This is a genomic window from Paraburkholderia sp. SIMBA_054 (assembly GCF_046534875.1).
GTDB lineage: Bacteria > Pseudomonadota > Gammaproteobacteria > Burkholderiales > Burkholderiaceae > Paraburkholderia > Paraburkholderia hospita.
Map to the genome: position 1 here is coordinate 1 of NZ_JAWRXV010000004.1, position 56,860 is coordinate 56,860.

Consider the following 56,860-nt stretch of genomic DNA (forward strand, 5'->3'; position numbering starts at 1 on the left):
GCCTACTTTTCTTTGCGGCGGCAAAGAAAAGTAGGTGCCGCCCCGCACAGGGGCAACGCGTGAAGCACGAAGGCAAATCGCGGATGCCAGCGAAAACCCAAAGCCACCAAACCAGCCGCGCCACGAAGGCAAACCGCAGGAGCCAGCGCAAAGCCAAATCAACCATCTCAAGCGTCGCAGACAAAAACAACCATCTACTCCCGCTTAGATAAAACATTCACATGCGACCGCCGAAGCGTGAGCGTCAACAAACTCCCAAGAACCATACTCACAGCAATCCCGACCACACCACTCCCAGTCGACCCAGTCGAAGTCTGCAAAAACCCAATCACATACGGACTAACAACACCCGAAATCGACCCAACCGAATTAGCAAGCGCAATCCCACCAGCGGCAGCCGCCCCTTGCAAAACAGCCGGCGGCACAGTCCAAAACTGCGAAATCGTTGTAATAACACCCATAGTGCCAATCGTGAGGGCGATCATCGCCAGCACCGTCTGATGCGCATAGACGACACTCGCACACAACGCAATCGCGCCAACTACACCAGGCACCGCGAGATGCCAACGCCGCTCGCCATACCGATCCGAGCTACGCCCCACCAGCACCATCGTGACAGCAGCAGCCGCATAAGGCACAGCCGACAACAGCCCAATATTCAACGTCCCCGACACCCCCGAAGCCTTAACAAGCGAAGGAAGCCAGAAGCTCACCCCGTACAACCCCATCGTGAAGAAGAAATAAATCGCCGACAGCAACAACACACGCGGACTCGCAAGCCCATCGCGCAGCGAATGCAACTTATGGTGCCCACTCTCCGCCTGCAAATCAGCCTCGATCAACGCCTTCTCGTCATCGCGCAGCCACCGCGCATCGGACACCTTGTCGTCAAGATAGAAGAACGCAACGATCCCGACGATCACCGTCGGAATACCTTCCAGCAAAAACAGCCACTGCCAGCCGGCAATACCATGCGCGCCGCTCATCGAATGCATGATCCAGCCCGACAACGGACCGCCGATCACACCCGACATCGGAATCCCCGTCATGAAAAGCGCGGTCACCTTGCTGCGGCGCCCAGCAGGAAACCAGTACGTCAGATACAAAAGAATCGCCGGAAAGAACCCGGCCTCAGCAACACCCAAAAGAAACCGCACCACATAGAACTGCGTAGGCGTCGACACGAACATCATCGCCGCCGAAATCACGCCCCATGTCACCATGATCCGCGCAATCCATCGCCGCGCCCCCACCTTCAGCAGAATCAGATTGCTCGGCACTTCGAACATCAGATAGCCGACGAAGAAAATCCCCGCGCCGAGCCCATAGACGGCATCGCTCATCCCGAGATCCTGCAGCATCTGCAGCTTCGCAAAGCTGACGTTGATGCGATCGAGGTAAGCGCACAGATAGCAGAAGAACAGAAATGGAATCAGGCGCCATGCAACCTTCGCATAGACGCCCGCTCCCGAACGCTCCAGATACACGTCCTGGCTGATCGAACTCATGGGGATGTCTCCGTCGTGTTTTGATCGTTACCTGATTGCGGCGGACGGACATTGCATCTCGCCCGCCACGTCGTACTGCAATGAGCCGGCTTTAATCGAACATGTCAGGCTGCGTCTTCACCAACTGATCCCAGATGGTCTGGAAATGCAGCCAGCCGATGTATTCGCTGCCGACATGCTCGCGGCTATAGCGCGCACGCTCTTCCGTCACGAAGCGCGGCTTGATACCCGTCGACTCGATCATCAGTTGCTGCTGGCAGCAACGCTCGAGCGCAATGAACCAGAACGCAGCCGATTCGATGCTGTGCCGGCTCGCCGTCAGCAGCCCGTGGTTCTGGTGGATCGCCGCCTTCACGCCCTTGAAGGCATGTGCGACCTTGTGGCCCGCCTTCACTTCGACGGCCACCTGCCCCGCCTCCTCGCCGATCATGACGTGGTCTTCGAAGAATGCGGCAGCATCCTGGCTGATGGGATCGAGCTTCTTGCCAAGCGATGCGAACGCGGTGCCATACAAGGTATGCGCGTGACACATCGCAACGATGTCCTGATGCATCTCGTGAACGGCCGCGTGCAGCACGAAGCCCGCACGGTTGATCGCATAGTCGCCTTCGACGACATTGCCTTCGTGGTCCGCACAGATCAGGTTCGAGACCTTGACCTGCGAGAAGTGCACGGCCATCGGGTTCGTCCAGTAAAGCCCTGGATGCTCCGGGTCACGCACCGTCAGATGGCCCGCGAAGCCGTAATCGAAGCCCTGCAACGCAAACGCGCGGCAGGCGGCGACAAGACGCTCCTTCAGATACTGCCGATGCTGCGCGTGGCTCTCGAAGGTCGGCAGTTGCGGAAAGATCAGGCCGTCCTGCTCGGGCTGATAGATCGAGATGCGGCCCTTGAGGTCGATCGCTTTCGATGGGGCTTCCATCACTTCGGACATGTCGGCTCCTTTTGAACATGTGGACATTAGGTAAGCACATGGTCGTTCCCGCCGGTCGCGTTGACAAACGATGGTTGTTCATGAAAGCATGAATGACATTCACCTGAAGGGGAAACACATGAGGCGGATGCCGAATTTCGTGCTGCTGCGTTCCTTCGAAGCCGCCGCCCGGCTCGAGAGCTTCGCGCTTGCCGCGCAGGAATTGCATCTGACGCCGTCCGCGATCAGTCATCAGGTGAAAGAACTCGAGGAGTATTTCGGGCGCCCGCTGTTTCTGCGGCGCAACCGGCGCATCGAGCCCACGCCCGAGGCCGTGCGTCTGCTCGAAAGCCTGAGCCGTGTATTCGACGTCGTCGAGGCGGCATGCAGCGAGGTCATGCTCGCGCCCGATGCACAGGTGCTCGCCGTGCATTGCGCGCCGAGCTTTGCGGTGAAATGGCTCGGCCCGAAGCTGCCCGAATTCAACAAGGCGTATCCGCACATCACCATCCGCCTGTCGACGGGCGCCGAGCCGCTCGATCTCACGCGCGTGCAGGAAGTCGACGTCGAGATTTCGTACGGCAGCGCGCTCGATCGTCCCGGCATCGACACCGTGCCATTGGGCCGCGAAGCGATCGTGCCGCTCTGCTCGCCCGCGCTGCTCGGCGACGGCACGCCCGTCGCGACGCGCATGAGCGAGCTGACGCTGATCGATACGCAGCTGAGCCGCGTCACGTGGGCCGACTGGTTCGCGGCCAACGGGCTCGACATGCCGACCACGCCCCGCCCTTCGTTCGATCGCGCGGCGCTCGGCATCTCGGCGGCGGCCGACGGCATGGGCGTGGTGCTCGAAAGCATGCGGCTCGCCGAACGCGAAATCGTGCGCGGCGATCTCATCGAGGTGCGCAGCGACGCGTTCGTGCGCTTCGAGCGCGACACGCATTTTCTGTCGTATCGAAAGAACGAATTCCGCGTCGAGAAGGTGGCCGCTTTCACGCATTGGCTGCTGGAGCGCGCAGGTGTCGGAAAGGGCGAAAACGCGCCGCAGTAGGCATCATGGACACCAGGGCCGTGCCCGCGCGCCGCTAATTTTCTCCTCATTTGCGTGACGCATGATGTCGTCACAGCCAGCCAGGACCGCACAGTCGAGCTGGAAACAACGACATCGAGCATCAACGGCAATCAGGAGCAACCATGGACTTTCACCCGCCCTTTCTCGTCTTCTGCGCATTCGGCGCGAGCGTCATGATCGTTTCGGTTTTGCTCGCGATTGCCGCCGAAAAGATCGACAACTGGCTCGCGCGGCAAACGGAACGTGTTTCGAGCCGGCGTCCCGTCGTGGTTCGCCATGCGGAAACCTCGCATCTGCTGTGAGCAACGCGAAACGAAACGTATGATCGCGCGCCGCCACCCGGCTGCAGCGAAAGGATCATCGTCATGAAACGTCTGCATGCCATCGTCCCGCTCGCCGCGTTGCTCGCTGGCATCATCGCGGCGCCCGTCGACGCGAAGACCGTCAGCTATCCGCTCGAAAATGCCTGCCCTTTCGTCGCGAACCGGCCGGACCAGAATCCGTCCACTCGCGAGCGGATCGCGCACACGCCGCAAGGCGACATCGCGTATTACCGCTTCGGCCACGGCAGTCCCATCGTCCTGCAGACGGGCTTTCGAGCGACGCTCTCCGAATGGGACGCGGCCTTTCTCGCGGACCTCGCGAAACATCATGAAGTCATCGTCTTCGACAATCGCGGCGTGGGCCGCTCGCTGCCGACGGCGTCGAGCTTCACCGTGCAGGACATGGCAAGCGACCTCTCCGCGCTAATCGACACGCTGAAGCTGCGCGATGTGACAGTGCTCGGCTGGTCGATGGGCGGCGCAGTCGCCACGCAACTCGCCATCGACCATCCCGCGAACGTGCAGCGCGTCGTGCTGATGAGCGCGCCCGCGCCCGGCCGCCTCGGTGTGCCTCTCGCGCCCGACGTCGAAGCCACGCTGTCGGGCAAGCCGGGCACGACATTCAACGACGTGATGAAGGTCCTGTTTCCGCCATCGGCTGCGAAGGCTGCGGGCGAATGCTTCCGCAAGAACATGTTCGTGCCCGTCGGCTATGCGTCGCCGACCATCTCCGCGACCGTGACGGCCGGCCAGACGGCGCTGCTGCGCGCATGGGAACAGGACGATGCCGCCGCCGGCGCACTGCGCACCCTGCACACCGACACGCTGATCCTCACGGGCGACGACGACACCATCCTGTCGAAGCAGAACGCCGAAGCGCTCGCCCGCACGCTGCCCGACGCGCAATTGCTGGTGGTGCGCTCGGCGGGTCACGCGATGATGTATCAGTATCCGCATGCGCTGGCTTCGGCCATCAACCGCTTCATTACGCAGTCGCAGGCGCATCCCCGGCAGACGGCAAAAGCAGCGCAACTGCACGAGCAGGCGTAAGATCAAAAGCCTTCTTCGAGGCACAACGGCGCGTTCTGTTGCGACCCATCTGGAGGTGGCGATGACGAACGAAACCTGCCCTGTACGTCGTCTGCAGCTTCTGCTGCACGATCCCTGCCGCACCGACGCCGCACGCGAAGCGGCCAGACTCGCCGCCGAGCAGCTCGGCATGCAGATCAGCGGCGAGGGCCATGCCACGCTGTCCGCGCGTATGCCCGATGACGCATTCCGCCAGCTTTTTTCCTGTTCTTCCGGCACGAGCGGAACCCTTGCCGTGCCGGGCAGTCTCCAACCGTACGTCTCGTCGATCAGCGAAGCGCCGCAACATCTTTCATTCGAATAACCTGCATTCGTCTTGCATGTGACGGGGCAGCGCATACACGCCGATGCGCCGACTCCCGTCGACACAGGAGAAGAAACGATGAAGGCCTACGATCCCAAAGACGCGGCCGCGCGGCCCGCACGCGGCGACGCCGCCAATGAAGAACTCCGTGTTGCCGTGACGTTCAACCGGCCGGGCCAGGACATCGGGCCGACACGATTCGGCGCGCGCATGTCGACGGAAACGGTCTCCTCGTTCATCCCCGATCCCGCGCAAGCCGACCTCGCGCTCGCCGAACTCGCGCGGCGCGGCTTCACGCTGACGGGCCGCGGCTCGCTGTCGGCTTCGATGCGCTGCACGCGCGCGCAATTCGAAGCGGTGTTCCAGACACGCCTCAAGCGCATGAAGGCGCCCTGCGCGTCGGCGGCGCAGTTCAGCTCGGTGCTCTATCCGCCCGACGACGCGCCATGGAACCCGGACCCCGCGATCAAATCGCTGCTCGACGACGTCTATATCCAGTGGCCGCACATCTACATGGCGAGAGCGGCGAAAGCGGCAAAGAGCACGAAGGCGAAAAAGACCACGACAGCCGCAAAGAAGCGCCCCGCCACGAAGAAGCCGCACGAGGCCAGCGCGCCGTCCGCGACGCCGCCCGCCGTGCCCTACTTCCATCTCGCCGCGCCCGCCGACATCGCGCTCAAGCTCAACGCGACGCCCGTGCACCAGCAAGGCATCACGGGCAAAGGCGTGCGCATCGCGATGATCGATAGCGGCTTTGCTCACGGTCATCCGTACTTCAAGGCGCACGGTTATTCGTCGTCGATCGTGCTCGCGCCGGGCGCCACCGATCGCCGCACCGACGGCAACGGCCACGGCACGGGCGAGTCCGCGAACATCTTCGCGATCGCGCCGGGCGCGACCTTCATCGGCGTGAAGCTCGACAACGAAGCCGATCCGACCAGCGGCGCATCCGTGCTCGAAGGCTTGCAAGAGGCGCTCAAGCACGATCCGCAGGTCATCTCCGTGAGCCTCGGCTACGACCTGCGCGGCCCCGGCGACACGCCGCTGAAAACACTGCCGAATGGGCTCGTCGCGCTGGAGGCGGAAATTCAGGCCGCGGTGAAGCGCGGCATCGTGATCGTCTTCTCTGCGGGCAACGGCCACTATTCGTTCCCAGGCCAGATGCCCGACATTATTTCGGCGGGTGGTGTGTTCGTCGATCAGCACGGCGCGATGCGCGCGTCGGACTACGCGAGCGCGTTCAGGAGCCTGATCTACTCGGGCCGCAGCGTGCCCGACGTCTGCGGGCTGGTCGGCATGCTGCCGCACGCGACGTACATCTCGCTGCCCGTTTCGGCCGGTTGCGAGATCGACCGCGAAAACGCCGCCTTCGACGGCACCACGCCCAACGACGGCTGGGGCGTGTTCAGCGGCACGTCGGCGGCTGCGCCGCAGCTGGCGGGCCTGTGCGCGCTGCTGTTGCAGGCGGACCCGCACCTCTCGCCGGGCGACATCAAGGCGATCCTGCGCCGCACCGCGCGCGACGTGACGAAGGGCCACGCGAACCCGGCGAGCGATCCGAAGGGCGCGGGCGTGCCGGCGGGCGTCGGCGAAGACGGCGCGACGGGCGCGGGACTCGCCGATGCGCTCGCGGCAGTGAAGCAGATCTGACGCTTTCACGCGCAGACGGCGGTTCGTTCCGGAACGCCCAGCCGTCTGCGCGGGGCAGGACGCCGTGCCATACTTGCGGATCGTCCCGGCCCACATTCCAACGTAATGATCGTCCCTTCCGCTTCCATCGGCTTCAATCTCAATCTGCTCGACCGCCGCTCCGAACAACGCGACGACGAGGCCTTCATCGCCAGTCTGCACGACGCTCCCGCCGCGCGCTTTCTCGTCTTCGATGGCGACGTTCCCTTGCTCAAGCGCGGCGACACACACGAGCCATGGTTCGTCGCAAGCGAAGCTGCCGCGTTCGGCGAGCCGCTGCAACGCGTGTTTCTCGGCCAGGACAGCGACGGCAGCGGACGTTTCGCGCTCGGCTTCGCATCCGGTCTCGCGCAAGACGAAGGGCAATCGCAAGAAAAATTGCACGACCGCATCGATCTGCGCTCGATCGCTATGCAAGGCCTCGTCGCGCAAGAAATGCTCGGCGTGCTTGGCCAGGCCAAATCGATGTTCGACTGGCACCGCCGCCATCGCTTCTGCGCGAACTGCGGCGCACCGAGCCGCGCGACGGCGGCCGGCTGGCAACGCACCTGCGATGCGTGCGGCACGCGCCATTTCCCGCGCGTGGACCCCGTCGTCATCATGCTGACCATCGACGGCGAGCGCTGCCTGCTCGGACGCCAGCGTCAGTTCGCGCCGGGCATGTACTCGGCGCTCGCGGGCTTCGTCGAGCCGGGCGAAACCGTCGAAGACGCAGTGCGCCGCGAAGTGCACGAGGAAGCCCACGTGACATGCGCGGAGGTCGTCTATTTCGCGTCGCAGCCGTGGCCGTTTCCTTCGTCGCTGATGATTGGCTGCTTCGCGCGCGCCAGCAGCAAGGACATCGTCATCGACACCAACGAACTCGAAGACGCGCGCTGGTTCACGCGCGCCGAAGTCGCCGCGATGCTCGCGGGTACGCATACGGATAACCTGTCGGCGCCGAAGCCGTTCGCGATTGCGCATCATCTGCTGCACGCGTATGTCGAACACGGCGAAGCTGTGCTGCGCAGTTGACTCGCCAGTAGCCCTTCGTCTTTTTCACACCCTCGATGCGCCAACGCTCGTGCCACGAAAACCCGTGGCACCTGCAAACCTGTACGCGAACGTTCACGTTGACGTATAATACGGCTCTTCCTGACCGTATGGCAGCAGCATTTCCCGCATGTCCACCGAAGTTCCAACCGCCGTCACGATCGACGCCACGCTCCCTACGCGCGCTGCGGCGGTGTCGCACAGCAGCGCGGGCGTCCGCGGCGCGTAACCGCCATGTCAGCCGCACATACGCCGTTCATCGCCAGACGGTTTCGCGAGGACCTCTTCCCGTGGGCCATCGCGCTCGCCACCGGCCTCGAGTATTTCGACAACACGATCTTCTCGTTCTTCACCAGCTATATCGCGGGCGGCATCAATGCATCGACGGATGAACTCGTGTGGTCGTCGAGCGCGTATGCCGTCGCCTCCGTGCTCGCCATTCTTCAGCAGCAATGGTGGGTCGAGCGGGTCGGCTACCGGCGCTATATCGGCGGATGCCTGTTGTTGTTCGCGGCGGCATCGGCGGCGGCGGCGCTGAGCGAATCGTCGATTGAACTGGCCTTCGCGCGCGGCGCGCAGGGCTATTTCATCGGCCCGATGATGAGCGCGTGCCGCATTCTCATTCAGACGAACTTCCCGCCGCAGCGGCGCGCTTCGGCGGTGCGCGCGTTTCTTGGCATGATCCTGCTGGCGACCGCGCTCGCGCCGCTCGTGGGCGGCTATCTGGTCGCTTCGTTCGACTGGCGCGCACTCTTCACCTGCACGACGCTCGCGGCCGTCGGCCTTGCGCTCCTCGTGCTGCTCGTCGTGCCGCCTGCGGGCAAGCTGCATCCTGAAGCGCGCGGCGAAGCGCACTTCTGGCCGTATATGGTCTTTGCGTTCGCGCAGGGCGCGTTGCAGATCGCGATGCAACAGGTGCGGTTCGAACTGTTCTTCAGTTCGCCCATGCTGGTTGGACTGACGGCGGCGGGATTGCTGTCGCTCGGCTGGTTCGCGTGGCATCAATGGCATCAACCCGCTCCCCTCGTGCGCCTTCACGCGTTGCGCGAACGGACGTTCCAGACGGGCATCGCGCTGTACGTGATGTTCTACTACATCAGCAATGCGATGAGCTATCTGGTCTCGCGCTTTCTCGAAGGCGGACTTCGATATCCTGTCGAGAACGCGGGGCGGCTGGTCGGCCTCACATCGTTTGGGTCGCTGGTCGTCGCGTTCGTCTATTTCCGCGTTTCGCCCCTCATCAAACACAAGCGCTGGCTGATCGTCCCCGGCTTTCTGATCGCCGCGCTGATCGGTACCTGGATGGCGAGCATGCCGCCCGACGTCAGCATGCCGTGGCTGTTGCCGCCGCTTCTGCTGCGCGGCCTGCTGCTCGTGTTCATCGTATTGCCCGTCGCCAATCTCACGTTCCGCATCTTCTCGATCGAAGAGTACAACCACGGCTACCGCTTCAAGAACATGGTCAAGCAACTGACCTACTCGTTCTCGACAGCGACGATCATCATTCTCGAACAGCACCGTGAGGCCGTGCACGAGACACGCCTGACCGAGTTCGTAAATCCGTTCAATCCTGTGTTCCAGGACTCCTTCGAGAGCCTGACACGCGCATTCGAAGGGCTGGGTCATACGGCGGGCGATGCGAAGGGCCTCGCGCTCGTCGAGATCAGCCGCGTCGTCTCGCAACAGGCGAGCTTTCTGAGTTCGCTGGACGGCTTTTACTTCCTGATCGTCATCGCCCTTTGCGGCGGCCTCTTTGCGCTCTACCAGCGGCAAATCGATTGATCGCGTATTCTGCAAAGCGTCATCAACATCGATTGCAGATTTGCAGTGCGCAAGCTTGAAGAAGGTGCGCGGCGCGCACTGTGGAGCGTTTGACAAGTGGATACTCTCACCAACATGCGGATCTTCGCTCGCGTAGCGGAGGAAGGCAGCTTTACGGGCGCTGCGCAGCGCATGAACGTCACGGTGCCCGCCGTCTCGCGCGCCGTCTCTTCGCTCGAAGCCTATCTGCGCACGCGCCTGTTGAACCGCAGCACCCGCAAGGTCGTTCTGACGGAAGCGGGGCATCGTTACCTGCAGCGCTGCGAGCAGATTCTCGCCTTCGTCGATCAGGCCGAAGCCGAGGCCGCCGATGCGCAAGTCCGTCCCACCGGCCAGTTGCGCGTGCATGCGACGTCGAGCTTCGGTCAAACCTATGTCACGCCCGCTATCGTTCGCTACCGGCAGCGCTATCCGTCCGTCTCCATCGAATTGACGCTGTCGCAGCATATGCCCGACATCATCGACGAAGGGTATGACGTGAGCGTCCAGTTGAGCGTCGAGGAATTGCCCGATTCGAGCCTCGTCGCGCAGCGGCTCGGCACGGTGCATAGCGTGCTATGCGCAGCGCCCGCGTACTTGCGCGAGCACGGCATGCCGCGTGACGTTCATGAACTGACGCAGCACGCATGCTTCCAGTTCGTCTCCCCCGTCTATCCCACCGACCGCTGGTTGCTCGAAGGGCCGGACGGCATAGAGACCGTGCATCTGCGGGCCGGCGGTTTTCGCATCAACTCCGCGGACGGACTTGCCGTCGCGTTGAAGGAAGGCATCGGTATCGGCGCGGTGCCGATGTCGACGGCCGTGTCGGCGCTGCGAGACGGATCGCTCATACGCGTGCTGCCGGACTACCACTTGCAGCCGCTCTCGGCTTACGCGCTTTACACGTCGCGCCGCTATCTCGACGCGAAGATCAAAACCTTCGTCGAGTTTCTAAGGGACGAGATTCCGCAGATGCTCAGCGCGTCCGCGGCAAACCTGCGCGACATGAAGCAGGCGCACGCCGATGCGTGAGCGCTGACGCGTCGCTGCGGACTCAACTCTCCCAATACCCTTTCTGATTGAAAACCGCCGTGTAAAAGTCGATGAAGGTCCGCACCTTCGACGACACGGTTTTCTTTCGCGGATACACAGCCCATATCGCAGGCGCCGCGCGGGTCGGCTGAACGTCCCACTCCGGCAAAAGATGCACGAGCTTGCCGTCGCGCAGCGCGGCGCCGATCGCCCACGTCGGCAGCAATGCGATGCCGCGCCCTGCGAGCGCCAGCGCGATCAACGCCTCGACGTCGTCGACGCGCAGCCGGCCATGCAGTTGCACGGCCGCTTCCACGGCCTTTGCGCCGCGCGCACGATGAAAGAAAAGCCAGCGGTCGTCAGCCGCCAGCGGCGAGCGCAGCGCTGCATGCGTGGCGAGATCGTCGGGCGCGGCGGGCGTGCCGTTTTGCGCGACATAAGCCGGGCTCGCGCACACGATGCGCCGCTGCACCGCGAGCTGACGCGCCATCAATTGCGAATCGGGCAATACGCCGATGCGGATCGCGAGATCGATGCCGGAGTCGATGACGTTGATCGTGTCGTCGGTCATCACGGCATCGACGTCGATCTTCGGATAGCGGTCCATGAATTCGGGCAGATGCCGTATCACGTGCCGCAGTCCGAACGAGCGCGGCATCGTCACGCGTAACAGCCCGCGCGGCGACGTATTCAGCGAAGAGGTGATTTCGCGCGCATCGTCCAGCGTCTTGATGACGACGACGGCATGCTCGCGAAACACCCGGCCGCCTTCCGTCAGCACGAGGCCACGCGTGGACCGGTTGAACAGCGCAATGCCGAGATCGCGTTCGAGCTCGCTGACGTAGCGCGATACCGTCGACGTCTTCACGTCGATGCGATTCGCCGCCTTGCTGAAGCTCCCCAATTCGGCGGCAAAAAGAAATGCACGTATGGCAGAAAAGTAATCCATGTGAATGCCGCGTTCCGAATGAAAAGCCGCGCCCAGTGTATTGCAACGCCTCGCCCGAAGTTATCCCCTTTCTGCAAAGCTGATTTCCGGTCAGCGTGATTCTGTCACACGAATCGCGTCCCTATAGTTGACTCAACGCCGTTGCACCGGGCTCCAGTTGTGATGAGCCGCCGCGACGACGCTTCCCGCGCGAGAAGCGCTCACCCTCATTCAGGAATTCAGTCATGTTGGATAAGACCGCGCCGTCGACGCTGCAACTCGACGATCAAGCCGTGACACTCGACGCCGAGTACTTCGAATACACCTCGTCGGCCAATCCCATCGGCGCGAAGCTGATTTCACGCGTGCCGTACCGCACGTTTCCCGCCTCGCTGTACGACAGCGGGCCGACGCGCATGGTGCCGCTCGATCTGTCCGCCGAACTCGGATGCGACTATCCGGCGACGGGCCCCGGCCTGATGGCGAACTTCTTGCGCATCGTCGCGGGCGAATCGCTGACGGTCCATCCGAAGGCGACGTCGCAAGTGTTCTATGTGCTGGATGGCTCCGGCTCGGTCACGCAGAAAGACACGGCATTCCGCTTCGCACAAGGCGATTTCTTCTCGTTGCCGGGCGGCGCGCAGGCACTGCTGGCCGCCGATTCGACGGCGCGCCTGTACTACGTCAACGATGCTCCGCTGCTCGCTTACCTCGGTGTCGACGTGTCGCGTGCGCGCTTCCAGCCGACGCTCTATCCGGCTGCGCGCGCGAGAGCAGAACTCGAAAAGGTTGCGCGCGCACCGGGCGCCGCGCAACGCAATCGCGTGAGCGTACTGCTCGGCAACCGCCTGTTCCCGCAGACCCGCACGGTCACGCATTCGATGTGGGCGATGTTCGGCGTCGTCACGCCGAACAGCATGCAGAAGCCGCACCGGCATCAATCGATTGCCCTCGACTTCATTCCCGACTGCAAGCCGGGCGTCTATACGCTGGTCGGCACCGAAGTGGATGCGCAAGGCAATATCGTCGATCCCGTGCGCGTCGACTGGACGCCAGGCATGGCGTTCGTGACGCCGCCGGGCTACTGGCACGCGCACTTCAACGAATCGGACGACTTCGCGTATGTGATTCCTCTGCAGGATGCAGGCTTGCAGACCTATTTGCGTTCGCTGGATATCCGCTTCGCGAGTTGATATGACGTAATGGAGTTTCGGGCGTCGAAAAGCGCCCGAAACTCTGCAAGTCTTCTGCCAGAAACACGCCGAATAACCGCGCGATATGTGCGGCAGCGCACTGAACGATCGCGCGCGGCACGCTATTATCCCAAAGATAACCAAGAACCGCGCCGCCTTCTCCCGCGCGGCCTTCGCTTTGGCGCGCGTCGTCCAACCGCCATCACGGTCGTCACCATGCACAAGCAAGCCGTCAACTATGCACTGGTTTTCGCCTGCGGATGCGCTGCCGCGATCGACACATTCGGCGCGGATTCGATCGGCGTCGTCAAGACGGTCAAAGGCTCAGTTCATATCGAGCGCACCGCGCAAAGCATGGACGCCGCCGTCGGCAGCGAGGTGTTCAAAAGCGACCGTATCGTGACGGGCCCCGCGTCTTCCGTCGGCATCACGCTGCGCGACAATACGCTGCTTTCAGAGGGCTCCAGTTCGGTGCTGGAACTCAACCAGTTCGCCTTCGACACCACCACCCATGACGGCACGCTCGACGCGACGATCCGGCGCGGATCGCTCGCGGTCGTCGACGGCAAGCTGGCGAAGGCCCATCCGGAAGCGGTGCGTTTCAGCACGCCGACCACGACGCTCGGCGTGCGCGGCACCGAATTCATCATCGAGGTCGGCGACGGGGAGAACGGGCATTGAGGCCCGCGGCACTGCGCCGAAGGCTCACATGGTGCGCAACCTGCGCGACGCTGGCGTTCGTTTCGGCATGCAGCTCGACGCCCGACAAGATCACCTTGCTGCCCGATCCGGACGGCACGGTCGGCAGCGTCATCGTGCGAAGCGGTAACAAGACGCAAGTCATCGACAAGGCTTACGCGACGGCCGAAGTGGCAAAAGGCGGCGCGATCGAGCAGACCGCGACCACTCCGGCCAATGTCGAAGCACGCTATGGCGAGGTACTCGCCGCGCAGCCGCCGCGTCCGAAGACCTACACGATCAACTTCCTGTTCGACTCGGCCACGGAACTCGCGCCGCAGTCCAACGCCACCGTCCAGCAACTGAAAGCGGCGCTCGCGACGTGGCCCGCGCCGCATCTCACTGTAGTGGGCCATACAGACCTGGCGGGCTCGCAGGAATACGACGACAAGCTGTCGATGCAGCGCGCGCAGACCGTCGCGAAGTTCCTCGTCAAGGCGGGCATCCCGGCGAAAGAAATCGAAACGGCGGGGCGCGGCAAGCGCGAGCCGCTCGTGCACACGGCGGATGGTGTCCCTAACCAGATGAATCGGCGCGTCGTCATTACAATCCAGTGATCCGGGTGATCCGTCACTGCGCCTGTCACGGGCATTGATCTGCCGCTGCCGACATGAAACGCTTTCGCGACTACTCATGGCTGATATTTTTCATGAAGCTGATGAGGGCGGGACAGGGACGCCCCGTCGCGCTCGCGGTGCTGCTCGGCCTGAGTCTGCTGAACCTGTACAGCGAATCGCCCGGCGTCATTCCGCGGCCGGCGCTCTTCGACAAGCTCGATGACATGGTGCCCGATACGTTCGGCACGGCGCGGCAGCTGCTATTCGATCACTACCAGCGCCGCTTCCCACGCATCCCGGCCTCGCAGCCCGTGACCATCGTCGCGATCGACGACCGGACGCTGGCGGCCGTCGGTCAATGGCCGTGGCCGCGCAACCGGCTGGCGAGCCTCGTCGATGCGATCGCGGCGCAAAAGCCGCTCGCGATCGGCCTCGACATCTACATGCCCGAGGCCGATCAGACCTCGCCGGACAAGGTCGCCGACAACCTGCCCGACTCGGCCGCCGCGCTCGCGGCCGGCTTGCGCGCGCTGCCTCGCCACGAGACCACGCTCGCGAACTCGCTGCGCGCCGCGCCTTCGGTTCTAGGCGCCGCCGCCGTCGATCACGCCGCGTTCGACACCAGCACCGACCTGCGCAGCGCGCCGATTCTCGTGCACGGCGTCGACCCGCTGAACCGGGTGAAGCGGTACACCTACGTGCTCGCGAGCCTGCCGGAATTGCAGGCGGCGGCGCACGGACAGGCGATGCTGAATGTCGCGCTAGAACAGGGCACCGTCCGGCGCATTCCTCTCATCCTCGGGTTGGGCGACAAGCTCGTGCCGTGCATGCCCATCGAAATACTGCGCGTCGTCACGGGCTCGGCGGCCGTCGATGTGTATGCGGACACGGCGGGCATGCAGTCAGTCGGCGTCGCGGATGTGCAGGTGCCCACGCAGCCCGACGGCGACATCTGGCTGCATTTCGCGTCGATACGCTCGATGCAGCATCGCTACGTCTCCGCACGCGACGTGCTGCAAGGCCAGGTCGATCCCGAACGCTTTCATAACAAGCTGGTGCTGGTCGGGCTGACGGGAACAGGAAACACAGACATGCGCACGACCGCGCTGGGCGAACTGGTGCCGGGCATCGAGATTCAGGCTCAGATCATCGAGACGATTTTCGACGGGCGTTTCCTGCGCCGCCCTGTCTGGCTCAAGTGGGCCGAGACGATCTTCGTCCTCGCATTCGGGATTCTGATCATCTGGTATCTGCCGCATACCGATTCGCGTCTTGCGGCATTCGTGCGGGCCGTGCCGAAAGCGTCCGCGGTCCTCGGCTTGCTGCTCAACCTGCTGTTGCTCGCGAGCTGTCTGCTGCTGTTCAAATACGTCGGCTTGCTCGTCGACGCAGCGTCGATTTTCATCATCCTGTCTGCGGTGATGGGCTGCTTCTTTTCGACCGCATTGCTCGACCTGGGCGTGCAAACCAGGCGAGAAGCGAAGCGCCGGCGAGCCGGCGCTTCGCGATCTGCGGATCAGCTTCCGCGATAGACCGGACCCTGGCGATCGGCAGGCGCGCGACGGCCCGACTGCGTGGTCATCGCTTCGTCGCCGCCGACGCCGGCGCGCTTTTCGTCCATCATGCCGGCCTGGGCCGCTTCTGCCGCGAGTGTTTGAGCGCTTTGGCCAGCCTGCGAAGCCGGTGCGCCGACATCCGGACGATAGTAAGGCGCAGGACCGTAACCGCTTGCGAAAGCGGGTGCTGCCAACGACGCCGAGCTTGCGATGAGCAAAGTAACGATGAGTTTCGATTTCATAAGGACTCCAATTAAATCAATGAACGGATCGACGCGCAAGGACGATGTCCATTGCGTCGTGTCGTGTTCAATGTTGATGGGACGATGTGCAGGGCCGACGTGCGGCACGCTGCCAAAGAGGCTCAAACGAACAACACTTTCCAGGAATCTGAGCAATGCTGTTGACGCCGTGGCGGCCTCGTCAAACTGGCCGTCGTTGTGCCCGCGGCTACCAATGCAGGGGTTGTGCCAGCCGGGCTATGTTTGTCGCCAACTTCCGTCAGGCAGTTGAAAACAAACAGAATTGCTGCATTGAAAAGCGAATCCGTTCGACGCGCAAGGCGTCATGTTGTCGGGCCGCTGCCAACTGTTTTCTATTTGATGTACGTGGTCGCCCAACAGAATGCAGTCGCAGCACTACGACGTCTTTAACGAAGCACTGAATGACACGCTGATGCCGCACGACAGGATGCAAGCAATTGGGCCGCGAAACACGACGCTCGATGCGTGCGCGTATCGCGGCCCATATCAGGCACTCTGCGTCGACCCTGGATGCATTCAACGAACCAGGGTTCAACTCAATCGGCGCCCGCCCCCCATCCAATAAGAGCGGGCGAAATTGGCAGTGCGGAACACACGTCGCGCACCGCCTTTTGAACCACACAGCGCTATCCCCGCGCGCAGCGCCCGTTATTCGTCACACGTCGCGAGCGCCGACTGCTGATCGACACTGCACGCCGTCCCGCCATTCGCTTCGTTTGCACCTGAGTTGCCACGCATCCACGCACGGTACTCGATTGGGGACTTGCCCACGCACCGGCGAAACAGCTTGCCAAGTCTATCGCCATTGGTCAGTCCAACGCGTCGCGCCACTTTGTCCGCAGGCAGCGAAGTCTCCGCGAGCAACTGGCACGCACGCTCGAGCCTGACTCGTTGCAAATACTCCGACGGCGACGCGCCAATGTATGTCTGAAAGTTGCGTAGCAGTGTCCGCTGGCTCATCGCGCAGGCTTCGGCGGCGTCGTTCACACTGACGGCGCGATGGCAGTTGTCCTGCAGCCACCGGGCCGCTGCGCGAATTCGGTCCCCCGCCGTATTGGTTGCGTCTACGGACGGCGAAAGCCATTCGCTTGAATCCACGAATGATATGCAGCGCAGCGCTTCGTGCGCGATCGATTCGCCGAAGTCCGCGCGGATAACTTCGAATGCCGCTTTGACCGCATTACCCAGTTGCGCCCTTCGACGGCGCGTCTGTTCGTATCCGCTGACCGTGCCTTGATTGTCGGTTCCGTTCGACGTTTCGAAGCCTGCTGTGAGGAACTTGATGCGCGCACCATTGGCCTTCATTCGTTGCAGCCAGCCACCTAATGAAGGCGTATCGCAGGCCGCTCCCGAATGCGCCCTACCGGCGACGAACACGTGGGCGAACGTTTCGTCACCGTTCTTCGGCAATTCATCTGTCGCGACGAACAGCGAGCGATCGCATTTGACATGTCCACCGGCTTCGGACAGAAATCGCATCTCGTATCTTTTCGAAGTCTCGCTCATCGCCATCGAGCACGCGCATTCAAGCGCCTCGGCGATGGCGCCTATCCCTAGCAGATCGCACGATTCAGTGAGTACGAAAGCGATGCGTTGTGTGGTTGATGATGCGCTGATCTGCTTGTGTAGTATCCATTGCAAGTTGTTCTCGACGAACATGGTCTCTCCCGCGTGCTGTGTGAGTGGCATGCCTGCGCATGCAATGACTTCTAAGACGATCGTTTAAGGCATTCGCTTAAACGCGAACGGAAAATCGGCTCGTGACCCGAGCGCAGCCCGACGCCGAAGGGTTATCTGTCTGAAGGTTGGTGCGAGGTCATTGCGCAGAAGCGCTGCGTCGAACATCGTCGCCTCCGGGCTAACGGTTGTAGTGACGTGTGTTGTCCTGGACCCATCGACTGGCGTTGCTTCACCCCTTCACAATGGGCATTCAATGCATGGCGCATTGGAAGAGCAGCATCCATGCCACTCGGATAAATGGCATGGAAAGGGATGTTTTGAAGATTACGTGCGCAGTGTTTTGAAGATTTGTCTTGTAGAGTGCACAAATTCGCGGAACCGAATTTGTCAAATCGGCAAGTTTTTCATTCGATGAGAGAGCGTTGCACTTGCCTGCAACTCTTGCTCAATCGCGCGGATGACTCGCGACAAAGCGCACAAACGCGTCGTAGGGAAGATTCAAAGTAGCGCCGTCGACACACGCGGCTTACCCCTGTCCGCCATGGTGCCTTCGTTGCCGACCCATGCCCGCGTCTGTATCGTGAGATCGTGCATTGACACACGCGACAGCCATCGACCCGAGGACCACCCATGACCACTCCGGCAGACACGCCGCCCGCTTCACCCATCAGCACCGACGTGCTGATCATCGGCGCGGGACCCGTGGGGCTGTTCGCCGCGTTCGAGGCGGGCGTGATCGGCCTGTCGAGCCAGATCGTCGACAACATCGAGCGTGTGGGCGGGCAATGCATCGAGCTGTATCCGGACAAGCCGATCTACGACATTCCGGCGATACCCGTATGCACCGCGCGCGAACTGGTCGACCGGCTCGTCGAGCAAATCCGGCCCTTCGCTCCGCCGCTGCATCTCGGCCATCGTGTCGAAACGGTCGAGCGGCTCGACAATGGACACTGGCTCGCCCGCACCGATAAAGGACTGACATTCGAAGCAGCGGCCATCCTGATCGCGGGCGGCAACGGGTCGTTTGTCCCGCAGCGTTTGCTGCTAGAAGAGGCCGCGCCGCTCGAAGGCCGTCACGTTCACTACAGCGTCCCCAAACTCGACGACTTCGCCGGCAAGAAAGTGATCGTGGCGGGCGGCGGCGACTCCGCGCTCGACTGGGCATTGGCGCTGCGCAAGGTTGCACAGCACGTCACGCTCGTGCATCGTCGCAATGGTTTTAGCGCGGCGGACTCCAGCGTCGCCAACATGCGCCGCGCAGTCGAAGCGCGCGAAATGGATTTTGCGGTCGGCACGATCACGAGCCTGAGCGCACCTGATGGGCAACTCCAATCGGTCGAGCTCCGACAGGCCGAAGGCTCTGCGCATCTCGAAGCCGATCACGTGCTGGTGTTGTTCGGTCTCGTTGCCGATCTCGGTCCGATAGCGAAGTGGGGAATCGAAGTACAAGGCGGACGCATCACGGTCGACACGTCGAACTACGAAAGCACGTGTCCCGGCATCTTTGCGGCGGGCGATATCGCGGGCTATCCGAACAAGCAGAAGCTGATTCTTTCGGGATTTCACGAGGCGTCCCTCGCGCTTCGAAAGGCGTACAACTACGCGTTTCCCGACAAGAAACGCGTGCACATCCATTCGAGCTATGACACGAAGCTGGCAGAGCGCGTCGCCGCGTCTCACGCGTAGTAGATCGATCGCCTTTGCCGCGACGGGATGCGCGTCGCGCTTCGTGTATAAAGGAGGAAGCCAGAACCAACGGAGCGCTCCGTGTCCGAAACGCCGCCGTCAAGCACGAACCCAAACATCGAAGACTCGCGTTCACCCACGTGGCGTCGCGCGACACCGTGGGCCATCGGCGCCGCAGTCGTCCTGTTGCTCATCATTCTGTTCGCCGTGTTCAGTTCGTCGCGCAGAAGCCCGGACGAACGAGCGCTGGGCGAACTCGGATTCATCAAGGCCACCTGCAGCAACAGCGACGGTTCTGCCGCACCACCTGACTCCGCCTGCCTGGCCTTGCGTGCAAAGCCGACGCTGACGGCATCCGAAGTCGCGGCCGCTATTCCGCACCTGAAGGATTCGGACCGCAAGATCGAACTGAACCTCGCCAATACGCAAATCGACAACCTCGATCCGCTGAAAGAACTGGATACTCTGGATTCGCTCGACCTGACGGGCACGCCCGTCTGGAACATCGATGCACTCAAGGACATGCATTCGCTAAAGCGGCTCGTACTTCATCGCACGGAAGTAGAGAACATCGCCGCGCTTAAAGGACTGACCGGTCTGCAATCGCTCACCCTCTGGGATACGCGGGTCTCGAATCTCGATGCGCTAAAGAATCTGACCGACCTTCGGCAACTCGACTTGCGCGACACCCAGGTTCGGGATCTCGATCCGCTCGAAGACCTGCCTCATCTGGAAACACTGAAACTCGGCGGCGCGCGGAACGTGCGTGACATCGATGCGCTCGGCCAGCTCACTGCCCTCAAAACACTCGACCTCAACGAGACACAGATCGACAGCATCGCTGCGTTGAAGAAGCTGCGCGACATGCAGGCACTTTTTCTTGCGAACACGCCGCTGCGCGACATCGACGTGATAAAGGGCATGCCGTCGCTGAAAACGCTCGTGCTGGACGGCTCCAAGGTCGACGATATCGACGCGGTGCGCGGCTTGCGCCAACTGGATACGCTCGTGCTCGCCCGCACGCAGGTCACCAGCATCGACGCGTTGAAGGAACTGACCGCGCTGCAGAGGCTGAATCTTGCCGACACCCGCGTCGAGAACATCGACGCGCTAAAAGACCTGAAGAGCCTGCGCATGCTCAATCTTTTCCGCACGAGAGTTCGCAATATCGATTCGCTGAAAAGTTTGACGAATTTGCAGGAGCTGTATCTCGCGAACACCCCTGTCGAAGATATCGACGTGCTGAAGGGCCTCACCGGATTGCGCGAACTCGTTCTCTATGGCACCAAGGCCAGGAACGTCGACGAACTCAAGGCGGCGCTGCCGAAAACGCGCATCGTGTGGTGAGCATTCGACATTTTCGCAACAGGTGCGCAAGGTCACACAGTAGCAGCCTGGTTTTTGATAGTCTTTATCCGACAGCACGCGTGACGTTTAAATGCGCGCTGGCAGAGAAATTCGACCAGGTGTTTGAGTACCGGAGGGTACGCTCATGCTTAACTGGCTTGCAAACCTGATTTCCCATCACGCCCCGACTCCAGAAAAGCAGGCCGAGCGGGCCTTGAGCGAGCTTCGAATGGGTCTTTTCCTGGCGGAGCAACGGGTTCTGGACGCGCAGTTGCAAGCCGACTATTACCGATCCCGCATCGCGTTCTGCGAACAGGTTGCAAAAGCGGGCATCGAGCTGGTATCGGACCGCCGCAAAATCCCGCAGGAAGTCGCTGTCGACAGTTCGCGGCCAAGCCTGAAGCTCACAGCCGCGCAATAGCGGCGGCGGGTGTACACGGTTGCACGGTTGCGCCGCTGCGCGCGCCGCCGTCATTCGCATGATGAGCGTCAGGAATACGGCGTGCCGTCCTTGTGCAGGAAACGGCCGTCGCTGCTGGGGCTCATCATGTCGATGTCGGAGCAGGTGATGACATCCGCGGCCGAACGCGAACCGACTTCGAGGTAAAGGGCCGTCACGTTCGACCTGTTGATCATGTGATGGCCATTGCCGGAGTTCTTCGGAAAGGCCGCGCAATCGCCCGCGCGCAATACGGTTTCGCCGCCGTCTTCGATCAGCGTCAGCTCGCCTTCGAGCACGAAGACGAACTCGTCTTCGGCCGAGTGCCAATGGCGCTGGCTCGACCAGTTGCCGGGCGGCAGGCGCATGAGGTTCACTCCAAAATCGAACAGTCCACCGGCGTCGCCCAGCCGCTGGCGAATGCGTTCAGCGCTGCGCGCGGCATACTGCGGTGGATACCCCGTGCCTTGAAGTTCCGGTATGCCGGCAATGTCGATTTTGGGCATGCAAGACTCCGTCAATCCACGCGAACAGTCCATTCAAACACGGTATTCCCGATTGTTGTGGCATTGTTCGCTCTCGGCGCCTCCAGCGCGGAAGCCCTCTTTTGCAGAATGGACGCGGTCATCGTACGATCGCGTACCGCTGCGCACGCACTCCCACCCGACTCATGAAAGACTCGCCATCACGCTCAGGTTCACTCGGGCCGCTGCCTTATGTCGTCGCCGCGACCTTCTTCATGGAGTATCTCGACACCACGATCATCGCCACGGCGCTGCCGGCGATGGCGCGCTCGTTCGGCACGAGCCCCAACGCGCTCAGCCTCGGCATGAGCGCCTATATGATCGCGCTCGCGATCTTCATTCCGGCAAGCGGCTGGGTCGCGGACCGCTTCGGCTCCCGCAGCGTGTTCTTCTCGGCCATCGTCACGTTCACGGTCGCTTCGTTGCTGTGCGGCATTTCGCAGAACGTGGTCGAATTTACCGCTGCGCGTGTGCTGCAGGGCGTCGGCGGCGCGCTGATGGTGCCCGTGGGACGGCTGACCGTGGTGCGCAGCATCGACCGGAAGCAACTGATGCAGGCAATTTCAACGATCACCTGGCCGGGCATCGTCGCGCCCGTGATCGGGCCGCCCGTAGGCGGTTTCATCACGACCTATGCGTCGTGGCGCTGGATCTTCCTGCTCAACCTGCCCGTTTGTCTCATCGTGCTCATCGCCGTGCTCAAGTGGGTGCCGAATCTGCGCAGCGCCGAACGCCGCCCCTTCGACGCGCTCGGCCTCGTGCTGAGCGGTGCGGCGTTGACGGCCATTCTGTACGGCGCCGATGTGGCTAGCCAGCCGGACATGAATCCCCTCGTCGGACTCGGCATCATTGCCCTTGGGCTCGCGATCGGCGCTGTCGCGTTCTATCAGGCGCGCCGCCAGCGGCATCCGTTGATCGACGTCACCACGCTGAAGATCCCGACGTTCTCTGTCACGGTGGTCACAGGCACGCTGACGCGCATCGGCATTGGCGCGGTGCCGTATCTGATGCCTTTGCTGTTCCAGATCGGCTTCGGATTGTCGGCGTTCAAATCGGGCTTGCTGCTGCTTGTCAGCGCAACCGGCAATCTCGGCATGAAAGCGCTCACGACGCGGATCCTGCGGCGCTACGGTTTCAGGCGCGTTGCGATAGCCGGTAGCGCGGTATGCGGCGTGTTCACCATCGCGTGTGGCGTGCTGACGCCTGCGTCGCCGCTCGCCTGGGTACTGGTGGTCGTGTTCATCTACGGGCTCGCGCGTTCGCTACAGTTTTCCACGCTGGCCACGCTCGCCTACGCGGACGTGCCCTCCGAACAGACGAGCGCGGCCAATACGCTGTGGAACGCGGCGGCGCAGATGAGCATTGGTCTCGGGATCGCCTTCGGCGCGCTGGCGCTGCGCGCGGCAGCGGCCGTCAACGGATCGGGCGGTGGTCAGGGACAAGCGTTCACACTCGACGATTTCCGCTTCGCGTTCCTGTGTGCGGGCGCGTTGACGATCGTATCGGTGTACGGCTATGTAAGGCTCGCCCGCGATGCGGGACACAGGCTTAGCGCCGCGTCACGTTAGAGGCACGCCTCAGTTTCGTCCCACATCGAGCATAAAGCGGATTTTTATGCTCAAGGTTGAATTGCAATCGCCGATATCCGGTGCATGAAAGCAAATGAACTTGACAAGCACGTCCCGGATGACCCGATGTGGCGTGTTGCGCAGGCAGTCGAAGGGAGCGTCCGCACCATTCGCAAGGCCCGCGGCAAATCGAACCCGGAAGACTGCACGCCCGGAACGCTCGAATACGAAGTGGTCACGATGGAGTTTCTCGACGACTGCATCCGATCGTTAGGCGGCGACCCTGACGCGGACGACGAGGAAGACGACAGCTTCGGCGCCGGAGCGATGGGCTGAGCGTCCACTCATACGTGTCGAACCTCAGCGGCTCCTGGCGCGCCGCGCGTCGATTTTTGTCTGATCCACAAGAATGAATTTCGCGCCATGCATTAATGGTGCCAGTATACTTCGCGGGGGTCGCGCACTTCGCGCAGCCCGCGACCCAGCGAACAATCTGGGATTCTTTTCTCGGTGCAGCGACGTTCGGACGCGTTGCCGGCTGGCAGACCAAGGAGATGGCGTGAAGAAACGGTTGGCCTTGCTGACGGCCGAGATCATCTGGCTCTTGTGCTTTCTGGTGCTGGCGGCATTGGCACCGACGCTCTTCGCGAAGATAGTGTTGCTTGCCATCTGCGCGCTATTGGTTTGGCTATATAAGCCCAATAAATCCGGCAGCTAGGCCGAGAAGTACCGACTCCCCATCGCAGGTCATCTTCCCTTCGGACGTCCGGAACGACGTCCAGCGGCGCATCGCCTGTCGCGATCGCCGCCGTGCCGCCAGACCCACCTGGCGTCACCGCTTACGGCACACTCCAGACACACCGCCTCATACTCCCGAGCCGGATCCCTCGGCCACTCCACGCATTCGACAGCGTAGTATTACCCGGTGCACGCGTCGGGTTCGGTGCTTGCTCATAACTCATCGCAGGCGGTGCGCCGATGCTGCACTGTCCCGTCGTCGACATGGCGGTTTATCACATCGTGCTCAACTGGAGTGACAAATGGAAACGACCAAGGCGGAAGGTACCCTTCGCGAAGCTGCGGGCAATGTGAAGGAAACAATCGGCTCGCTCGCAGGCGATGTCGGGATGCAGCTCGAGGGCAAAGCGAATGAGTTGCACGGCAAGGCGCAACAACTCTGCGCGGACGCAACCGACCTGGCGCGCGACGCCATGTCGTCCCGCCCGCTTGCCGTGCTGGCGGGCGCGACTGCAATCGGCTTCGTGATAGGCGCGCTGTGGTCATCGAGGCGTGACACTGCCGACTAACCCAGCCTGGGACGAGAGACCGCGCAGGCCACCCTACTTTCAGGAAGCCGTGAGATGTCGATCCAATCCAAAGTGAACCAGTGGAGCACCGTGAGCCGGTTCTGCATGGACCGGATGGCAGATTACGGCGAACTCATTTCCATCGAACTGGCGCAGGCGCGTGCCCAGCTCGCTCGCGAAGTGATTGCGCTCGTGGCGCTGGCGGTCGCGGGATTGTTTGCGTTGTCATTCTTCTGCATCGCGATCATCGCTACGGCATTGTCCACGCCGTACTTCGTTCAGGTGGCGTGGGCGATCGCGGCGGCGTGGCTGCTGTTGTGCGTGATTTCCTTCATCGTCGTTCGTGCACAAAAGCCGGTGCGCTCTTTCCGCGTGCTTCAGGATGAAATTCACCACGACCTTCAAGCGGTCAAGGAGGCGTTGAAATGACTTCGCGACTGGCGGCGCTTGCCGCGGCTGAATCCGACGTGCGGGCGCGAATGGCCGTATCGCGCGCGAACCTGGTTGCCGCGCGGGAAGCAGCGCGCCTGGTTCCAGGCGCCAGCAGGCCTTCATTGACGATGCGCGCGCGAGAGCTGGTATCGATCGCGCCGAACGTCACGCTGCTCGCGGCAGTGCTTGTCGGTTCGCTGGTGATAGGGCCGCGCAGGATCGTCGGCGTCGTCGTGCGCAACGGGCTCGTTGCGTGGATCGCGAAGACGGTACGGCGTGTCGCGGGGAACTGAGCGTCGCGGTTCGCCGCCGGGAGAAGCGTTCAGGGTATTGACGCAACTGTCCGTCTCAGCGCGATGGCGGGACGTGTCAGATTGCGGTCCTGATCGCTCGCCCGCCAATTTGCACCGTCCCGTCCGCGTATCGCGCCATCAGCGTACACGGCTGGCCGAGCGCGTCGCCTTGCAGCAGCGTAATGCTTCGCTTCAGCGACAAGGCCAGCGCACCAGCCGCCACCCCCGTCGCAGCATCTTCGAAGCGCGGGTCGAGATGATTGAAGTTCCGCCCCGCGTAGATACCGTCATCAAGGCGGCAATACACGTACATGCCCGAAACGCCGTGTTTGCGGCTCCATTCTGCAATGCCTTCGAGATCGGGGCGCAAGGCGACCAGCACGGATTGCTCTGCCACCTCTACCAGCAGCTTTGGGCTCCCCACCGATGCGAGCCCGGGTGTACCAATCACGTCAGTCGGTTCGACGCGAAGCAACCGCGCCGTCTCCGCGACATGACTGGTCAACGCCGGGCAAGGCTGCGCCTTCACGCCGACGAAGATTCCCTCGTCAACGCGCTCGACCTCGAGCGTCTGCCGATGCATGCTTGTGACGAACCGAACGCAACCGATGTCTGGGTGCCGCTCGAAGAAAACCGCGCCCGCCGCAAGCGTCGCATGCAGGCAAAGAGGGCTGCGGGCATGCGGGTAGTAGTAGTCGAGCTGCATGTCACCGGCCGCATCCGCTTCCACAAACACCGTAGCGCTTGCGTCTTGCCGCTGGGCGAACTTCAGCCGCTCCGGTTCAGCCAGAGCAGAGTCCTCGACGACGATCGCAGCGTTGCCACTCTCGTCATTGCGGCCGAAGCAAAGCATGCGATGGATATTCATGGTCGGTCGTGTCGCTGTCGAATTGCGTGGAGGTGGAAATTATCGCGCATTCCATCTCACTGGGTTGAGTCCACCGCCTCGACGTCTCCAGTCCGCTGCTGACGACGAACTGATCGCACCTGGCTTTTTTCATCGCGGAGTCTTGATCGATTCGTGCACGTTTGTGCACGTTTACATTCTTGTTCATGCACGATATGATGCAAACATGAATGACGACATTCCCCTCGCACGACGCGACGAGATCGCGAACCGGCTCGCCCAAGGCCAGCCTGTCATCGCGGCCGTGCTCGCTGCTGAGTTCAATATTTCGGAAGACGCGATCCGTCGCGACCTGCGCGCGCTGGCAACGGAAGGCCGCTGCCGCAGGGTCTATGGCGGCGCGTTGCCGATCACGCCCGCGTCCGCACCAATGGCGGCCCGCATGGACCTGGCGCGCGAGCGCAAGTCGGCGCTGGCTCGTTCAGCCGTGCCGCTGATTCAATCAGGCGAGCTTCTGTTCCTCGATAGCGGCAGCACCAATCTCGCGCTCGTCGACGTGTTGCCGGAGGAAAGCGAACTCACCGTGGCGACCAATTCCATCGACATCGCCGCTGCCGTGCTTCGCCGCTCCGATCTGCATCTCATCATGATCGGTGGATCGGTCGATCCGGCCGTGGGCGGATGCGTCGATGCGAGCGCGGTGGAGGCCATCGCCCAGTTGAATATCGATCGATGCTTCATCGGCTCGTGTGCAATATCGCCGAAGAGCGGGATCAGCGCATTCGGTCTCGCCGACGCGACGTTCAAACGCGCGGTCCTCGCGGCCAGCGAGCACAGCGTGGTACTCGCGCTCACCGACAAGTTCGACGCCCGTGCGCCTCATCGGGTCGCCACGCTCAAGGCGATCGAATGCGTGATCGTCGAACACGACCTGCCGCGCGCGGAGCGTACGGCCCTGTCGAAATCCGGCCCGTCGGTTGTGAAGGCCGAGCCGCCCGCCAGCCTGTGAGCGCGCGGCCAACTCATTCAGGACACCTGTGACAATGACGTTCGACCGACCCGCCGCCCGACTCGCGACGCGCCTTGCCTTCCTCGTGGCCGGATTCGGTGTCGCGTGCTGGGCGCCGCTCGTGCCCTTCGCCAAGCAGCGGCTTGGCGTCGATGACGGCGTGCTTGGCCTGCTGCTGCTTTGCCTCGGCCTCGGATCGGTGATCGCGATGGTGATCACAGGCGCGCTCAGCGCGCGATACGGCAGCAAGCCGATCATCGTCGCGGCGGGATTCGGCCTGGCCGTCGTCCTCCCGTTTCTGACCGTTGTCAGCACACCGCTCACACTGGGTATTGCCTTGCTCGCGTTCGGCGCGTCGCTCGGTTCGCTCGACGTCGCGATGAATATCCACGCGATCGATGTCGAGCGGGCGGAGGGCCGGCCTTTGATGTCGGGGTTTCATGCGCTGTTCAGCATCGGTGGCTTTGCTGGATCGATGGTGATGACCTTTCTTCTTTCGATGCACATCGGCCCGCTCGAAAGCACATTGTTATGCGCCATACCGATGCTCGGCGCAATCGCCGTTGCACGGTCACGGCTGATCGAAACGCCTCACGCGAAAGAAGGTCCGCTATTCGTCGCGCCACGCGGCATCGTGCTGGTGCTAGCCGGACTCACAGCAATCACGTTTCTTGTCGAAGGCGCACTGCTCGACTGGAGCGCGCTGCTGATCACGGGCGCGGGACTGGTGGCTGCTGCGCAAGGCGGAGTCGGTTACATGATTTTCTCGGTTGCGATGACGGCTGGCCGTCTGGGCGGCGACGCGGTGACCGCACGCGTCGGGGACCGCGCCATGGTGTTCTGGGGTGGATGGGTCGCGATGGGCGGCTTTGTTGTTCTGTTGACCGCCCCGAGCGCTGCGATTGCGATGGCAGGCTTTTTGTTGATCGGTCTTGGCGCATCCAACGTGGTGCCGGTGCTGTTTCGTCAGGCGGGCTCGCAACGCGCGATGCCATCGGCGCTCGCTGTCGTCGCGATCACGACGACCGGTTATGCGGGGAATCTCGTCGGCCCGGCGGGTGTGGGGTTTGTTGCGAATGGAGTGGGACTGCCGGGGGCGTTCTGGATGTTGGCTGCTCTGCTTTGTCTTGTGCCGTGTTGTGCCCGGTTGGTTACGGCGAAACGGTCGCAAGTGGACTTGTCGTGAGCTTCTGTGTGACGTTGGCTTGTGTGCGATCGGGTTTGACGTAGCGCACTGAGCAATTGCGTGTCCAATCAATCGCTTGCTGACGGGAGGAGCATGCAGCAGCTCGCCTTGCCCTTCGCCGGCAACCGGCAACCGGCAAATCTGCGACCTTCGGTATGCCCGTCAGCACGCTCTGTCTATGTCGCCCGGCGCGATATGTTCGAATGTCCTCGGTCAGATAGCGTGACTTTCACAACCAACGCTCATATTTGAGTTTCCGAAACAGCACAAGGCAACCCGTAACCGTGGCAAACAATGTCACCGGATAACCCCAGGCAGTTTTCAGTTCGGGCATGCTCTCGAAGTTCATCCCATACAGGCTGAAGATCACCGTTGGTACTGCGAGGATAGCGCCCCACCCGGCCAGTCGCTTGACGACCTCGTTCTGCCTCACAGACACGAGCGCCAGATTGACATGCATGGCGTTAGTCAGCATCTCGCGCATGTCGTCCGTGATGGTCGTTATCTGATGCGCGTGATCCTGGACATCGCGCACTTAGGCTCGCAATTCCTTCGGAACAATATCTTCATGGAACCGGATGAGTTGATTACAAATGTCGTCCATCGGAACCGCGGCATTCCGCAGTTTGAGGAGATGGCGCCGAAGGTCGTATAGCTTCGCAACTGCCACCTGGTCAAAGTCGGACTTGAACATGTCCGACTCGATGCGGTCGAGTTCCTCCTCGAACCGGCTGACGATCGGCAGGTAGTTATCGACCACGAAGTCGAGTATCGAATACAGCGCGAATCCTGGACCCTTGCTCAGCAGCTTCGGATTCTCCTCTACACGCGTACGAATGGCGGCATAGCTTGACGAGGCGCCGTGTCGAACCGTGACGAGGAAGTTTGTCCCCACAAACAGGTGAGTCTCGCCGTACTGCACGTCACCATCTACTAGTTGCGCGGTCTTGACCACGATAAAGAGCGAGTCGCCGTACGCCTCGATCTTGGGCCGTTGGTGTGCCTGGAGCGCGTCCTCGATAGCAAGGTCATGCAGGCTGAACTCCTCCTGGATCTTGCGCAGAAATTCGTCGTCAGGTTCCCAGATGCCCACCCAGACGAATGTGTCCGGCTCTTTCAACACCTCGCTGATGTCGTCGATGGTGACGTCGCCCAAGCGTCGACCCGCCCGGTAAGCAATGCTGTTGACGACCATGCCCATTTTCTGCTCCTTCGTGTTGTCTCGATGGATCCTCGGTTGGGTTCCAGGTCGCGTGCTGATGAGCCAGGTTCCCAGTCTGTCAAACTGCAATCAACGTGGGCGCCGACGTAGCGTCGCGACCAGATGCACGGTCAAGCCATCGCGAACAGTCGCAAAGCGGGCCCAACCAGGTGGAGCATGCACGGCGTTACCGGCGGCACATGTTTTGACAAAAAGGTAGCGCTCCAGAATTGACCGTGCGCAGACGTCATCTGGCGACGATCCAGAGCCAGCAACGTCGAGCCGTGCGGCCGGAGCGTGCACTGAGTTCGCGAAGCGCCTCTCGAAGCCGCGTCAGATCGCGAATCCTGGTCTCCACGCCGATGAGATGGTCGCCCACCATCTGGTCAGCTGTGGCGCAGGCGCGCCGGAGATGGCGGGAAAGATCGGGCAGCCTGCGGCGTTCACCGATCGGAGCCATTCGATAAGTCATCCGCGCCCGGATGACCGCTTACGTGAACACTTCCGCGTGGCGCAGTCAGGGCCACCACCGGTCGCCTCAGGCCGATGAAGTGCCTCCCGTCCCACAATTTGAATGGCCGCTTCTTTCGGGCGGACAGACGCCCGAATGCCCACATCCCGTCGCTTGCGAAGGTCGCCCGTGGATTATCGGCTTAGGGCGGCCTGGGCCCGTTGCAGCCACTCGCTGTTATGTTCGCGGGCGTGGCGTGGCCAATGCCTGGCATCGTGCACGATCTCAGCGTAAAGTTCGCGCGCACGCTGGCGGTCGGCCTCGTCGGGCTGCGCCACCAGCCAATCGGCGTACAGGCAACGCGGTGCGGCGTCGCTCGCGCTCGCGAGCGCGATATCGAACGCGGCGCGTGTGCCTGGCGCGCCAAGCGCGGCCAGAACCCGCGCATACAACAAGGCAGGCTCCGGCTGCCGACGGGCGAGAGGATCGGCGGCGAACAGCTTTTCCAGCACGTCCTGCGTGGCCGCAGCATTGCCGTTGGCAAACTGCGCACGCGCCAGCCCCAGGAGCAGAGCCGGATCGGATGAGAATGGCCCGCTGGCCGCTGCCTGGTAATGCTCCAGGGCTTCGGCGGCATTTCCTGCAGCGAGAAGCGCGGCAGCCAGACGCATGCGATGCTCGACGGTCGGCGCGCGATCGAAATACGTGCGCGCCTCGCGCACCGCCCGGTTGGGATCGACAAACTGCGAAATGGCCCTCGTTGCCGTCCTTGCCCCACGCGACTGGCGCAGGGAGGGCAAGTAAATGACAAAGAAGTAGACCGCACTGCCAAGGCCAGGGAAAAGGAACAGGATCAGCAGCCAGTACATGTTCTGCTGGTTGCGCACGGCATGCACCGCAAAGAACAGGGCGATGATGACGTAAAGGCTGATTCCGAAGATGCGCATTGACGGGAAGCTCAGTTGTAAGGCGCTGCCGACGGTACGTCAGCGAAACGGCCGAGCGTTATTGTGACAGAAGCGAGCTGCCATGCCTGGTAGCTCCGTTGGCGCCTTCCCGCGCCACTCCTGGTGAGCCAACTACAGACCCGACCTGCGCCCCGGAAAGCGACACTGTGTGCGTAGAACGTCGCTATGATCCTTTGCCTCTGGCGGCTGTCTTCTGCGCGACGTTCATGTATAGGTGCTCAGGCTGGCCAGCTTGAACAACGAGCGCGGCCACGCCCACATGGCGTGGCTTCGCACAAGCCACCCGCTTGCACCGCTATAATAGAGGGCTGGAGACGCGGTGGCGGAAGGCGTGGCACGGCAGGTCGCCGGTCGAATTTCCACGGAATTTGCCGGGCGCCCGGGCAGGACGGGGTTAGCGCGGCGCGTCGGCGTCTATGAGGCAGGCGGTTTCGGCGTCCAGGCTTGCATCAGCTTCATCGCCTTCCGGGTTGGCAATGGGACGCCGCAAGATGGCGGCTTTGGCGGGATCGTTCGATGGACAGGCTTGCCCCCTTTCATGTGCCCCCGGTCATCGTACGATCCGGTCGCGTGCTTGCCTGATGATGACTTCGGGGCGGAACAACCTTCCCCACCCATGCTCGCTTCAGTTTCTCATCGTGAAGAAGTTGCTTGAGTTGTCCGGCCTGGTCAGTTTGCAGCCCCGCGTACAGCTTTTTCCGCCGATGGAAGGTCTGCATCCGGGATGCCCACGTAGCGAACAACGCCGCCATCAGCATGCCGGTCTCCACCTGTTTCAACACCGCCACGATTCCGTGGTGATCACATTTCAGTACTCATGCTACGTCTAAGCGAAGTCAAACTCCCGCTCGACCATCCCGAGAGCGATCTCGAAGCCGCGATTCGCGCGCGCCTCGCGGATCTCGGCGTGCCGGCAGACGGGCTCCTCCGTTACACCGTGTTCCGCCGTGCGCACGACGCACGCAAGCGCTCAGACATCAAGCTGACCTATATCGTCGATGTCGAAGTCAAGGACGAAGCGGCCGCGCTCAAGCGGATGGCCGGCAAGCCGCATTGCGGACCGACGCCGGACATGGCGTACCACTTTGTCGCGAAGGCCCCCGAGCACACAGATTCCCTGCGCCCGGTCGTGATCGGCATGGGGCCGTGCGGCCTGTTCGCAGGACTTATCCTCGCGCAGATGGGGTTCCGTCCGATCATCCTCGAACGCGGCAAAGCCGTGCGCGAGCGCACCAAGGACACCTTTGGCCTGTGGCGCAAGTCCGTACTGAACCCGGAATCCAATGTGCAGTTCGGCGAAGGCGGGGCCGGAACGTTTTCCGACGGCAAGCTATACAGCCAGATCAAGGATCCGAACCACTACGGCCGAAAGGTGCTGGACGAATTCGTCAAGGCGGGCGCACCGGAAGACATCCTGTATCTGAGCCGGCCGCACATCGGCACTTTCCGCCTCGTCAGCATGGTGGAAAAAATGCGCGCCAACATCGAGGAACTGGGGGGCGAAGTGCGCTTCGAAACCAGGGTCGAGGACATCGAAATCGATCAGGGCAAGGTGCGCTCGCTCAAGCTCTCGAACGGCGAAACGCTGCGGTGCGATCACGTGGTGCTGGCCGTGGGCCACAGCGCGCGCGACACCTTCCAGATGCTGCACGATCGCGGCGTTTATATGGAAGCCAAGCCTTTTTCACTGGGGTTTCGCATCGAGCATCCGCAGGGGCTGATCGATCGCAGCCGCTTCGGCAAGTTTGCGGGCCACAAGCAACTCGGTGCGGCCGACTACAAGGTGGTCCATCACTGCAGTAATGGACGGGCCGTCTACAGCTTTTGCATGTGCCCTGGCGGCACGGTGGTCGCGGCGACCTCCGAGCCGGGCCGCGTGGTCACCAATGGCATGAGCCAGTATTCCCGGGCCGAGCGCAACGCGAATGCGGGTATCGTCGTCGGCATCACGCCGGAAGACTATCCCGGCGGTCCGCTGGCCGGCATCGCGTTCCAGCGCAAATGGGAAGAGCGCGCATTCGAACTCGGCGGCGGCGATTACCACGCGCCGGGTCAACTGGTCGGAGATTTTATCGCCGGCCGGCCGTCGACATCGCTTGGCGCGGTGGTGCCATCGTACAAGCCGGGCGTGCGCCCGACCGACCTCAGCACCGCGCTGCCCGACTACGTGATCGAAGCAATCCGTGAAGCACTCCCGCAGATGGATAAGAAGATCGCAGGCTTCGCGATGCACGATGCAGTGCTCACCGGCGTGGAGACGCGCACGTCGTCACCGCTGCGGATTCGACGCAAAGACGATTTCCAAAGCATGAACGTCGACGGTCTGTATCCGGCCGGCGAAGGCGCGGGGTATGCGGGCGGTATCTATTCGGCGGCCATCGACGGCATCGAAGTGGCGCAAGCGTTGGCACTCAATCTGACATCGGCGCACATGCCCTGAAGTGCCGGACAGGATCGGCGCGCGAAGGTCCCATAGCTCAGTGAAGCCGACATTCGAATGTCAGCATGAAAACCCGGGGGCCGGCGCTCGTGTAGCGGCGGTTTGACAGGCGCGAGACGGCCGGCGGATACTGGGTCGCGCGGTCGCCCCCTCGTGCCCGGCGCCGCGCGTTCCGGGGGAGCGCCGTGAAGCCAGGTGCCACAGGTTCCGCGTCCGAGTCTGCGTCTGCAAGCGGTGCCGCACCGCGCATGACGACCGCCGGCCTGCTCGGCGACCTGACGGCGGGCGCCGTCTCGACGCTCGTCATGCTCTGCTACGCGATGAGCCTAGGCACGCTGATCTTCAGCGCGGACCTCGCGCGCTACGCCGAACTCGGCGTGCCTACCGCGCTGGTCAGTTGCATCGTCACGGCACTGGTGATCGCGCTGACCAGTTCGATGCGCCTGAATATCGCCGGGCCGGACAGCAACGCGACGGCATTTCTCGCGGGCGTGGCAGCAGGCGTCGCGAGCAGCGTGCGTGCTGACGGCGGCTCGCCGCAAACTATTCTTCTGACTGTACTGATCGCCATCGCCCTGTGTTCGGTGATGACGGGCATCGTGCTGTACGCGATCGGTTCGTCGAAGCGCAGCCGTTCATTGCAGTTCCTGCCGTATCCCGTAGTCGGCGGATTTCTGGCGGGCACCGGTTATCTGCTGCTGGCGGGCGCATTCCGCGTGCTGACGGGCGCGTCGCCGCAGTGGCACACCCTGCCCCTGATCACGCATCTGCACTGGCTCGCGTGGATGCCGGCGCTGTTCATCGGCGTGCTCACCACCGTTCTCACGCGCGGCCGGCAGCACATTGCCGCGCTGCCATTCGTGCTCGCGTGCGGGATCGTGCTGTTCTATCTTTCGCTGCACTTCGCCGGACTCTCCATCGACGATGCGCGCAACATGGGCCTGCTGCTGCCCCACGTGAAGCTGCACTTCTTCCCGGATATGCACATGCCCGCGCCGCTCGCGAATGGCGCCATCGACTGGGCCGCGATCGCGGCGCATCTGCCGGAGACGCTCGTCGTGACGTCTGCGTCGGCGATCACGATCCTGATGAACTCGACGGCCATCGGCGCGGCAACAGGCGAGGACGTCGACCTGAACCGCGAAATGCGCGCGGCGGGCCTTGCCAACATCGCGAGCGGGTTGCTGGGCGGGATGGTCGGCTATCAGTCGTACAACCGCTCGATGCTCAATGCGCGCGCCGGCGCGACGAGCCGCATGGCGGGCGTATTCGCGGCGCTCGCGTGCCTTGTTGCGCTCATGGTATCGCCCGATCTGGTGGCCCTCTTTCCCGTCCCCGTGCTGGTCGGGCTGCAGCTTTTCATGGGGCTGCGGCTACTGATGCAATGGCTGATCGGTGCGTATGCAAGGCTCAGCTGGTACGAGTACGCGCTCGTGCCCGGCATGCTTGCCGTCGTGGCGCTCTATGGCGTCGTTGCGGGCGTGATCGCGGGCGTCATTGCCGCGTGTGTGATGTTCACGCTGCTGTATGGACGCGTTAGCTGCGTGCGCATGGCATTCGATGCGACCACGCGCACCTCGACCGTCGAGCGCAGTATCGAGGATGCCGCGCGTTTGCGCGAACTCGGCACGCAGGTGTGCGGGATGTGCCTGCAGGGCTTTCTGTTCTTCGGCACCGCGAATTCGATTCTGCAACGCGTGCGCGAACGGCTCGAAGCAAAAGATGCCGTATCCGTGCGCTACATCGTGCTCGACTTCGCGTCGACCAACGGCATGGATGCGTCGGTATCGATCGCCTTCGTGAAGCTGCGGCAACTATGCGCGTCATCGGGCGCCGACCTTGTGCTCACCGCGTTGCCGGCGCGCTCGCGCAGTCTGCTCGTGAGGACAGGTACGCTGAACTTGCGGATACACGAGTTCGCCACGCTCGATGCGGGTCTCGAATGGATCGAAGACACGCTGCTCGGATCGGGTCCCGCGATGCAACTATCGGGGGAACAGAATTTCCGTACGACACTCGCTCCGCATTTCACGCCATCTGCGCTGGAAAGGCTATGTGAGTGCCTCGAAGTACGCGATCTCGACGCAGGTCAGCACCTGTTTTCGCGCGGCGAGCCGGGCGACGCGCTGTATATCGTCGAGCGCGGACGCGTCGCCGTTTCGCTGCCGCTGCCCGACGGCCGGCTGGTGCGGCTGCGCTCGTTCGGCCCCGGCACGGTGGTCGGCGAAATGGCCGTGTACACGCAGACCACTCGAAGCGCCGATGTGATCGCCGAAACGGCGACGCGCGTTCACCGTCTGTCGGTGCCCACACTGCTCGCGCTCGAACGCGAAGACCCCGTCACTGCACAGCAGTTTCACCGCTTTCTGGTCAAGACGATTGCGTCGCGGCTCGCTGTTGCCGATGAAGCGCTGCGCGCCGCGTATTGATCGTCAGGTGTAAAAGGCGCGCTAGCCACGGTCAGCTGGATCGTTCTCGACGAAAGCCGTTAGCGGTGACTATGAAGCGTGATGGTCGCTTTGATTGCTTGCGGCCCAACCGGCAACGCGCAGTCTACGAAAAGTCAGTTGATCTGCTTACGTCTCCCCACGCGTCGATAGCCGTTTGCATCGTGGAAAGCTTTCGTCGTACAACACTCAACGCATCGCTACCAAGCAGGAGGTGGACGGGTGGATCGGGATGTTCGACGAGATCCAGCAGCACGCGCGCAGCCTTGTCCGGGTCGCCCGCCTGTCTGCCGTCCTTCGCCTGGCGGGCCTGGCGAACGGGATCGAATACCACGTCGTAGTCCGCAATGCTGCGTTCAGTGCGCACCATCGAGCGGCCCGCCCAATCGGTGCGAAACGAACCCGGCGCGACGGCCGTCACGCTGATGCCGAAGCCGCGAACTTCCTGGGCCAGCGAGTCGGAAATCCCTTCGAGGGCGAACTTGCTGCCGCTGTAGTACGAGATGCCGGGAAACGTCGTGAGGCCCGCCATCGACGTCATATTGATGATGTGACCGGTTCGGCGCACGCGCATGGATGGCAAGACAGCCTTGATCATCGCAACGGCGCCAAACACGTTCACGTTGAACTGATGCAGCAGTTCTTCGAGCGAAGATTCTTCGAGCGTGCCCTCGTGGCCATACCCCGCATTGTTGACGAGTACATCGACCGGCCCGGTTCGTTCAGTCACGCCTTCAACGGCCGCATCGATTTTGGCGAAATCGGTTACGTCGAGCACCACACCATGAGCACGGTCCGGCTGCAGTTGCTCGAACGCGTCTTTCGCCGCCTCGCTCCTGACCGTACCGATGACGACGTGTCCGGCCGACAGCGCAGCTTGCCCAATAGCGCGCCCAAATCCAGAACTCGCCCCCGTAATCAGGAACACCCGTTGCCGAGATTTGCTCATGGTAACGACCTTGCCAATGCGTGATTGTCGATAGGACCGGGTATCGCTTACCCGGTGACGACACTGTACTTGCGCCAGGCTGGCCGATGCATCGAGCGCGGATCAATTCAGTTTTTCGGGCGGGGAACAAGTCGTCCATCAAGGCGCTGCTCGCCCGTGGGTTCCACAAGCCGGGCGACGTTGAAGAGCGACTGGGGTATTACCTTGGCCGGCTCGCGAATTGAACCGGCGCGCGACGTGGTTCGCAAGCGATCGTCTTTAGCGATGCTCGCAGTATTCAGATTTTCAAATGACCATGAGCTAGAACCGTCGTCCGATATATATCGAACTGCCCGCGCACGCGTTGGATACTCGTTTCGAGCACGTGCATTTTTCGCGGAGGCCGGTGAATCAGGACTCGTATAAAGTCCGTTCGGCTTGCTACCGACTCACATCAACCGCGAGTGTCGATCCAGTGGCATGCCCAGCTTCGCGCGTAATCGACCGCGTCGGCCTCGTCGACGAAATAGTCGAGCGAAAAGAATTCGTATTGATTCGGTGAGCGTCGTGCGCCATCGCGCTCGAGCAGCAGATTCGCGGAAAACAGACCATCGGGCAGGCAATGTGCAGACGGACGTACGGTATAACCCCCGTATTGCTGGGTTGTTGAATTTTGCATTTGTCTTTGATGTTTTGAATTGTATTAGTCACGCCTGGAAAGCATGTGCCGCTGAGACGGCAACCAGCATGACAGAGGCGGCTTCGCGCCGTTTAAGATGCGACTGGCAAGCGCCAGTGCGGGAGACGTGGAGCGTGGACTTCGGGGATAAAACGAATCGGGGCCACGATCGGGCCCCGCACAGCTACGCCTTAAACCGGCGTGATGTTTGCAGCTTGCACGCCTTTGGGGCCGCGCTTCGTTTCGAAGCTGACCTTCTGGCCTTCAGCGAGGCTCTTGAAGCCATCGCCGCGAATTTCGGAGAAGTGCGCGAAAAGGTCGTCGCCGCCGTTATCCGGGGAGATGAAGCCGAAGCCCTTTGCGTCGTTAAACCACTTTACAGTACCGGTATCCATACGAATCCTTGAAACAGAAAAATTGAAGAGATTATCGCTCCAGAGTTTGGAGCCAAAGGATCAAGGAGGGAGAGGACAACGAATACCGCCGAGGGGCAACGGAACTATTGATGAACAGCAATCGAACTTCTTGAACTTCGGGGCACATTAACACCTGTGCGCCACAATTGCAAGGTTTCAGTGAACTGGCCCGGGTAATTCTCGACCCGGCGCCAGTCAACGTCATCGAAACGAGCCGCTCCGCTGAGCCGCCACTCGCCAGACAAGCGCCTCAGAAGCCACACGAAGATTGACGACGCGGGGTCAATACAACTTCCTTGGCGGCAGCGCGCGGCGAATCTGTTTGCGCAACCGGGCCACGGCGGCCGCTTTCTTGCGTTTGCGCTCCGTGGTGGGCTTTTCATACGCCGTGCGCGCACGCAACTCCGCGATCAGTCCATTATTCTGGATTGCACGGCGGAAACGTCGAAGCGCAACTTCGACGGGCTCATTGGGTTTGGGGATGACGGTAGTCAGATCGTTCCTTGAGTCTTGATTCGATTGATGAAAAAGCCGCGCATAGCTAGCGCGTCGTCCGATGCAGACGGCAGAAGACACTTCACTGTACACGCGAAATCTCCAGACCGTCTGGTAATTTGCACAGTCTTCGCCGGGAGCGAGGCAACGGGAGCCCCGCCGCATGGACCGATCGCAGTAGATTCTTGCGACAAAGATTGTCGTTGCAACCAGCCTCGTCAGAACGAATGCCGGACACCGACAATCGCGCCGAGCTGGCCGATGCCAGCTGCGGGCGTCGTGCCGCCGCCGCCCGCGCTGACGGAATAGCGCGCGTGCGCGCTATTCCACAGGTACGCGACGTTGCCGTAAACAGCCGTTCGCTTCGACAGGAAGTAGGTGGTGCGCAGGCTCGCCAACGTTGCGCGTGCGTCCTGCTGCTGCACGACGACGCGGTAGGCTTCTCCATCGACGGCAAGTACGGGCGTCACATAGTATTGCGCGCCGAGGTAGAACAGATTCGAGTGCACGTCGCCACCCGGTCCGTTCGATTCGACGCGGCGGCCGATCCATCCGCCGCCCAGCTTCACGCCCGCGACATTCACATAGCCGTTCGCCTGCAGACGCGCATCCTTGTCGCCGCTGCCGCGAATCGCAAACGGCGCGACGCCATCGAAGAAGTTTGCCGCTGCATTCGTGCCGCCGCGTTGTTCGTCGTACGCTGTGGCCACGCCGAAGTAGGTGCCGTCGTACTTCAGCATCGCACTCCATTCGCGGCATTGATTCACATCGCCGGGCACCTGTCCTGCGCAGGTCCCCTGCCCTGGAGAATTGCCCGTCCCCGCGCCGTCGCGTCCAAACGACCAGGACGCGCCGAATGTGAATCCATAGAACTTGCCTTTGTAGACAACCGTGTTGTCGCTTCTCGCGTTCGGCAAGAACGCATCCAGCGCGCCGATGCCGTAAATGTCCGGCCCGAGAATATCGGCATCCGACATCGCCCAATACGACATCGTGTATTGACGGCCAAACGTGAGCGAACCCCACGGCCCTTCGAGTCCAACGAGCGCCTGTCGTCCGAACAGCCGTCCGCCCTGCCCCGAATCGCCTCCGCGCAGGTTGAATCCGCTTTCGAGAATGAATACGGCCTTGAGTCCGCCACCAAGATCTTCGGCGCCGCGTATCCCCCAGCGTGAAGGCAGTTCACCCGTGATGCCCGGCATACGGATGACATGATCACCTGCGGCATTTGCATGGGAAACATACTCGATGCCCGTGTCCAGCACGCCATAAAGCGTGACGCTGCTTTGCGCAAATGCGGACGCGCTGAAAAGCCCCGCTGCCAATGCCGCAACCCTGCCGTATTTCATGAAGTCTCCTTGACTGCGAATCATTATTTCGGATGACGAACTTAACTGTCTCCGGATGAGTGCATGCCAGGCGAGCTTAGGGTTGGACAATAAAAGCAACAACGGGGAAAACCTCAACGCCTCCATGCAGATCGAAGCGACGAGGAAAAAGCGGAAGGATTTTGCTACTCGAATTCGATTCGAGCGGGTGGCAATTCTTCTATCGACAGCGCGATACGCGGGACAAATCTACTGATACAGAGATGATGCGCACACGTAGCGCGATGAAAAATTCGAACGTGAAATGTATTCAATCCAATCTTGAACGCGCCGAATCGGCGGGTGCGGCTCGCTTGAGCAATCGCATGTCAAAGCCAGCGTCTGACTCGCGAACAATAGTCGGCGTACCGTTGCGCGTGCAACCGGAACATGTGCGCCTCTTCGAATCTGACCTGAATCTGGACGAGCAACTCGGACATCGCCCAGATCACCAGCACAGGCCACGTTCCCACCACCAGCAATTGGCCCAGTATCGTTGCGCGGATGCCGAGGTAGATAGGATTGCGCGAAAGCGCGAACGGGCCTGTCGTGATCAGTTCGGTTCGCGTGCGAGTATCGACGCCCATTCGCCACGCGGTTCCCATCGTGGCCTGAGCGCAAATCACCCATATCAGCGCTACAACCATGCACGTGACGCCAATCCACCGTGTCCATTCCTGATCGAACCATTGCGCGACGAGTTGTCCGCGTTCGCCAGTGATGCCGTAAAACGCCAGAAACATCCCGTCGACGACGGGCAGCCAAAAATAGAAGCATCGCGCGACAAAGTCGTGCGCCGATTCGCCGCGCGAGAACGACACGGCGTCGTGTCGGTTCGTTCGCGCAATCAACATGCGCCCGACAACAGCCGTTGCGCCAAACACACCTGCGTGAACGAGAGGAAGGAATCGCCAGAAATCGGAACCGGTGAAGTGCATAACATGGAGATGCAGTGACCATTGTGGACCGGCATGTTCTCACAACGCGCAATGGAACATCGGCAAGCTGGGCATGCACGCGATAGCGCGCGGTCCATCTCGCGCCGCTCAAGATGAACGACCGCACTATGAATAACGTGCATTGTGGACTTGCAATAGTTTCGCTTCTTCGAGCGGTATGGCTATGGCATCTTGAAACGGCCATCAAGCACATCGGAAGCGCGCATCGCCGCGGCGGAGCAGACGTGCAAGGCACTCAATCCACGGAGGAAACGCAATGTCTCAAACCCCCACTACAAGTACCAAAGACCAGCTCGTAGCACGCTGTCTGCCGTTTCTCGAAGAAGTGAGAGACATGACTACAGGCGTCAAGGTCGAGCAATGGCTGAACACGAAATACGGCGTCGATAGCGAGTTGTACAAGGATCTCGCCCGCCTCATTACGCTCGGCGTAGAAGAAGGCTGGGCGGCCGATGTCGAGATTTCCGGCCCGAAGTACCGGCGTGCGCGGCTCGTCGCGCCTTCTGCGGAAACGTTCTTTTTCAGCATCACGGCGGTGCTGATGAACAGTACCGACAATGCGCAGAACAACCCTGAAGACGCGTTTCGCGGCGACTACCATTCGCACCCATATGGCGAGTTCAATCTCGTCGTGCCGCTCAACGAAGGCGCCGCGCTCGCCGGCCCAAGCGGATGGTGCTACGGCGGCTGGACCGCGCCCGCACCAGGCAGTCACCACTTCCCCGAGGCAAAAGGCGGGGCGGTGATCGCGCTGTTCTTCTTGCCCTCGGGACGCATTGCATACGACATCACGCCGCCCGTACACTGAACTGCACAAACACTGCGAGCCTCAACAGAGGCTCGCAGCAATCGCATCCAGCTTCAACAGTTCACCACTAGTGCGCGAGCGATTCGCCCTCCGCCACATCCTGCACGCCTGCGCTCGAACACGTCGCCTGCTTGATCAACAGGGCCACGCACGCTACCGCGCCCGATACCGCAACGACCGTGAAAATGCCTGGCAGACTGACCTGCTGCCGCGACAACTCCGCGACGAGAAACGAACCCGCGATTCCGCCGAAGCGCCCGACGCCAAGCATCCACGCGACACCCGTGCCGCGTCCCGCCGTTGGATAGAACGCAGCCGCGAGAGCGGGCATCGACGCCTGCGCGGTATTCACCAGCACACCGGCGATAAACACCGCGCACATCAGCATGCCGATATCGCCGACTGCCTGGCCAATGGCATACACGCTGATCGCACCGAATGCATAAGCGGCGGCCACGACGCGATTGGGATTGAAGCGGTCCATCAGCATGCCGCATAGCACCGTACCCACGCCGCCCAGCGGAAACAGCGCGGACACGAGCGCCGCGCGTTGCGGGCTCAGTCCCGCATCCTTGAGAAGAACGGGCATCCAGTTGACCAGTCCGTAGAAAATCACGAGGCCCATGAAGTAGCACAGCCACAGCATCACGGAACCGAGAATGAATGAACGCGACAACACGATACGAATGCCGCCACTCCCCGGTGCGTGCCTGACCGATTCCTGCATGACGAAAGCATGCGCAAAACGCGCGTCCGCACTGATGCGCACCATGACGTTGCGAATCTTCTCTACCGGCTGCTGTCGCGCCACCATGTAACGGATCGACTCCGGCAACCTGAACGCGAGCACCACGGCGAGCAGCAACGGCACTGCGCCGCCGAGCAGCAGAACGCTGCGCCAGCCGAACTGCGGAATCATCCACGCAGCGAGAAATCCGCCCAGGGCGGCGCCCAAAGGGAATCCGCAGAACATCAGATTGACGATCGTGGCGCGTCGGCCGTCGGGGCAGTACTCGCTCATCAGCGTGACGGCGTTCGGCATCGCGGCGCCAAGTCCGACGCCAGTGACGAAACGTAGCGTCGTCAGTGCGGTCAAATCCTGCGCGTAAGCCGAAGCGAAACACGCCACGCCGAACAGCAGCACGGACAAGGTCAGCACGAGGCGTCGACCGCACCTGTCCGACACAGGCCCTGAAAGTAAGGCGCCGCAAGCAAGCCCAAAGAGTGCGGCACTCAGCACAGGCGCAAGCGCCGCCCTGCCGATATGCCACTCCGACAGCAGCGAAGGCGCGATAAAGCCGATCGCAGCCGTATCGAAGCCATCCATCAGCACGATGACGAAGCACATCGCAAATACGAGCCACTGAAAGCGGGAGAAAGGGTGCTCGTTGATGAGCGCTTGTATATCGACAGTCCGGGTCTCTTCCATTGCATCCTCACTGATGGGATTGAATTGCCGGCGTCGCCACGTCAGCGCTTGCTGCGTGCCTCGCCGATCTATCGGGGGCCAAGGTTAAGAGCGCCAAATACGGCCAACAACCCGGCGAAGCACGCACGCGGCGCGCACATGCCCCTCGCGCGGCGTGGCAAGCATCGCGCGATGCGTTCGGGTTGAATCGAGAAGACCTATGTTTTCAGGCCGTTTCGACGACGTTGACGAGATTGCTCGCCATGGCGCACGCGCAGTGAATTGTTTGCATACCGATCTTGCACGGCCCGGATCAACAGCTGCGAACCTGCCGCGCGACATCGGCAAGCTGGTGCCGCAGCCATTGCAGCGCGGGGTCCGTGTCGTTGCGTTCGTGCCAGACGGCGCGCACAGCGGCGTTGTGGCACTCGTAAGGCGTCGCGCACATTTTCAGTTCGCCGTAGCGCTCCAGTTCACGGCCAAGCGATGACGGCACGAGCGCGAGCATGTCGCTGTGACGAAGCAGTGCGGGAACGGCCAGCGAATGCGCGACCGACATGCGCATGCGCGGCACGTCGGCACCGTCGGCGAATGCGCGGTTGAGCGCATCGCGGTTGAACATCTCCGATTGCCGCGCGAGCCCGCGCTCGACGATGAAGCCGCTCACTGCGCCCTCTTCCTCGCCGCCTTGCGAAATGGCGACAAGCGGATAAGCAAGCAGATCGTCACGCGTAACGGCGCGCTCGGCGATGGGGTGGTCTCGATGAAGCAGCACCACATCCGTCTGCTCCCACAGTTGCGCCGACCGCAAGCGCGTCGGCACGTCCGCGAATATGCCGATCGCCACATCGATCCGGCCGACGTCGATCTGGCCTGCGAGATCGAGCCGCGTCGATGGACGGATCACCAGGTCCACGAGCGGCGCCTCCGCGCGCAGCCGTTGACTGAGACGCCCGAGCACCAGCGACGTGATGTAGTCATTCGCCGCGACGACGAACTTGCGTTGCGCGACGCGCGGATCGAATGCATCCACGCCCAGCGCCGCCCTGATCTGCGCCAGCGCACCGCGCACCTGCGCAGCCATGCCGACGGCGCGCATCGTTGGCTCCATGCCCTTGCCCGTGCGCACGAACAGGTCATCGCCGAGCACCTGACGCATGCGTCCAAGCGCGTGGCTGATCGCGGATTGACTCAGATTCAGGCGCTTGCCCGCCAGGGCGAGATTGCGGTCTTCGAAGATCGCGTCGAATACGCGCAGCAGGTTCAGGTCGATGCGATCCGCTGACATGGTCCTAACCCTCATGATGATTGGTTGCAGGCTGTGCCGCATGACGATACCGGCGGCAACTCGCGCCGAATGCTTCGAAGATCGAACGCGACAGTGCGTCGTGTTGCGTCATGACTTCCGGGTGCCACTGCACGCCGAGCGCGAAGTCGTGTCCGTTCAGCCGATACGCTTCGATCAGACCGTCGGGCGCGCGAGCTTCGACGACAAGCCGCGGCGCGAGCGCGGCAACGCCCTGCCGATGCAGCGAATTCACGCGCACGCGGTGCGCGTTGGCGAGCGTCGACAGCATGCCAGCAGGCGTGAGTTCGACTTCGTGGCGGTATCGATAGCGGGTGGACAGATCTTCTGCGAGGTCTTCGAGATGGTCTTCCGAATGACCGGACGCGTAGATATCCGTGTGGAGCGTGCCGCCAAAGGCGACGTTCATTTCCTGGAAGCCACGGCAGATTGCGAGAATTGGCATGCCGCGCGCCGCCGCGCCGCGCATCAGTTCCAGCGCGACGTGATCGCGATCGGGATCGGAAAGCGCGTCGCGACTTGCCTCGCCGCCATACCTGTGCGCCTCCACGTTCGATGCGCCGCCCGGAAACAGCAAGCCGTTCACGCCATCAAGGTAATCGTCCACCGATTCGATCTCGCGTGATGCCGGAATCAGCACGGGACTGACATTCGCACCCGACATCAGCGCGCGAACATAGCTGTGCTTCGCGCCATGCTGGTCGTGTTCACCGACGAAGAAGCGGTCGCATACCAGTCCGACGAGAGGACGGCCGTGTTTTTCAGCGCTCATTCCGCAACTCCTCGACGGCATGCACATCGCGGCTCGCGAGCGTCTTCAGATCGAATGCTGGATCGCGCACCACCTCCGGCGTAACTCGCGCGCCGTTCGCGAGCAGCTTGCGCGCGAACATGTGATCCTGCGGCCGGTTGATGCTATCGACGGCGATCAGCTTGTCGTCGCGAAAGTAGAACAGCGAGAAACGCTTGTCTTCGACGGAACCGCGCATCGCGTAGTCGGTAAAGCCCGCGTTCACGCCGGCCATCTGCAGCTTCAGGTCGTATTGATCGGACCAGAACCAGGGCAGCGCGCGATACGGCTCCGACCGCCCGACAACTGTTGCCGCTGCCGTCTTTGCCATATCGTTTGCGTTCTGCACGGATTCGATCCGGCATGCGTGCGTGCCCGGCGGCGCCCAGTGAGGGACGAACGAAGCGCAATCGCCGGCGGCGACGATCGACGGGTCGCTGGTGCGCGCGCAGGCGTCCACCACGACGCCGCCCGCCACGTTCAACCCGCAATCGGCGGCGAGTTCGGTATTCGGAACCACACCGATACCGACCACGACGAGATCGCAAATGAGCCGTACGCCATCATCGAGTTCAACCGATACGCTCCCATCCGTGTCGTGCAGCGCCACCACCTTGCGGCCGAACTCGAACGCGACGCCATGCTCCGTATGAGCACCCAGCATGAAGCCCGACAGCCACGGCGACGCGACGCGTGCAAGCAGACGCGGCTCCGTCTCTACCACCGTCACTTCGAGTCCCTGCTGACGCAGCGAAGCCGCCGCTTCGAGACCGATATAGCCGCCGCCGATCACGACCGCGCGTCGCGCCGTGCGCGCAGTCTGTGCGAGACGCCTTGCGTCGCGCAGATCGCGTAAGTAATGAACGGCGCCAAGTGTCGCGCCGGGACAGTCGAGCTTGCGCACGCGCGCGCCCGTCGTCAGCGCAACGTGGTGATACGCGATGCGCGAGCCGTCGTGCAGTTCGATCTCGCGACGCTCGCGGTCGATGTGCGTGGCGCGCGTCGACGGCATCCATTCGATCTTCTCTTCGTCGAAAAACGCCTGCGAACGCAGCGGTAAACGCTGCTCCGCAAAGCTGCCCGTCAGAAAGCCCTTCGACAGCGGCGGTCGTTGATACGGCGCATCGGGCTCGTCGCCGAGCAGGACGATACGGCCGTCAAAGCCGAGTTCGCGCGCGGACGCGGCGAGCTGGACGCCCGCATACGACGCGCCGACAACCACAAGCGTGCTATTCATGATGTCACCCTTGCCTGGGCGGAATCCGGACGACAAGTCCTTCCGTCGCAGCCATCATGACGAGCTGGCAGCTCAGCCGGCTTTCGGGCCGTCGCTCGGCGGCGACGCCGTCGAGCAGTTCCAGTTCGGAGTCGTCGGGTAACGGCAGATCCGCCGTCGACGAGCCGTCGATATAAACATGGCACGTCGCGCACGACAGGCAGCCGCCGCATTCGGCATCGATGCCGCGCACGTTGCCGTGAATCGCGGCCTCCATCACGCTGGTGCCGGCGGGTACTTCGATTTCGCGGCGATCGCCGTCGCGCAGAATGTAGGTGACGATAGGCATGACTTCTCTCCTTGATGGGAACGCCATCAGAACGTTTCGAAATATTCGCGGTGTTCCCACTCGGTCACTTCCAGATTGAAGCGATTGATCTCCGCTTCCTTCAGCTTGCAGAAGTAGTCGATGAATGCGCTGCCGAATCCTTCGCGCAGCGATTCGTCGGCATGTAGCGCGGCGATCGCATCGCTCAACGTGCGGGGCAATGCAACGGCCTGCGTTTCGTAGGGCGTATCCGCCGAGGCGGGCAGTTCGAGTTTACGTCTGAGTCCGTCCAGCCCCGAGAGCACCTGCGAGCCGAAGTACAGGTACGGATTCGCGGCCGACTCGCCGACGCGGTTCTCGATGCGCGTCGCGGGATCGTTTTGTCCGCCCAGCACGCGCAACATCACGCCGCGGTTGTCGCATCCCCAGTTCGCGCGATCGGGTGCATTCGAATACGGCCGATAGCGGCGATATCCGTTGATGGTCGGCGTCGACAGTGCGGCTGCGCCTTGCGCGTGCGCGAGCAAGCCTGCGAGATACCGCTGTCCGACGGTCGAGAGCGGTGCGTCCGTATTTGTCGGCATGAACGCGTTGGTGCCGTCCGCGCTATGCACGAGCGACTGATGCAGATGCCATCCACTCGAAACAACATTCGGAATGCGCGGGCGACACATGAATGTCGCGTGATAACCGTTGCGCTGACAGATCTGCTTGACCGCGCTGCGAAACAGAATCATGTCGTCCGCACTCTTGATGCCTCGGGTCGGCGCGAACGTGAACTCGAACTGGCTCGGGCCGTATTCGACTTCGAGCGAGCGCACGGGCAACGCGAGCCCGTCGATGCCGCGCCTGAGCATTTCCATCACGTTATCGACGGCGTCGTAGCGCAGTTCCGTCAGATACTGATAACCGTGCGACAACAGCTCGACATCGGGCGGAATGCCCGGCTGACCTGAATGCTCGGGCTTCATGTTCGGATCAGTGACCTTGAAGACATGAAACTCGACTTCGAGACCGGACACGAGCTCGAACCCATGATTGCCGAGCTGTTCCAGCGCATGGCGAAACAGATGACGCGTGCCGAACGGCACGGGCCTGCCGTTCGGAAAGTAGACGTCGCACAGCACCCAGCCCGTATGCGGCGCCCACGGCAGAATGCGGAAAGTTTCGGGATCGGCGACCATCAACGTATCGCAGGCACCCTGCATTTCAGGCATGTCGAAGCCGCCGCCTGCCGTAAACACGGGGAACACCGTGCGGTGCGACGCATCTTTGGCGAGCAGCGTGCTCGTCAGCGTGACGCCAGACTTGAATGCGTTGATCGCCTCGTCGACGACGAGCGTCTTGCCGCGCAGCAGTCCGTGCTGATCGGGAAACGAAAAGCGGACCACTTGCACGTCGCTCTTTTTGAGCCGTTCGAGCAGCTCGGCGTACGCATCATGCTGGGCGTCCGTCCACAAACCATGGTTTTCAACAAAAGACATCGTGCTTCACGCGGCAGTTGAACGGCCGCGCGCTCCATTGTGATTGCGGGATCCGTCCTCAAGCCTTCGGCGCGGGCCACGGCGCGGCATCGCGGCGTTTGACGTCGGATGCCTTCCAGTAGTCGTCCCAGCCATCGGCGGGCCCAATGCCGTCGATCGATGCCGGTCCCGTCAGATGCGCCGCCTGCTGTTCGTCGATCATCATCAGCGTCTTCTCGCCGGCGCGCGTCTTCTCGATCGCATCGACGAGCAGACGGCGGTACGCGATGATCCCCTTGTCGGTCGTGCCCAGATGCTCGCGCGTGCGGTCCTGGATCGCGCCCTGCGATTCGACGGCCCACTGGTCGTGGACGTTGATGTCGAAACCCATGCCCGTGTAGGTCTGGCTCTGTTGCTCGTCGATATCGAAGCCGTAGTGGTTGCGTTTGTTCTTGCGCGATGTGTAATCGGGAAGTTCGTACAGGTCGAGCCGTTGCGCACGCATCTGCGCCTTGTCGGTCGGCGCGCCGAAGCTCGTGAAGATCGCGTACCAGTAACAGTTCTCGTCGTCGACGGGCACGTGCCATTGCGTGATCGTCATCTCCGCGCTCATCGGTATCACGAACGCCTGCGGAAACACGACGTTGGTCACGCGCACGTGCGTCTGCGTGTCGTCGAGCGGGCGCTTCGCGATCAGCCGAAGCCCATAGTCAGCCGGACTGACGAGAATCTCGGGCGACTCGTATTCGCGCAGCACCTTCGTGATCGGCATATCCGAATCCGCCGACGCGCCACGAAACTGCTTGCCGTAGCTGTCGCTCACGTCCTCGTCTTCGAAGAAACGGTGCAGGAACGATGCGTGGGCGGGATCGATGCCGACTTCGAGCGCTTGCAGCCAGTTGCATTCGAACAGCCCTTTGAAGGCGAACGTGTATTCGCCCGGCGCGGCGAAGCAGTCGAAGTTCGGGAACGCAGGCGGCTCGCCGCCGCCGATGTAGGCGAACAGAATGCCGCTGCGCTCGACCACGGGATACGCGCTTTGGCGGACCTTCTTGCAGAGCGTGCTGCCGATGGGTTCGCCGGGCGTCGACAGACAGCTTCCGTTGACGTCGAAGAGCCAGCCATGAAACGCGCAGCGCAGGCCGCCTGCCTCGAGACGGCCCGCCGCCAGATCCGCGCCGCGATGCGGGCAGTCGCGATCGAGCATGCCGTAGCGACCCTGCTCGTCCTTGAATACGACGAAGTCCTGACCCATCAGCCGCACCGCACGGACGGGGCGCTGCGCGGGCAACTCCTCCACGAGCGCCACGGGCTGCCAGTAGTTGCGCAGTAGCTGGCCGGCGGGTGTGCCTTTGCCGACGCGCGTGATCGTGTCGTTTTGCTGGGAACTCATCATGGCCTGTCTCCGGTTGACCTGAATGCATGAGGCGGCTTGCTGTATGCAATGCGACCTCTGATGAGCACGAAGAATAGAGCTAAGAATTCATATATTCAATCCCTGCATACACAACACACCGCTCAAGAATCCGTTTTTATCGTCAAAATCATGGCCAACATTTCTTTATATCTTTGATACATATAGATATTTTTCTACACTCCAGGACTTTCCCTGGCGCATACGCTCAGAGCCCTGAAATCACGATTCAGACCATCTTGCATACAATGCAGAACATCGCGCCACCCGCGTCCGCATTTTCCGGCCCCGCGCCGCCTCGCATGCCCTACAATCAGACGCACGAAGTCCGCCGCGGCTAACCCGGCAAGAGCACCGGAGAATGAAATGGAATCCCAGCAAGAACGTGTATTGGTGTATCTGCGCGACCTGATCCTGAAGGGCGAATTCGCCCCCGGCGAGCGCCTCGGCGAAGTCGCGCTCGCCGAGCGGTTGCAGGCATCTCGCACGCCCGTTCGGCTCGCGCTCACCACGCTCGAACAGGAAGGCCTTGTCGAACCATCCCCGGCGGGCGGCTATGTGATGCGGCGCATCACCGCCGCGGAAATCGCGGATGCCATCGCGGTACGCGGGCATCTCGAAGGCATGGCTGCGCGTCTCGTGGCCGAACATGGCGTGCCGCGTCAGTTATCGAACGCGCTGAACGAATGTCTGCGCGGTGGCGACCGGTTGCTCGCGAAGTCCGAACTGGACCTCGACGACTACGCCGCATACACGGACATGAATAGCCGGTTTCACAAGCTGATCGTCGAAGGCTCGGGCAACGCGGCGCTGATCCGCGCGATCGAAATGAACAACCGCCTGCCGTTCGCCGCCGCAAGCGCGATGCTGCCGATGCAATCCGCCATCGACGAAGGCCGTCAATGGCTTTTCATGGCACATCAGCAGCATCACAGCCTCGTGCAGGCGATGGAACGCGGTGAAGGCACACGCGCGCAGTCGCTGGCGACGGAGCACGTGCAGATCGCGCAAAGAAACCTGACCTATGCGCTCGAACGTCCAGAGGTTTATCTGAAGCTCGCGCCTGCGTTGCAGCTTGTCGCGGAGGCGGTTTTATAAGCGCCGTGTCGGTACGCGTACCGACTGCATGGCGTCGAAACCCGTTTTAGACGCTGGCTGGCAAATCCCATCTGCTGCAAGTTGAACTTGCAGCCTTTTCACCGCAGTCCGTCCTTCGCCTGTGTCATCATTGGCTTAACATTTTCAAAGCCGTGGAGACCGGTCCTAAATGAATTCGGACGCCTATATTGTCGACTCCATTATCCGATCGCGGAAAGCTGTTCGGGTCTTTCGTCCAGACGCAGTTTCGAAAGAAAACGTCATTGCTATTCTCGACGTCGCACGTACGGCGCCCAGCAATTCGAACACGCAACCGTGGCGCGTTCACGTGCTGGGCGGCGAGGTCAAACGGCAATTCAGCGACGCGCTAGCGCGTGCTCACGCGGACGAAACGCATCCGCCGCTGCAACACATGCCGGAACCTTTACCCGACTCATTCCGCTCGCGACAGGAGGATTTCGGTATGCGCTACTACGGCGCACTCGGTATCGACAAATCGGACATCGATGGACGTTCCCGGGCGACAGGCAGAAACTTCGATTTTTTCGGCGCCCCCGTCGGCATGATTTTCACGATCGATGCCTGCCTAAAGAAGCACAGCTGGCTCGACTATGGGCTGTTCCTTCAAACCGTCATGATTGCGGCTCGCTCTCGCGGACTGCATACGTGCCCGCAAGTCTCGTTCGCGCGTTACCAGTCGGTCATCGCCAATCAACTCGCGCTTGAACCGGGCCACGAGGTGGTCTGCGGGATGTCTCTCGGCTATGCGGACGAGGATTCCGTCGTGAACCGACTCCAGATCCCGCGTGAGTCGGTCGACGGGTTCGCAAGGTTCGCCGGGCTCGACGAATAGAACTGACGCACGTCTTGCAAGCACGCCCGCAAACGCAATGCGTGCGCGTGATCGCAATGGCCCATCGAGCCCATCTGACCATTCTCCGCGTCACGCAACCGACATTCTTTCCCTCGCTGTTCTCAACATCTTCTCCTCAGAATCATGACCATCAAAGTTCTTGCTCTATGCGGAAGCGGCCGCAGCGATTCATTGAATCGCAAACTTCTGGACATCGCGGCGCGCGGCGCGCATGAGGCCGGCGGCGAGATTACATTTATCTCGTCGGCGGATTATCGGTTGCCACTGTATGAAGGCGACTTCGAAAACGGGAACGGCGTGCCTGACAGCGTAAGAAATCTGCAGCGACTGTTTGCCGAACACGCAGCGCTTCTGGTTGCATCGCCGGAGCACAACGGCGGTTACACGGCGTCGCTGAAGAACGCGATTGACTGGATCAGTCGACCTCTCGAGAGCGGTGAGTCCGGGATTCGGCTATTCGCAGCGAAAGTGGCCGCCGTGGTATCCGCATCGCCAGGACCGATGGGCGGTGTTCGTTCGATGCTCGGCATGCGAGGGGTGCTTGAAAAGCTGGGCGCCATCGTTATTCCCCAAGGATTCTCACTTGGCGCCGCGCATCTGGCATTCACCGAAGCGGGTCGTCTCTCCGACGAAAAGGCGGATGCCGAGGTCCGACTGGTCGGCGCCCGTTTGGTTGAAACGACACGGCAACTCTCCCGACAATAAGCAGGAAGGGGGTGCGTAGCCCATACGCCCGGTCCGCTAATCGAGTCTGATGCGCAACTGGCGCCCCCCCTACTCGTTGCTTTTAACCAGGTTGGGTATCTAAAATATTTATCGGTAAGAAATTTTCGATGGTCGGCAGACCGCTTTGCCGACCGTGCTTCGCGCCTGCTGCCCCGTCTGAAGACATCATAATTAGCCGTAGAACCGTGGTTGACACACCCGAGACCGCTGTTATCTCATGCGTTTATTCAATGCGGGATTTGCTTCGTTGACAGACCGTCTTGCGAAGCGACGCGTGTCACGGGACTTACGGCTATGGCAAAAATCATCGGCGGGCTTGCCGCATCACATACTCCGACGATCGGCTTCGCGTTCGACAAGAACAAGCGGGACGATCCGGTCTGGGCCCCAATCTTCGAGAATTTCGCTCCGCTGGCCGACTGGCTCGCCGAGAAGCGCCCCGACGTGCTGGTCACGATCTATAACGACCACGTCACCTCGTTCTTCTTCGATCACTATTCGGCGTTCGCACTAGGCGTCGGCGAGCAATGGCAGGTCGCGGACGAAGGCGGCGGCGCACGCGATTTGCCCGCCATCAAGGGCCATCCGCAATTCGCTGCGCACATCGGCAAGTCGCTGATGACGGACGAGTTCGACATGTCCTTCTTTCAGAACAAGGCGCTCGATCACGGCTGCTTCTCGCCCCTGTCGATGCTGTGCCCGCACAAGCCGGAGTGGCCCGTCAAACTCGTTCCTCTGCAGATGGGCGTTCTGCAACTGCCCGTGCCCAGCGCGCGGCGCTTCTACAAGCTCGGTCAGGCGCTGCGCCGCGCGATCGAAAGCTACCCGGAAGATCTGAAAGTCGCGATTCTCGCGACGGGTGGCCTCTCCCACCAGGTGCACGGCGAACGCGCCGGCTTCAATAACACCGAATGGGACCAGCGCTTCCTGGACCTGTTCGAGCGCGACCCCGAGCAACTCGCGAACATGACGATCGCCGAATATGCGGAACTCGGCGGCTACGAAGGCGCGGAAGTCATCATGTGGCTCACGATGCGCGGCGCGCTGTCGTCGAACGTGGTCTGCAAGCACCGCAGCTACTACCTGCCGTCGATGGCGGGCATCGCGACGGCGATTTATGAAGGCGAAGACAGCGAACCCAATCCGGCCATCGTCGAGCGGCATCGCCAGAAGATGGCGGTTGAACTCACCAATGTCGAGAAGCTCGACGGCACGTATCCGTTCTCGATCGAGATGGCCGTGCGCGCGTATCGGATCAACGACTACCTGCATCGCATGGTCGAACCGGAGCATCGCGAAGCGTTCAAGTGCGACGAAGAAGCGAGCTTCGAGGCGGCAGGCCTGACCGAACAGGAGCGCGACCTGATCCGCCGGCGCGACTGGCGCGGACTACTCCACTATGGCGTCATCTTCTTCATGCTGGAGAAGCTCGGCGCCGTCACAGGCGTGTCGAATCTGCACATCTACGCCGCGATGCGTGGCGAAACACTCGAAGCATTCCAGAAGACCCGCAACGCGCCCGGTGCGCTTTATTCGGTAGCCGGCAAGGGTAGTCAAAGCCTTTCATGGGACAAGTCCGGGTCGCCCAAGCAATAGATCGCACGGACGCCTAGCCATTGCACTGACAGAGACAGCAACGATGATCATCGACATTCACGGCCACTACACCACTGCACCGAAAGCGCTGGAAGCCTGGCGCAACCGCCAGATCGCCGGCATCAAGAATCCGGCTGAGATGCCGCACGCGTCCGAACTGCACATTAGCGACGATGAATTGCGCGAGTCTATCGAGAGCAACCAGCTTCGGCTGATGCGCGAGCGTGGCCTCGATCTGACCATTTTCAGTCCGCGTGCGAGCTTCATGGCGCATCACATTGGGGACTTCGAGGTCTCGAGCACGTGGGCGGCCATCTGCAATGAACTGTGCTTTCGCGTGAGCGAACTGTTCCCGGACCACTTCATTCCGGCGGCGATGCTGCCGCAAAGTCCAGGCGTCGATGTCAAGACCTGCATCCCTGAGCTGGTGAAGTGTGTCGAGCAGTATGGCAATGTCGCCATCAACCTGAACCCGGACCCGTCGGGTGGTCACTGGACCAGCCCGCCGCTGTCGGACCGGCACTGGTATCCCATCTACGAGAAGATGGTCGAATACGACATCCCGGCGATGATTCACGTCAGCACGAGTTGCAACGCGTGCTTTCACACTACCGGTGCGCATTATCTGAACGCGGATACGACCGCGTTCATGCAATGCCTCACTTCGGATCTGTTCCAGGATTTCCCGACACTGCGCTTCGTCATCCCGCACGGCGGCGGTGCTGCGCCGTATCACTGGGGGCGCTTCCGTGGGCTTGCGCAGGAACTGAAGAAGCCTCTGCTCAAGGACCATCTGCTGAACAACGTGTTCTTCGACACCTGTGTCTATCACCAGCCGGGCATCGACCTGCTGACGCGTGTGATCCCCGTCGAGAACATTCTCTTCGCAAGCGAAATGATTGGCGCCGTGCGGGGCATCGACCCTGAAACGGGCTTCAACTACGACGACACGAAGCGCTATGTCGAGGCAGCGGCCATCGACGCAGAGGACCGTTACAAGATCTACGAGGGCAACGCGCGGCGTGTCTATCCGCGTCTGGACGCTGCCCTCAAGGCAAAGGGAGTTTGACTATGTATGAAATGGGCGTTGTCTACCGCAACATCAAACGCGCGGATAGGGAAGTCGCCAGCAAGCTTGGCGCCTTGGGTTCTGCCACCGTTCACGAGGCAATGGGTCGTACCGGCCTGCTCAAGCCGTACATGCGCCCTATCTACCCTCACGCCCAGGCGTGCGGTACAGCGGTCACGGTCCTGCTGCATCCCGGCGACAACTGGATGATGCACGTCGCCGCCGAACAGATTCAACCCGGCGACATCGTCGTTGCGGCCATCACGGCGGACTGCACCGATGGCTACTTTGGCGATCTGCTGGCGACCAGCTTCAAGGCGCGCGGCGCCACGGGTCTCATCATCGATGCCGGTGTGCGCGACGTAAAAGTTCTCGAGGAGATGGGGTTCCCCGTCTGGAGCAAGGCAATTTCTTCGAAGGGCACGATCAAGGCAACGGTGGGCTCGGTCAATATCCCGGTGGTTTGCGCTGGCGCACTCGTTTCGCCTGGCGATGTGATCGTCGCGGACTTCGACGGCGTGGTCGCCGTTCCTGCGTCTGCCGCCGCCGCGGTACTCGACAAGGCGAGTGCGCGGGAAGCGCTGGAAGCAGAGAAACGCGCGAAGCTCGCTTCCGGTGTTCTGGGACTCGACATGTACAACATGCGTGAGCCGCTGAAGCAGGCCGGCCTGCGTTATATCGACTGATTGAGACGGGTATGTCGACTGATACTTCGCGTGTTTCATTGACCGTCATTTCGTCGATGGCTACGCGTCATGTTTTGACGCAGCTTGCGCAAGCGTACGAGGCCATGTCCGGGCAGCGCGTTTCGATTGTTTCGGTAGGCGGCGTTGAAGCGGCCCGACGCATTCAGGAAGGCGAGCGTTTCGATGTTGTCGTTCTTGCGTCCGACGCACTCGATCGGTTGGAGCGTGATGGTCACATCATCTCTGGAAGCCGCGTCGGTGTTGCGCGCTCGGAGGTGGCGGTCGCCATCAAGCACGGAGAGCCGCGTCGGGACGTCAGTTCAGAATCCGCTGTACGCGATGCCGTGTTGCGCGCTCGGACCATCGGGTATTCAACGGGACCGAGCGGGACGCATATCATCAATCTGCTTCGTCAATGGGGCATTGCTGAGGTCATCGCGGATCGTATCGTCGAGGCGCGGCCCGGTGTACCCGTTGGCAGTCTCGTCGCCGAAGGAAAGGTCGAACTCGGTTTTCAGCAGCTAAGCGAACTTGTCCACGAACCCGGCATCGATATAGTCGGCATGCTTCCAGCAGCGATCCAGGCTGTCACGGTCTTTTCAGCGGCAATCTGCGCAACGTCGGAACGACAGGAAGCCGCCAAAGCCTTCCTGAACCATCTCGCTTCCGCGGACGGCGATCAGGTGAAAATCGCGCACGGAATGGCGCCTGTCTGACTTTCGTGTCGATCCCAATATCCGCGAACAGCCGGAAGCTTGGGAGAGACTGCGGTGACGGCCGGGCCTTCACCGCAGTCTGTCAGGTTTCGCGTCCGGATCGCTTCAAACGAAACTAACCCAGTCACCCTTCGCTCGGATCATACGCCGACACGCAGTTCTCAAGCTTCCATTTCTTCTCAGCGTCCGTATCAGGCCGAGGCGGTCGAATGCCGTCGATCAACCACAGTTCTCGCGGCGTTTCGCCGACGTGCAACTCGTAGTGGTAGCCCCGATCCTGAACAAATGGCGCTATCGCTGCATTCGCCTTGCGCAGCCACGACTCCGTCCACACGACGTCCTTGGCGATGTGTCTGGCGAACTGGTCCAGTCTGATTCTCACAAAGTCGTCTCGTGACACGCCTCCCATGTAGAAGGAGTCCTTCGGCTGCTCATGAAACAGGACGCCTACGTAGAAGCGAGGAATGATGTAAATGTCGGCGATACGGTTGGCCATCTCCTGCTTGTCATCTGCCGTGTAGGCGCCGACGGGATGATAGATATTCCACAAAGGCATTTTTGTCTCCATGCATCAATAGATGCCGCGTTTCTTATGTCAGAACATCCGGGTCTCTTGCGAGATTGGATGAATTTGACATGAGTGAGGCGGCGGTATCGGTAGTCCAAGGATAGGCCACCGGTGAAAACCAGTGCGCT

56 protein-coding genes and 1 pseudogene are annotated in these 56,860 nt (G+C 61.8%); 33 read left to right on the forward strand and 24 right to left on the reverse strand.

Annotated elements, in window-relative coordinates; translation table 11 throughout:
- The 3 genes from SB822_RS05955 to SB822_RS05965 all read right to left on the reverse strand — a co-directional run.
- Positions 1-190: hypothetical protein (locus SB822_RS05955; protein WP_410854284.1), on the reverse strand; the 190-nt coding region annotated here is incomplete at its 3' end.
- Between the two features lie 4 nt (positions 191-194).
- Positions 195-1,508 carry an MFS transporter gene (locus tag SB822_RS05960; protein WP_410854285.1) on the reverse strand — a complete coding sequence of 438 codons (1,314 nt, stop codon included), beginning with the start codon at positions 1,506-1,508 and terminating at the stop codon, positions 195-197.
- Positions 1,509-1,599: 91 nt separating this feature from the next.
- Positions 1,600-2,442, reverse strand: a complete 843-nt coding sequence (locus SB822_RS05965; protein WP_410854286.1) for a class II aldolase/adducin family protein — start codon at positions 2,440-2,442, stop codon at positions 1,600-1,602.
- 88 nt (positions 2,443-2,530) lie between these two features.
- Between SB822_RS05965 and SB822_RS05970 the strand changes: the two genes are divergently transcribed.
- From SB822_RS05970 to SB822_RS06005, 8 genes are all read left to right on the forward strand, one after another.
- A complete protein-coding gene (locus SB822_RS05970; protein WP_410854287.1) occupies positions 2,531-3,472 on the forward strand; it encodes a LysR substrate-binding domain-containing protein in 942 nt (313 codons plus the stop codon).
- A 143-nt stretch (positions 3,473-3,615) separates the two neighbouring features.
- On the forward strand, positions 3,616-3,795 hold the full coding sequence (locus SB822_RS05975; RefSeq protein ID WP_079488074.1) for a hypothetical protein: 180 nt from the start codon (positions 3,616-3,618) through the stop codon (positions 3,793-3,795).
- Positions 3,796-3,858: 63 nt separating this feature from the next.
- Positions 3,859-4,866 carry an alpha/beta fold hydrolase gene (locus SB822_RS05980; RefSeq protein ID WP_410854288.1) on the forward strand — a complete coding sequence of 336 codons (1,008 nt, stop codon included), beginning with the start codon at positions 3,859-3,861 and terminating at the stop codon, positions 4,864-4,866.
- Between the two features lie 61 nt (positions 4,867-4,927).
- Positions 4,928-5,209 (forward strand): hypothetical protein, encoded by a 282-nt coding sequence (locus SB822_RS05985; protein WP_007580786.1) that lies wholly within the window; start codon positions 4,928-4,930, stop codon positions 5,207-5,209.
- Between the two features lie 78 nt (positions 5,210-5,287).
- Complete coding sequence (locus tag SB822_RS05990; RefSeq protein ID WP_079501059.1) at positions 5,288-6,859, forward strand: S8 family serine peptidase; 1,572 nt, start codon at positions 5,288-5,290, stop codon at positions 6,857-6,859.
- A 105-nt stretch (positions 6,860-6,964) separates the two neighbouring features.
- A complete protein-coding gene (gene nudC, locus SB822_RS05995) occupies positions 6,965-7,912 on the forward strand; it encodes an NAD(+) diphosphatase (RefSeq protein WP_007580790.1) in 948 nt (315 codons plus the stop codon).
- A gap of 252 nt (positions 7,913-8,164) precedes the next feature.
- The gene (locus SB822_RS06000) at positions 8,165-9,712 is read left to right on the forward strand and encodes an MFS transporter (RefSeq protein WP_007580792.1); all 1,548 of its coding nucleotides are present in this window, start codon (positions 8,165-8,167) and stop codon (positions 9,710-9,712) included.
- 96 nt (positions 9,713-9,808) lie between these two features.
- Positions 9,809-10,762, forward strand: coding sequence for a LysR family transcriptional regulator (locus SB822_RS06005; RefSeq protein WP_039900290.1), 954 nt, complete (start codon positions 9,809-9,811; stop codon positions 10,760-10,762).
- Between the two features lie 22 nt (positions 10,763-10,784).
- Here SB822_RS06005 and SB822_RS06010 read toward each other — a convergent pair whose 3' ends face one another.
- Entirely contained in the window at positions 10,785-11,711 is a 927-nt protein-coding gene (locus SB822_RS06010) for a LysR family transcriptional regulator (protein ID WP_007580799.1), read from the reverse strand.
- 224 nt (positions 11,712-11,935) lie between these two features.
- Here SB822_RS06010 and SB822_RS06015 point away from each other — a divergent pair, with 224 nt between their 5' ends.
- The 4 genes from SB822_RS06015 to SB822_RS06030 all read left to right on the forward strand — a co-directional run bounded on the left by SB822_RS06015 (position 11,936) and on the right by SB822_RS06030 (position 15,710).
- Positions 11,936-12,883: a cupin gene (locus SB822_RS06015; RefSeq protein ID WP_410854289.1), complete on the forward strand. Its 948-nt coding sequence runs from the start codon at positions 11,936-11,938 to the stop codon at positions 12,881-12,883.
- Positions 12,884-12,970: 87 nt separating this feature from the next.
- The gene (locus SB822_RS06020) at positions 12,971-13,564 is read left to right on the forward strand and encodes a FecR domain-containing protein (RefSeq protein ID WP_410854290.1); all 594 of its coding nucleotides are present in this window, start codon (positions 12,971-12,973) and stop codon (positions 13,562-13,564) included.
- Entirely contained in the window at positions 13,561-14,178 is a 618-nt protein-coding gene (locus tag SB822_RS06025) for an OmpA family protein (protein ID WP_007580803.1), read from the forward strand. Before SB822_RS06020 ends, SB822_RS06025 begins: the two co-directional genes overlap by 4 nt.
- Before the next feature lie 92 nt (positions 14,179-14,270).
- Positions 14,271-15,710 (forward strand): CHASE2 domain-containing protein, encoded by a 1,440-nt coding sequence (locus SB822_RS06030; RefSeq protein ID WP_410854291.1) that lies wholly within the window; start codon positions 14,271-14,273, stop codon positions 15,708-15,710.
- On the opposite strand, the gene SB822_RS06035 is transcribed toward SB822_RS06030, so the two are convergent.
- The gene (locus SB822_RS06035; protein ID WP_007730323.1) at positions 15,695-15,976 is read right to left on the reverse strand and encodes a hypothetical protein; all 282 of its coding nucleotides are present in this window, start codon (positions 15,974-15,976) and stop codon (positions 15,695-15,697) included. The genes SB822_RS06030 and SB822_RS06035 overlap by 16 nt on opposite strands.
- Before the next feature lie 669 nt (positions 15,977-16,645).
- The gene (locus tag SB822_RS06040; protein ID WP_410854292.1) at positions 16,646-17,686 is read right to left on the reverse strand and encodes a helix-turn-helix domain-containing protein; all 1,041 of its coding nucleotides are present in this window, start codon (positions 17,684-17,686) and stop codon (positions 16,646-16,648) included.
- A 621-nt stretch (positions 17,687-18,307) separates the two neighbouring features.
- On the opposite strand from SB822_RS06040, the gene SB822_RS06045 reads away from it, so the two are divergent.
- The 3 genes from SB822_RS06045 to SB822_RS06055 all read left to right on the forward strand — a co-directional run bounded on the left by SB822_RS06045 (position 18,308) and on the right by SB822_RS06055 (position 21,131).
- A complete protein-coding gene (locus SB822_RS06045) occupies positions 18,308-19,363 on the forward strand; it encodes an NAD(P)/FAD-dependent oxidoreductase (protein WP_410854293.1) in 1,056 nt (351 codons plus the stop codon).
- 81 nt (positions 19,364-19,444) lie between these two features.
- A complete protein-coding gene (locus SB822_RS06050) occupies positions 19,445-20,710 on the forward strand; it encodes a leucine-rich repeat domain-containing protein (RefSeq protein WP_007580813.1) in 1,266 nt (421 codons plus the stop codon).
- A gap of 145 nt (positions 20,711-20,855) precedes the next feature.
- Entirely contained in the window at positions 20,856-21,131 is a 276-nt protein-coding gene (locus SB822_RS06055) for a hypothetical protein (RefSeq protein ID WP_007580815.1), read from the forward strand.
- A gap of 68 nt (positions 21,132-21,199) precedes the next feature.
- Here SB822_RS06055 and SB822_RS06060 read toward each other — a convergent pair whose 3' ends face one another.
- A complete protein-coding gene (locus SB822_RS06060) occupies positions 21,200-21,655 on the reverse strand; it encodes a cupin domain-containing protein (protein WP_007580817.1) in 456 nt (151 codons plus the stop codon).
- Positions 21,656-21,819: 164 nt separating this feature from the next.
- On the opposite strand from SB822_RS06060, the gene SB822_RS06065 reads away from it, so the two are divergent.
- From SB822_RS06065 to SB822_RS06090, 6 genes are all read left to right on the forward strand, one after another.
- A complete protein-coding gene (locus tag SB822_RS06065; protein WP_039900293.1) occupies positions 21,820-23,241 on the forward strand; it encodes a DHA2 family efflux MFS transporter permease subunit in 1,422 nt (473 codons plus the stop codon).
- Between the two features lie 84 nt (positions 23,242-23,325).
- Positions 23,326-23,577: a hypothetical protein gene (locus tag SB822_RS06070; RefSeq protein ID WP_410854294.1), complete on the forward strand. Its 252-nt coding sequence runs from the start codon at positions 23,326-23,328 to the stop codon at positions 23,575-23,577.
- A gap of 223 nt (positions 23,578-23,800) precedes the next feature.
- A complete protein-coding gene (locus tag SB822_RS06075) occupies positions 23,801-23,959 on the forward strand; it encodes a hypothetical protein (RefSeq protein ID WP_007730341.1) in 159 nt (52 codons plus the stop codon).
- A gap of 322 nt (positions 23,960-24,281) precedes the next feature.
- Positions 24,282-24,548, forward strand: coding sequence for a CsbD family protein (locus SB822_RS06080; RefSeq protein WP_007580822.1), 267 nt, complete (start codon positions 24,282-24,284; stop codon positions 24,546-24,548).
- Positions 24,549-24,602: 54 nt separating this feature from the next.
- Entirely contained in the window at positions 24,603-24,977 is a 375-nt protein-coding gene (locus tag SB822_RS06085) for a phage holin family protein (RefSeq protein ID WP_410854295.1), read from the forward strand.
- Positions 24,974-25,273 carry a hypothetical protein gene (locus tag SB822_RS06090; protein ID WP_114221784.1) on the forward strand — a complete coding sequence of 100 codons (300 nt, stop codon included), beginning with the start codon at positions 24,974-24,976 and terminating at the stop codon, positions 25,271-25,273. The genes SB822_RS06085 and SB822_RS06090 overlap by 4 nt, the downstream gene beginning before the upstream one ends.
- Positions 25,274-25,349: 76 nt before the next feature.
- On the opposite strand, the gene SB822_RS06095 is transcribed toward SB822_RS06090, so the two are convergent.
- Positions 25,350-26,141: a PhzF family phenazine biosynthesis protein gene (locus tag SB822_RS06095; RefSeq protein ID WP_086915530.1), complete on the reverse strand. Its 792-nt coding sequence runs from the start codon at positions 26,139-26,141 to the stop codon at positions 25,350-25,352.
- 205 nt (positions 26,142-26,346) lie between these two features.
- Between SB822_RS06095 and SB822_RS06100 the strand changes: the two genes are divergently transcribed.
- Positions 26,347-27,129, forward strand: coding sequence for a DeoR/GlpR family DNA-binding transcription regulator (locus SB822_RS06100; RefSeq protein WP_410854296.1), 783 nt, complete (start codon positions 26,347-26,349; stop codon positions 27,127-27,129).
- A 34-nt stretch (positions 27,130-27,163) separates the two neighbouring features.
- The gene (locus SB822_RS06105; RefSeq protein WP_007730370.1) at positions 27,164-28,315 is read left to right on the forward strand and encodes an MFS transporter; all 1,152 of its coding nucleotides are present in this window, start codon (positions 27,164-27,166) and stop codon (positions 28,313-28,315) included.
- A 229-nt stretch (positions 28,316-28,544) separates the two neighbouring features.
- Here SB822_RS06105 and corA read toward each other — a convergent pair.
- Both corA and SB822_RS06115 read right to left on the reverse strand, forming a co-directional pair.
- Positions 28,545-29,516 (reverse strand): annotated as a pseudogene (gene corA / locus SB822_RS06110) (magnesium/cobalt transporter CorA).
- 645 nt (positions 29,517-30,161) lie between these two features.
- The gene (locus SB822_RS06115; RefSeq protein WP_079488059.1) at positions 30,162-30,914 is read right to left on the reverse strand and encodes a tetratricopeptide repeat protein; all 753 of its coding nucleotides are present in this window, start codon (positions 30,912-30,914) and stop codon (positions 30,162-30,164) included.
- An 838-nt stretch (positions 30,915-31,752) separates the two neighbouring features.
- Here SB822_RS06115 and SB822_RS06120 point away from each other — a divergent pair.
- A complete protein-coding gene (locus SB822_RS06120; protein ID WP_079488058.1) occupies positions 31,753-33,375 on the forward strand; it encodes an NAD(P)/FAD-dependent oxidoreductase in 1,623 nt (540 codons plus the stop codon).
- Between the two features lie 185 nt (positions 33,376-33,560).
- Complete coding sequence (locus SB822_RS06125; RefSeq protein WP_410854297.1) at positions 33,561-35,804, forward strand: SulP family inorganic anion transporter; 2,244 nt, start codon at positions 33,561-33,563, stop codon at positions 35,802-35,804.
- A 124-nt stretch (positions 35,805-35,928) separates the two neighbouring features.
- Here the strand turns inward: SB822_RS06125 and SB822_RS06130 are convergent, their stop codons facing one another.
- The 6 genes from SB822_RS06130 to SB822_RS06155 form a co-directional block, all read right to left on the reverse strand.
- Positions 35,929-36,771 carry an oxidoreductase gene (locus SB822_RS06130; RefSeq protein WP_410854298.1) on the reverse strand — a complete coding sequence of 281 codons (843 nt, stop codon included), beginning with the start codon at positions 36,769-36,771 and terminating at the stop codon, positions 35,929-35,931.
- A gap of 433 nt (positions 36,772-37,204) precedes the next feature.
- Complete coding sequence (locus SB822_RS06135) at positions 37,205-37,429, reverse strand: hypothetical protein (protein ID WP_079488055.1); 225 nt, start codon at positions 37,427-37,429, stop codon at positions 37,205-37,207.
- A 191-nt stretch (positions 37,430-37,620) separates the two neighbouring features.
- Positions 37,621-37,824 (reverse strand): cold-shock protein, encoded by a 204-nt coding sequence (locus SB822_RS06140; protein WP_007580847.1) that lies wholly within the window; start codon positions 37,822-37,824, stop codon positions 37,621-37,623.
- A gap of 303 nt (positions 37,825-38,127) precedes the next feature.
- Positions 38,128-38,340 carry a 30S ribosomal protein S21 gene (gene rpsU, locus SB822_RS06145; RefSeq protein WP_039900353.1) on the reverse strand — a complete coding sequence of 71 codons (213 nt, stop codon included), beginning with the start codon at positions 38,338-38,340 and terminating at the stop codon, positions 38,128-38,130.
- 218 nt (positions 38,341-38,558) lie between these two features.
- On the reverse strand, positions 38,559-39,689 hold the full coding sequence (locus SB822_RS06150) for a porin (RefSeq protein WP_410854299.1): 1,131 nt from the start codon (positions 39,687-39,689) through the stop codon (positions 38,559-38,561).
- A 347-nt stretch (positions 39,690-40,036) separates the two neighbouring features.
- Positions 40,037-40,561 carry a methyltransferase family protein gene (locus tag SB822_RS06155; protein WP_410854300.1) on the reverse strand — a complete coding sequence of 175 codons (525 nt, stop codon included), beginning with the start codon at positions 40,559-40,561 and terminating at the stop codon, positions 40,037-40,039.
- 361 nt (positions 40,562-40,922) lie between these two features.
- Here SB822_RS06155 and SB822_RS06160 point away from each other — a divergent pair, with 361 nt between their 5' ends.
- A complete protein-coding gene (locus SB822_RS06160) occupies positions 40,923-41,474 on the forward strand; it encodes a DUF4863 family protein (protein WP_410854301.1) in 552 nt (183 codons plus the stop codon).
- A 67-nt stretch (positions 41,475-41,541) separates the two neighbouring features.
- Here the strand turns inward: SB822_RS06160 and SB822_RS06165 are convergent, their stop codons facing one another.
- The 7 genes from SB822_RS06165 to SB822_RS06195 form a co-directional block, all read right to left on the reverse strand.
- Positions 41,542-42,903 (reverse strand): MFS transporter, encoded by a 1,362-nt coding sequence (locus tag SB822_RS06165; protein ID WP_410854302.1) that lies wholly within the window; start codon positions 42,901-42,903, stop codon positions 41,542-41,544.
- Between the two features lie 292 nt (positions 42,904-43,195).
- Complete coding sequence (locus SB822_RS06170) at positions 43,196-44,170, reverse strand: LysR substrate-binding domain-containing protein (protein ID WP_007580859.1); 975 nt, start codon at positions 44,168-44,170, stop codon at positions 43,196-43,198.
- Positions 44,171-44,174: 4 nt separating this feature from the next.
- Positions 44,175-44,960, reverse strand: a complete 786-nt coding sequence (locus SB822_RS06175) for a gamma-glutamyl-gamma-aminobutyrate hydrolase family protein (protein ID WP_410854303.1) — start codon at positions 44,958-44,960, stop codon at positions 44,175-44,177.
- Entirely contained in the window at positions 44,950-46,215 is a 1,266-nt protein-coding gene (locus tag SB822_RS06180; protein WP_410854304.1) for an NAD(P)/FAD-dependent oxidoreductase, read from the reverse strand. Before SB822_RS06180 ends, SB822_RS06175 begins: the two co-directional genes overlap by 11 nt.
- Positions 46,216-46,219: 4 nt before the next feature.
- On the reverse strand, positions 46,220-46,543 hold the full coding sequence (locus SB822_RS06185) for a 2Fe-2S iron-sulfur cluster-binding protein (protein WP_410854305.1): 324 nt from the start codon (positions 46,541-46,543) through the stop codon (positions 46,220-46,222).
- Between the two features lie 26 nt (positions 46,544-46,569).
- Positions 46,570-48,006 (reverse strand): glutamine synthetase family protein, encoded by a 1,437-nt coding sequence (locus SB822_RS06190; protein ID WP_410854306.1) that lies wholly within the window; start codon positions 48,004-48,006, stop codon positions 46,570-46,572.
- Between the two features lie 58 nt (positions 48,007-48,064).
- A complete protein-coding gene (locus SB822_RS06195) occupies positions 48,065-49,381 on the reverse strand; it encodes an aromatic ring-hydroxylating dioxygenase subunit alpha (protein WP_024163259.1) in 1,317 nt (438 codons plus the stop codon).
- Between the two features lie 384 nt (positions 49,382-49,765).
- Here SB822_RS06195 and SB822_RS06200 point away from each other — a divergent pair, with 384 nt between their 5' ends.
- The 7 genes from SB822_RS06200 (at position 49,766) to SB822_RS06230 (ending at position 56,164) form a co-directional block, all read left to right on the forward strand.
- Positions 49,766-50,497 carry a GntR family transcriptional regulator gene (locus SB822_RS06200; protein ID WP_007730231.1) on the forward strand — a complete coding sequence of 244 codons (732 nt, stop codon included), beginning with the start codon at positions 49,766-49,768 and terminating at the stop codon, positions 50,495-50,497.
- A 169-nt stretch (positions 50,498-50,666) separates the two neighbouring features.
- Complete coding sequence (locus SB822_RS06205; RefSeq protein WP_086915542.1) at positions 50,667-51,350, forward strand: nitroreductase; 684 nt, start codon at positions 50,667-50,669, stop codon at positions 51,348-51,350.
- A gap of 144 nt (positions 51,351-51,494) precedes the next feature.
- On the forward strand, positions 51,495-52,076 hold the full coding sequence (locus SB822_RS06210) for an NADPH-dependent FMN reductase (RefSeq protein ID WP_410854307.1): 582 nt from the start codon (positions 51,495-51,497) through the stop codon (positions 52,074-52,076).
- Positions 52,077-52,391: 315 nt separating this feature from the next.
- The gene (locus SB822_RS06215; RefSeq protein ID WP_410854308.1) at positions 52,392-53,693 is read left to right on the forward strand and encodes a gallate dioxygenase; all 1,302 of its coding nucleotides are present in this window, start codon (positions 52,392-52,394) and stop codon (positions 53,691-53,693) included.
- Positions 53,694-53,736: 43 nt separating this feature from the next.
- Positions 53,737-54,762: an amidohydrolase family protein gene (locus tag SB822_RS06220; protein WP_410854309.1), complete on the forward strand. Its 1,026-nt coding sequence runs from the start codon at positions 53,737-53,739 to the stop codon at positions 54,760-54,762.
- Positions 54,763-54,764: 2 nt separating this feature from the next.
- Positions 54,765-55,448 carry a 4-carboxy-4-hydroxy-2-oxoadipate aldolase/oxaloacetate decarboxylase gene (gene ligK, locus SB822_RS06225; RefSeq protein WP_410854310.1) on the forward strand — a complete coding sequence of 228 codons (684 nt, stop codon included), beginning with the start codon at positions 54,765-54,767 and terminating at the stop codon, positions 55,446-55,448.
- 11 nt (positions 55,449-55,459) lie between these two features.
- A complete protein-coding gene (locus SB822_RS06230; protein ID WP_410854311.1) occupies positions 55,460-56,164 on the forward strand; it encodes a substrate-binding domain-containing protein in 705 nt (234 codons plus the stop codon).
- Positions 56,165-56,288: 124 nt separating this feature from the next.
- Here SB822_RS06230 and SB822_RS06235 read toward each other — a convergent pair whose 3' ends face one another.
- A complete protein-coding gene (locus tag SB822_RS06235; protein WP_410854312.1) occupies positions 56,289-56,720 on the reverse strand; it encodes a tautomerase family protein in 432 nt (143 codons plus the stop codon).
- Between the last annotated feature and the right edge of the window lie 140 nt (positions 56,721-56,860).

Bases quoted from the DNA above. Each gene is read 5' to 3' on its own strand.
- SB822_RS06210 (WP_410854307.1), top strand. From the start codon at position 51,495: ATGACCATCAAAGTTCTTGCTCTATGCGGAAGCGGCCGCAGCGATTCA.
- SB822_RS06120 (WP_079488058.1), top strand. From the start codon at position 31,753: ATGCTACGTCTAAGCGAAGTCAAACTCCCGCTCGACCATCCCGAGAGC.
- SB822_RS06105 (WP_007730370.1), top strand. From the start codon at position 27,164: ATGACGTTCGACCGACCCGCCGCCCGACTCGCGACGCGCCTTGCCTTC.
- SB822_RS06185 (WP_410854305.1), bottom strand. From the start codon at position 46,543: ATGCCTATCGTCACCTACATTCTGCGCGACGGCGATCGCCGCGAAATC.
- SB822_RS06155 (WP_410854300.1), bottom strand. From the start codon at position 40,561: ATGTTGATTGCGCGAACGAACCGACACGACGCCGTGTCGTTCTCGCGC.
- SB822_RS06115 (WP_079488059.1), bottom strand. From the start codon at position 30,914: ATGCGCATCTTCGGAATCAGCCTTTACGTCATCATCGCCCTGTTCTTT.
- SB822_RS06130 (WP_410854298.1), bottom strand. From the start codon at position 36,771: ATGAGCAAATCTCGGCAACGGGTGTTCCTGATTACGGGGGCGAGTTCT.
- SB822_RS05990 (WP_079501059.1), top strand. From the start codon at position 5,288: ATGAAGGCCTACGATCCCAAAGACGCGGCCGCGCGGCCCGCACGCGGC.
- SB822_RS06180 (WP_410854304.1), bottom strand. From the start codon at position 46,215: ATGAATAGCACGCTTGTGGTTGTCGGCGCGTCGTATGCGGGCGTCCAG.
- SB822_RS06165 (WP_410854302.1), bottom strand. From the start codon at position 42,903: ATGGAAGAGACCCGGACTGTCGATATACAAGCGCTCATCAACGAGCAC.
- SB822_RS06090 (WP_114221784.1), top strand. From the start codon at position 24,974: ATGACTTCGCGACTGGCGGCGCTTGCCGCGGCTGAATCCGACGTGCGG.
- SB822_RS05965 (WP_410854286.1), bottom strand. From the start codon at position 2,442: ATGTCCGAAGTGATGGAAGCCCCATCGAAAGCGATCGACCTCAAGGGC.
- SB822_RS06060 (WP_007580817.1), bottom strand. From the start codon at position 21,655: ATGCCCAAAATCGACATTGCCGGCATACCGGAACTTCAAGGCACGGGG.
- SB822_RS06190 (WP_410854306.1), bottom strand. From the start codon at position 48,006: ATGTCTTTTGTTGAAAACCATGGTTTGTGGACGGACGCCCAGCATGAT.
- SB822_RS06015 (WP_410854289.1), top strand. From the start codon at position 11,936: ATGTTGGATAAGACCGCGCCGTCGACGCTGCAACTCGACGATCAAGCC.
- SB822_RS06170 (WP_007580859.1), bottom strand. From the start codon at position 44,170: ATGTCAGCGGATCGCATCGACCTGAACCTGCTGCGCGTATTCGACGCG.
- SB822_RS06140 (WP_007580847.1), bottom strand. From the start codon at position 37,824: ATGGATACCGGTACTGTAAAGTGGTTTAACGACGCAAAGGGCTTCGGC.
- SB822_RS06150 (WP_410854299.1), bottom strand. From the start codon at position 39,689: ATGAAATACGGCAGGGTTGCGGCATTGGCAGCGGGGCTTTTCAGCGCG.
- SB822_RS06065 (WP_039900293.1), top strand. From the start codon at position 21,820: ATGAAAGACTCGCCATCACGCTCAGGTTCACTCGGGCCGCTGCCTTAT.
- SB822_RS06055 (WP_007580815.1), top strand. From the start codon at position 20,856: ATGCTTAACTGGCTTGCAAACCTGATTTCCCATCACGCCCCGACTCCA.
- SB822_RS06220 (WP_410854309.1), top strand. From the start codon at position 53,737: ATGATCATCGACATTCACGGCCACTACACCACTGCACCGAAAGCGCTG.
- SB822_RS06095 (WP_086915530.1), bottom strand. From the start codon at position 26,141: ATGAATATCCATCGCATGCTTTGCTTCGGCCGCAATGACGAGAGTGGC.
- SB822_RS06230 (WP_410854311.1), top strand. From the start codon at position 55,460: ATGTCGACTGATACTTCGCGTGTTTCATTGACCGTCATTTCGTCGATG.
- SB822_RS06085 (WP_410854295.1), top strand. From the start codon at position 24,603: ATGTCGATCCAATCCAAAGTGAACCAGTGGAGCACCGTGAGCCGGTTC.
- SB822_RS05960 (WP_410854285.1), bottom strand. From the start codon at position 1,508: ATGAGTTCGATCAGCCAGGACGTGTATCTGGAGCGTTCGGGAGCGGGC.
- SB822_RS06100 (WP_410854296.1), top strand. From the start codon at position 26,347: ATGAATGACGACATTCCCCTCGCACGACGCGACGAGATCGCGAACCGG.
- SB822_RS06040 (WP_410854292.1), bottom strand. From the start codon at position 17,686: ATGCCACTCACACAGCACGCGGGAGAGACCATGTTCGTCGAGAACAAC.
- SB822_RS06030 (WP_410854291.1), top strand. From the start codon at position 14,271: ATGAAGCTGATGAGGGCGGGACAGGGACGCCCCGTCGCGCTCGCGGTG.
- ligK (WP_410854310.1), top strand. From the start codon at position 54,765: ATGTATGAAATGGGCGTTGTCTACCGCAACATCAAACGCGCGGATAGG.
- nudC (WP_007580790.1), top strand. From the start codon at position 6,965: ATGATCGTCCCTTCCGCTTCCATCGGCTTCAATCTCAATCTGCTCGAC.
- SB822_RS06010 (WP_007580799.1), bottom strand. From the start codon at position 11,711: ATGGATTACTTTTCTGCCATACGTGCATTTCTTTTTGCCGCCGAATTG.
- SB822_RS06000 (WP_007580792.1), top strand. From the start codon at position 8,165: ATGTCAGCCGCACATACGCCGTTCATCGCCAGACGGTTTCGCGAGGAC.
- SB822_RS05975 (WP_079488074.1), top strand. From the start codon at position 3,616: ATGGACTTTCACCCGCCCTTTCTCGTCTTCTGCGCATTCGGCGCGAGC.
- SB822_RS06175 (WP_410854303.1), bottom strand. From the start codon at position 44,960: ATGAGCGCTGAAAAACACGGCCGTCCTCTCGTCGGACTGGTATGCGAC.
- SB822_RS06135 (WP_079488055.1), bottom strand. From the start codon at position 37,429: ATGCAAAATTCAACAACCCAGCAATACGGGGGTTATACCGTACGTCCG.
- SB822_RS06080 (WP_007580822.1), top strand. From the start codon at position 24,282: ATGGAAACGACCAAGGCGGAAGGTACCCTTCGCGAAGCTGCGGGCAAT.
- SB822_RS06215 (WP_410854308.1), top strand. From the start codon at position 52,392: ATGGCAAAAATCATCGGCGGGCTTGCCGCATCACATACTCCGACGATC.
- SB822_RS06205 (WP_086915542.1), top strand. From the start codon at position 50,667: ATGAATTCGGACGCCTATATTGTCGACTCCATTATCCGATCGCGGAAA.
- SB822_RS06195 (WP_024163259.1), bottom strand. From the start codon at position 49,381: ATGATGAGTTCCCAGCAAAACGACACGATCACGCGCGTCGGCAAAGGC.
- SB822_RS05985 (WP_007580786.1), top strand. From the start codon at position 4,928: ATGACGAACGAAACCTGCCCTGTACGTCGTCTGCAGCTTCTGCTGCAC.
- SB822_RS06070 (WP_410854294.1), top strand. From the start codon at position 23,326: ATGAAAGCAAATGAACTTGACAAGCACGTCCCGGATGACCCGATGTGG.
- SB822_RS05980 (WP_410854288.1), top strand. From the start codon at position 3,859: ATGAAACGTCTGCATGCCATCGTCCCGCTCGCCGCGTTGCTCGCTGGC.
- SB822_RS06160 (WP_410854301.1), top strand. From the start codon at position 40,923: ATGTCTCAAACCCCCACTACAAGTACCAAAGACCAGCTCGTAGCACGC.
- SB822_RS05970 (WP_410854287.1), top strand. From the start codon at position 2,531: ATGAATGACATTCACCTGAAGGGGAAACACATGAGGCGGATGCCGAAT.
- SB822_RS06035 (WP_007730323.1), bottom strand. From the start codon at position 15,976: ATGAAATCGAAACTCATCGTTACTTTGCTCATCGCAAGCTCGGCGTCG.
- SB822_RS06235 (WP_410854312.1), bottom strand. From the start codon at position 56,720: ATGCCTTTGTGGAATATCTATCATCCCGTCGGCGCCTACACGGCAGAT.
- SB822_RS06200 (WP_007730231.1), top strand. From the start codon at position 49,766: ATGGAATCCCAGCAAGAACGTGTATTGGTGTATCTGCGCGACCTGATC.
- SB822_RS06045 (WP_410854293.1), top strand. From the start codon at position 18,308: ATGACCACTCCGGCAGACACGCCGCCCGCTTCACCCATCAGCACCGAC.